We start from the raw sequence: 56248 nt of genomic DNA, 5'->3' as shown, positions 1-56248 counted from the left end.
CGCCGTCGGCACCTTCCAACCCAATGGCTATGGGTTGCACGACATGGCCGGCAACGTCTGGGAGTGGACCGCGGACTGGTATGCGACCAGCCACCCCGAGGACGTCACGAAGCCCTGCTGCATCCCGCAGAACCCGCGTGGCGCCGACGAGGTGGCGAGCCTCGACCCCGCCCAGCCCCAGTTCCGCGTCCCGCGCAAGGTGCTCAAGGGCGGCTCGTTCCTCTGCGCTGACAGCTACTGCCTGCGCTACCGGCCCGCGGCGCGCCGGCCGCAGATGATCGACACGGGGATGAGCCACGTCGGCTTCCGCTGCGTGCGCCGCACCGGCGGGGTGGCGAACGCTTGACCCGTCAGCGGTGCGGGGTCGGGCTCAGCAGCTGGCTCGCGACCCAACCCCGTTGGCCCGTGTCGGTCACGACCCGCAGCCACGATCCGCCTCGCGGCCGCGCGACGACCCTCACCGGCTGCTCGCGCCGGACCGTCCCCACCACGCTCCCGCGTGACGGCTTCGCGTACAAGAACGCCGTCGCGCGGACGAGCGTGGGGTGCGGTACCGCCACACCGGCCGCAGCCGCCGCACCAGCGCCTCCGCCCGCGACGATCGAGCCACCCCGGCTCGGTCGCTTGCACAGCACGGCCACCGACGCCGACGCCCGCATGTTGTACGCCAAGGCATTGCGCTCCAGAACGACCTGCGCACTCCGGCTCGCCCCCACGACCACCCCCGGCCCGTAGGTCGCGTTCAGCCGCGCGCCCGACGGCGCCAGCAGATCGGCGACCCGCAGACCGCTCGGGCAGCGCAGCACCACCGCCGCCGGCGCGCTCGTCCCCGCGTGCAGCGTCACCGCGCGGCGTACGATCGCCGTCCCGGCCGGCAGCGGCGCGCCGCGCCCCAGATGACCTCCCGGCAGCGCCGGGCTGCTGATCGTCGTCGGCGCGGGATCGCCCGGGCCCAGCGTCGGCAGGGCGAGGCCGGCCGCGCCGACGGCCAGCGTCGCCGTCGCGGCGCCCGCGGCGACCTTGCCGGCCGACGCCTTGCCTGCGAGGCCGATCTTCAACCCCGCGCCGCCCGCGGCCAGGAGCACGAGCGGGCCCGGCAGCAGGATCGCCATCGCCCGCCGCGTCTTGCGCAGCGCCGCGCGGAACTCGCGGCACTCGGCGCACCGGGCGAGGTGGCGATGGGTCTGCGCCGACGCGCGGCGGCGTGCGTCGTGTGCCTCGAGGAGGTTCGTCCGCACAGCCTCACAAGAGGTCGAGCGCTCGTCGACGACCTGCATCAGCGCGACGCGCGCCCGGTACACGACGACCCGGGCGGCGCTCGGCGTGATGTCCAGCTCGGAGGCCAGCTGGCGGTGGCTGAGGCCGTCGAGCTCCCGCCGCACCAGCGCATGGCGATGACGCGCGGGCAGCGCGCCGAGGTCGTCGAGCAGCTGGCGCAGGTCGGCGCGGCGCTGGTAGGCCGCCGGCGGTTCGTCGCGCAGCGCGGCCGTCAGGGCGCCATCGCCATCGATCGCGTGGAGGTCGACGCAGTCGGTTCGCACGCGGCCGAGCTCGTCGAGGGAGCAGTTGCGCACCAGCCGGTACAGCCACGGCCGCAGGTTCATCGGGCGGTCGTCGCGGCGCAGCGCGCGGTGCGCGCGCCACAGCGCCTCCTGCACGACGTCCTCGGCGGTGCCGCCGTCGCGCAGGATCCGCGTGGCGAAGCGCAGCAGCGCCGGTCGATAGCGGTCGTGGATCTGCTGGAACGCCGTCTCGTCGCCACCGCGAAACGCGGCGATGAGGCGCTCGTCGGAGACGCGGCCCGGCACGGTTAGCCTCCCTCCTTGTTCTTGCACAACGCGCGCGACGCGACCCAGCCCTGCGTGCCGGTCTTGACCCGCACGTAGGACCAGCCGCCGCTGACATCGTGCAACAACACCAACAACGTTTGAGGACGGACGAGGTGCCCGATGACGAAGCCGCCCGGCGAGTCGCGCAGCACGGTCCGCGCGAAGCACAGCTTGCGGCTCGCCGACGCCGACGCGCTGCCCGCAGGCAGTAGCGCCAGCAGCGAGGCCGCAAGCGCGATCGAGGCGGACCGTCGCAGCACGTGCCTATGCGTTCTCGCTCGCGCGGGTGCTCCGCTGCTTGAGCACGTCGGCGCGCATCCGCAGCTTGACCGGACCGGTCAGCTCACCGGTCGTGATCCGCAGGACCAGCCGCGGCGGGCCGTTGGCCGCCGTGGTGCCGGTGAAGCCGGCCAGCGTCACCGACACCGGGCCTGCGACCTGTGTGGGCCTGGTGCGGCCGGGCAGCCGCGGCTTGTGCTTGATGTAGTTGGGCAGGGCGACGTTGTTGGGGTTGCCCTTGGCGTCGTACCAGTGGTAGCCCGAGAGCGCGCAGCCGATGGCCTCGTGCTGGTTGAGGGGGCCGACCACCGCCCGCGACTCCGGGATGGCGTAGGAGCCGTCGGGCTGGCGCTCGGCAAAGAGGATCCCACCGTCCGGGGTGCCCTCCTTGCCGGGCATCGGGTCGACCGGACCGAAGCCGTTGAGGTTGACGGCGGCGAGGTCGACGCCGCTGCCCTTGATGTCAAAGCCGGCGCACGGCAGCAGGGTGTTGAAGGCCTCAGGGATGCCGGCGATGGTCAAGGAGTACGTCTGCGTGGTGTTGCTCTGCAGCGCCCAGCTGTTGGCCGAGCGGACGATCCGCGAGGGATCGACCGGCGGCGGGCGCCAGCGCTTGGCCGTCGCCGTGGCCGGCCCCGTCAGGGCGCCCGCGGCGATGACCGAGGCAAGGATGATGCTGGACTTTGTCACGGCTGGCCTTCCTTGTCGGGGGTTGCAGAGATGAGAACTGCCGATACCGCCGATGTGTTTCACCCTAGGTCCCCGGTCAGGCGATCCGGGTCCCACCGCCCCGAACCTGCCCGCAGAGCACTTCACCCTCGGCGGGTGACGCCGGCTCATCCGGGTGGTGCTGATAGTCAGCCTTTCCATCCTTCGAACAGGAGCAGATGTCGTGATCCTCGCGGCTGACTACCCCTTCTTGAACATCCTCTGGAGCATGATCATCTTCTTCGCGTGGGTGATCTGGATCTGGATCATGATCATCATCCTCGGCGACGTGTTCCGCCGGCGTGACATCTCCGGCTGGGGCAAGGCCGCGTGGATCGTGTTCCTGATCGTGCTGCCGTTCCTCGGCGTGCTCGTCTACCTGATCGCCCAGCACGACGGCATGGCGCAGCGCAGCGCCGAAGCGGCCCAGGGCCAGAAGGCGCAGTTCGACGACTACGTGCGCTCGGTCAACGCGAGCGGCGGTGGCGGCGCGGCGGCCGAGATCGACAAGGCCAAGCAGTTGCTCGACAGCGGTGCGATCACGCCCGACGAGTTCGCGGCGCTGAAGGCCAAGGCCTTGGCGTAGCCGAAGGCACAGATGGCGTCGAACCCGCGGCGGACGCGGGCTCGACGCCATCGGCGATTGCCGTTCACCCGATCCGGGGGATGCCACGTCATCCGACCGCCGAGGAAGGTCACGACTGTGCGTGGCCGAGGTTGAGGGCGGCCACGTGGCCCATACCCGACACGGGAGCAGGACGACGTGACCATCGCGGCGGCTCGGTGGATCCTCAGCAAGGCGCGGCGCGCCACCGGCATATTGGCGGTCGCGACAGCCCTCGCCGCGGCCGCGCCCGGCGCCGCCTGGGCGCAGAGCAGCGGCACCGGCCTGCTGGTCACCGTCGCTGCGCGCGCCTGTCCGACCTACGAGTCGATCACGGCCAACCTGGCGCGCAACGACATCCAGGAAAGCTTGCGCGATCTCGGCCCCGACACGCCATATACCTCAGGCGAGCCGATCAACCCCGTCAAAGAGGCCGACAACCAGACGCAGTGCGCGCCGTTGACGAACTGGAAGTTCGTCCTCGGCACGGGGATCGGCGGCACCGTCACCGGCACATGGGGGTCGCTGTCGAAGGTCAGCAACCCGTTCGACACCACCATCCGGACGGTCGCGCAGACGCCGATGCTCGATGACAAGGGCCAGCCGGTGGCGGGTGCGTCGATCGACGGTGCCACGACGTTCGACTTGACCGGCGCCCAGGCCGACGCCGCCTCGCACTCCAACCTGTGGATCCAGGGCGGCGCCGTGGACGACCCGGTCCTCGATCAAGAGCATCCGGGCGCCTACGGCTTCGGCGCGCTGCGCTGCGCGGTCGACAACCTCAATGGCGACAACGTCGAGACCATCAACTTCCCCAGCGGCGCGGGCCACGTGTTCTGCTATGCCTACTACGTCACGCCGCCACCTTCCAGTGGCACGATCATCGTGCGCAAGGTGGTCACCGGCGCACCCGATGCGACCGAGTCCTTCGTCATGGAGGGCAACGTCTCTTATGACCCCAGCGGCACCTTCTCGCTCAACATCAACAACGGCCAGCCGGCCGAGCAGACGTTCTTCCGCGGAGCCACGCCCGCCGGCGTCGCGCCGTGGACGATCAAGGAGCGGTCGACCGACGGCTGGATCCTGACCGACCTGACCTGCACCCACGGCGCCAGCACCGTGACGACCGACAGCGCGACCGGGCAGGCCGACATCACGCTGGCCGCCGGCGACACGGTGACCTGCACCTATACCAACGCGCCGCGTCCGGTCCTCGGCGCGTTGCTGATCCGCAAGGTCACCAACAACAGCATCGGCACCTTCCAGTTCTTCGCCCGCACGCTCAGCGGCGTGCTCGCCGGCCGGCGGACGATCGGCACCGCGCGGGTCGGGGTGGCGGCGGCCGGCAAGCCGATGACGCTGAACCCCGGTCGCTACCGCGTCAGCGAAACGGCCAACGGTGCCGGCAAGCGCCTGTGGCATCGCAAGAGCCTCTTGTGCAACGGCAAGCGCAGTGCCGGCGTCGTGGACATCAAGCCCGGAGGCGGCGCGATCTGCACGTTCACCAACCAGCGCGATCACATCGGGCGGATCGCGATCCGCAAGATCACCCAGAACGGCACCGGCACGGCTGGCTTCCAGATCGCGCCGACCACCGGTACGCCCAAGGTCTACAACAAGACCGCGACCACGCACACCACCGACACGGCCGTCACCGCCACCGGCGACAAGACCACCAACATCCCGCTCGGACCTACGTCATCCGCGAGTTCAAGGCGGCCGCTGATCAGGACGGGCGCTGGGCGCTGATTCGCGTGTCCTGCGATGGCAAGCTCCTGCCGTTCGCCCAGGGCCGCGCGCTGGTCCGCCTCACCGAGGCCAACCCGCAGCTCGACTGCACGTTTACCAACCGGCGTACCCCGGGCGTGACCGTCACACCTCCCCCGCCCACGACGGCCCCGACACCGATCCCTGCGCCCCAGCCGCCCCTGCCGACGGTGCCGACCGCGCCGCCCGTCTACCCCGCCGGGACCCCGGGTGCTGCCGGGCCGAACCTGACCATCACGAAGTCCGCCAGCACGCGCACGCCGCGCCTGGGCGACGTGGTGACCTACCGGATCCGGGTCAAGAACACCGGCCCGGTGGCCGCCACCGACGTCGTGCTCGGCGACAAGCCGGGTGCTCACGCGCAGCTGGTGTCGGCCCGGACGACCGCCGGGGACTGCGGCCAGCAGTTGCCGCTCCTCTGTCGCCTGGGCACCGTGAACGCCGGCGCCTCGGAGACGATCGGCGTCCGTTTACGCGTCACCGCGACCGGCCCGCTGCACAACGTCGCCATGGTCGGCTCGTCCTCGAACGAGACCAGCTTGGTGGACAACATCGCGGTCGCCGGCGTCTTCGTCCGTCACAACCCCCGCGTCGAAGGATGCGCCTCCGCAGCGCAGCGGCCGCGCGCCCGCGCCGCGTGCTGAAGGGGCGCGCGAGGGCAGGCCACCCTGCACGGGTCGGCTGGCAACGGGTGCCGGGCGGTGGGGCGCGTACGCACGCGAGACCCTCACCCTGACCCGGCAGGGGCGAACATGCGCCGGTGCACGATGTAGGCGATGAGCCCGATCGGCAGCGGCAGCCAGTAGGAGAGCAGGCGGTAGGCGAAGGTGGCGAGGACCGCGTCGCCTGTCGCGACACCGGCGAGCGCCAGCGTCGCCGTCAGCCCGGCCTCGACGAAGCCCAGGCCGCCCGGCGTGATCGGGATCTGGGAGAGCAGCTGCGCAGCGCAGAACGCGAGCAGCACGAGCGCCGGGCGCGGGTGTGAGCCGACCGCGGCCAGCGCGGCGAGCAGCGTGGCGTAGTCAAAGGCCCAGCGGCCGATCGTCGCGAGCAGCGCGCGCAGCCACTGCGGACCGAGCGTCGCCGCGATCCGATCGCGCTCTCCCAGCAGGCGGGAAGGGAGCCCTCGCAGCGGCTCGGCGTGCGGACGCAGGCGGTTGCGCACGCGCTGGACGGCGCGTCCAACGGTCCTCAGCGGCCAGTCGCGGCGCAGGCACCATGCGCCAACCGCAGCCAGCACCACGAAGACCGCGACGCCGATCAGCGTGGCGTTGACCAGATCGCGCGGGACCAGGCCGCGGATCAGCGCGGGGATCGCCAGGATCGGCATCGCGAGCACGAGCGCGAAGGTGAGCAGGTTGGACGCGGTGAGGCCGCCGACCACGACCGTGCGGTCCAGCCCGGCGTCCACGAGCATCCGGTACTGGACCGCCGCGCCCACCGCGCCACCGCCCGGCGCGATCTTCGACATCGCGTTGCCCGCGAGCTGGGAGGTGATGACCGGCGGCCAGTGGCGCGTGCGCACCGCCAGCCGCTGCAGCGCCCACAGCGATCCGAACGACAGGGCCTGCAGGACGACCATCGCCGCCAGCCACGCGGGCGCGATCTGCTGGATGTCACGCCACGAGCTCAGGACGTCGAGCAGGCTCGGCGCCACCAGGTACAGGGAGATCGCGGTCAGCCCGAGCCAGATGGCGGTGCGGACCAGGTGGCGGCGCTCGGGCTCGCCGGTCGCCTCACCGCGCGCGATCTCGCGCTCGAGGTCGGTCCGATCGGCGATCGCCTGCTCGAGCCGGTCCCCGACGTTGCGCGGCGCGGTGGCCATGTTCGCGAAGTCTCCCACCACCAGGGGTGGAGGGTGCTCACCCGCCGGGGGTGGTGAGCCATCACCCGCGCCGCTCCGATGATCGACGCCATGTGGAAGGGCCTGGTGCCCGGCTGGATCGCCGGCTACTCGCGCGACTGGCTGCGGCCCGACCTGGTCGCAGGGGTTGTCATCTGGTCGGTCGTCACGCCGCAGGCGGTGGCCTATGCGCAGATCGCCGGCCTGCCGCCGCAGGCGGGGTTGATGGCGGCACCCGGAGCCCTCATTGCCTATGCCTTGCTCGGGACGTCGCGCCAACTGGTCGTCAGCGCGACGACGGCGACCGCGGCGGTGTCGGCGGCGACGGTCGGCCCACTCGCGCACGGCGATCCGGTCCGTTTCGCGGCGCTCTCGGCCACGCTGGCGATCGTCGTCGCGGTGGTGCTGGTCCTGGGCGGCGCGCTGCGCCTCGGCGCGGTCGCCGACCTGGTGTCCAAGCCGGTGATGACCGGCTTTCTCTTCGGCCTCGGCCTGACGATCTCGATCGCCCAGTTGCCGAGCCTCTTCGGCGTACCAGCCGGCGATGGGAACTTCTTCCCGCAGTTGTGGGACCTGCTCGGGCACCTCGACGACATCGCGACGACGACGCTTGCCGTGGGCGCCGGGTCGCTGGCCGTGCTGCTGCTCGGTCACCGGCTGCTGCCGCGGATCCCCGCGACGCTGCTGGTCCTTGCGTTGGGGATTGCCGCCTCGTCGCTGTTGCACCTCGACCATCACGGCGTCGACGTCGTCGGTGACATCCCGCACGCGCTGCCCGACCTGGCGGTGCCCGATGTCAATGCGGATGACATCGTCCAGCTCATCACCCCCGCCTTCGGCGTGCTGATCCTCACCGCAGAAGCCGTCGGCGTCGCGCGCCAGCTGGCGGTCAAGCACGGCTACCACGTCGACGCCAACCGCGACCTGATGGCGCTGGGCGCCGGCAACCTGGCGGCGGGACTCTCCTCCGGGTTCGTCCAGTCCGGTGGCGCCAGCCAGACCGCCGCGGCCGATGGCGCCGGCGGGCGCAGCCAGCTTGCGTCGATCGTCTGCGCCGGCTTGGTGTTGCTCACCGGTGCGTTCCTCGCGCCGCTGTTCGAGCAGCTCCCGCAGGCGACGCTGGCGGCGATCGTCATCGTGGCGGTCATGGGCTTCTACGACGTCGGTGAGCTCCGTCGCTTCGCCACCATCCGGCGCTCAGCTTTTGTCCTCGCGCTTGTCGCGCTGGCCGGTGTCCTGGTCCTCGGTGTGCTCCAAGGTCTCGTCGTCGCCGCGGGGCTGTCGCTGGTCTACGTCGCCCTGCGGTTGGGCCGCCCGTCGGTCGGCGCGCTCGGCCGTGATCCGGACAGCGGTGCGTGGGGCTGGCTGGACCGCCACCCTGGCTGGACCGTGCCGCCCGGTGTGTTGGTGATCCGCAGCGACGGGCCGTTGTTCTACCCCAACGCCGACAGCGTGCGTGCGCGCGTGCTCGAGACGGTCGCCGGTGCTGAGCCGCGCCCGGACGTCCTCGTGCTCGACCTCTCCCAGTCGGTCGACCTCGACCTTCAGTCGGTCGATGTGATCGCCGAGCTCGCTCGGCAGTTGCGGGCCGAGGGGGTCGAGCTCCGGCTTGCCGCGGTGCGCGCGCCGGCCGCGGTGATCCTGCAGCGCGCCGGCGTCACCCCGGACGTCCCGGCGTCGCCGACCGTCAGCGGGGCCGTCGACGGTGCGGTCAGGCGGCCAGCCCGCTGATCGCGTCGCCGATCAGCTTGGCGCCGATGATCAAACAGAGCACGGCCATGATCACCGTGTTCTCCTTGGCCAGCCAGGCCTTGAGGCCGTCGAGGATCGCGTGCGCGCGCTCGCCCATCAGGAAGAAGATCGCGACCGGGGCGCCCGGGCCGAGCGTGCCGACGACGATGAAGACGGCAAGGGCCACCGCTTGATCGCCGGTGGTCGCACCCGTTGACGCGATGGCCGCGGCGGCGCCCGCGGTCAAGATGAGGTTCTTGGGGTTGATCGCCGAGAGCGCGAAGCCCATCGCCACCGAGCGCCCGGGGGTGAAGGCGTCGATCGTCGCCATCCACTTGGGCAGCGTGGCCGCGTCATCGCCGTGCGGGCGGCCACGCCACTGCTTGACGGCGAGCGCGAGCAGCGCCAAGCCGAGCACCAACTTCAGGATGCTGGTCCAGGTGGCCGGTGCGCCGTCGTCGCTGGCGCTCGCGCCGCTGGAGACCAGCAGGATGATGGTGCCGACGATGCCGAGGCCGGCGACCCAGCCGAGCAGGAACGCCGGGCCGTTGCGGGCGCCGCGCGGCGTGGCGAGCATCAGCACGACGGCGATGATCGGCATCGGGCTGAGCGCGACGCCGACGCCGAACGAGAGGACCTGGCCGATCGCCTCACCCATCGTGCTTGCCCCGGACGACGCAGCGAAAGCCGATGTGGCTCGTCGAGGTGTCAATCGCCTCGCCCTGGCGGGCCGCGGGCCGGAAGCGCAGGCAGTAGGAGGGTGCGCAGAGGTGCGAGCCGCCCTTGATCGTGTTGCGCGGGATCGCCTCGGGCGCAGGCGGCGTGCAACATGATGATGTTGCGGCCGTCGTGAAGCGGTCCGCCGTCCACTCCCACACGTTGCCGCAGACGTCGAAGAGCCCGAAGCCGTTGGGCGGGAACGCGCCGACGGGCGACGTGCCCTCGTAGCCGTCGAGGCGCAGGTTCTCCCAGGGGAAGCGCCCCTGCCACCAGTTGGCCATCATCTTGCCGTGCGGCGCGATCTCCTCGCCCCAGGCGAAGCGCTCGCCGTCCAGCCCGCCGCGGGCGGCGTACTCCCATTCGGCCTCGGTCGGGAGCTCCTTGCCCGCCCAGGCGGCGTAGGCCTGCGCGTCGCCGTGGGCGATGTGGGTGACCGGGTGGCGGTGGCGGCCGCGGACCGTCGAGCCGGGGCCCTCGGGCGCCTGCCAGTAGGCGCCGGGGACGTAGCGCCACCACGCGTGGGCGTCGCGCAGGCTGATCGGGCCGGCCGTGCGCTGGAAGACCAGCGAGCCGGGGACCAGGAGCTCGGGGTCGGCGTCCGGGTAGAGCGCGGGGTCGGGCGCGCGCTCGGCTTCGGTGACGTGACCGGTTTCGGTGACGAAGCGACGAAACTCCTGCACCGTGACGGGGTGGCGGTCGATGGCGAGCGGGCCGACGGTGGCCTGGCGGACCGGGCCCTCCTCGGCGTAGAACTCCTCGCTGCCCATGGCAAACGTGGCGCCGGGCAGCACCACCATGTCCTTGCTCGCGAGGGCGGATGCGCTCGGCATCACGGTGCAGTCTCGCGCCTACTGGGGTGAGGGCGATTCACCCGAACCGGGTGACGGCGGCGGGGCCGGCGGCGCGGCCGCGGCCGCGGCGAGCGCGTCGGCGATCGTCGGGTAGACGGTCTGCAGCTCGGGGTCCTCGTCGACGACCGCGCGCAGGACGTCGCGGACCTGCCCGACGTCGTGGACGAGCAGCAGCGTGACGCCGCGCGCGCGCAACTCGATGGCCGCGTCGTTGAGCATGCGTGCGGCGCTGATGTCGACGAAGGGGATCGCCTCGGCGTCGAGCACAATGGCATTGACATGGTCCTCGGCGGCGTGGCGGCGCAGCTCGCGGCGCACGACGTCGGCGTTGGCGAAGAACAGACCGGCCTCGACGCGCAGGATCGTCGCGTGGTCGGGCAGCCGGTTGTCGGGGCGCCCGCGCACGTCGGAATACTGGTCGTCGGTCCCGGGCACGCGGCCGAGCACCGCGACGCGCGGGCGCGAGGCGCGGTAGAGCAGCAGGGTCAACGAGACGGCGATCCCGATGAACAGCCCGGGCAGCGTGTCGAAGACCAGGACGCCGAGCAGGGCGGCGACCGCGGCGAGGAAGTCGGGCCGCGCCGCCGGGCCGTAGGCCTCGCCCAGCCGGACCGACCACACGCGGTGCAGCGTGACCAGCGCGCCGATGTCCACCAACTCGATCACGGCCGCGATGACCACCGCGGCCAGCGTGGCCTCCGGCAGCTGCTCGAAGAGGCCGGTGAGGAAGAGCAGCGTCACGACGGTGAGGACCGCGACGACCAGTCCCGAGACCTGGCTGTGCGCGCCGGCGCCGCCGTTGACCGCGGTCTTGGAGAGGCTGCCGTTGACGACCATCCCGCTTGCCAGCCCCGACGTCACGTTGGCGGCGCCGAGGCCGATCAGCTCGCGGTTCGCGTCGATCTCATAGTGCTCGCGCGCGGCGTAGGTCTTGGCGGCGCCGAGGCCCTCGGCGAAGCCGACGAGCATCACGGCGATCCCGCCCGCGGCGAGCGCGCCGAAGTCGTGCACGGAGACGTCGGGAACGCCGATCGACGGCAGCCCGGAGTCGATGTGGCCGACGATCTCCACGCCGTGCTGATCGAGGTTGAACAGCTCCACGGCACCGACGCCGAGCGCGACGGCGACCAGTGAGCCGGGGACGACGGGCGCGATGCGGCGCAGCCCGAGCACCACCGCGAGCGAGCCGAGGCCGACCGCGAGCGTCGCGCCCTGCGTGTCGCCGAGCTTGCCGATCACGTCGAAGAGCTTCTCGAAGAAGTCCCCGTCGGAGCCGGAAACGCCGAGCAGCTTGGGGACCTGGCCGATGATGATGGTCAACGCCAACCCGATGATGAAGCCCTTGAGCACGGGCTCGGAGATGAAGTTGGCCAAGAAGCCCAGGCGCAGGATTCCCGCGAGCAGCGCCGCGACGCCGGTGGTGATCGCCAGCGCGGCGGTGAACGCTGCGAAGTCCTGGCTGGCGGGCGCGATGAGGTCGGCCACGGTCGCGGCCGAAAGCGCGGCGGTCGCCGACATCGGGCCGACGATCAGGTGGCGTGAGCTGCCGAAGAGCGCGTAGAAGAGCAGCGCGGGCGGGGCGGCGTAGAGGCCGACGACCGGCGAGACGCCCGCGATCGACGCATAGGCCAACGACTCCGGCACCAGCACCGCCCAGACCGTGAGCCCGGCGATGAGGTCGCCGCGCAACCAGGTCGGTTGGTAGTGCCGCAGCGATGGGAAGAGCCAGGCCACCGGTGCTCGATCGTGGCTGCGCGCCGGGTGGACGGCGTTCACCCGCGCGGGGTGAACGCCCGGCCGTTACGCGAAGCGCGTTCACCCGGCACGAGGGAGGAGGGCTCACCCGTGCACGCACGACGCTCGCCGTCCCGGAACACGAGGAGGAGCACGATGGCTGCCGGTTCACTGGACGCGTCGTTGGAAGATGGCGGGCGCGCCGCAGACGCACCCGAGATCCCGACGTGGGTGATGTTCGTCGCCGGCGGCCTGTCGGTCGCTGTCGGCGCCGCGGCGCTGATCTGGCCCAAGCCGACGCTGCTGGTCGTTGGCGTCCTGTTCGGCGTCTACCTCGCGCTCTGGGGCGCCGTCGCGCTGCTGATCGCCGTCGCCGGAGAGGGCGTGCCGACGGGCGCGCGGATCCTCGGCGTCCTCGTCGGCCTGCTCGGCCTGCTGACCGGCCTCGTCCTGATGGTCCGGCCCGGGCAGTCGGTGCTGACGATCGTCTGGGTGCTTGGCTTTTGGTGGTGCGTGCTCGGGGTGATGAAGCTCATCCGCGGCATCGTCGTTCCGGGCGGCCGATTGTGGAATCTCTTGTGGGGCGTGGTCGGCATCGCGGCCGGCGCGATCCTGCTGGCGTGGCCGGGGATCGGCCTTGGGACGCTGGTCATCGTCGTGAGCGTCAGCCTGATCCTGCAGGGGTTCCTGGAGATCGGGCTGGCCGCGGCGGTGGCGGGGGAGCGGAAGTAAGAGGCGGCTGCTCGGGCGCCCGGGGCGCTCAGTGCGCCGCGTTGGTCGTGCTGCGCACGTGGTCTGTCGTCACCGAGGAGAGCGAGCGGGGAGTGTGGCTCGGTGCGCTGGCCCGTCGTCCGCAGGCCCTTCCCGGGGATCCGTGTCGAGCAATGGGGGTCATAGACCCTTTGCTCGACACAGACTGCCTGCCACGGCGCCGGCGGACGACCGACCTCGCTTCGAGGTGTCAACTCGGCTCGCTCTCTTCGGTGCCGACGGACCACGCCGCGAGCTCCCAGCCAACGTGCGCGCTGAGCGCCACCGACGCTCGCGCCGCCGCCCTCACACCACCTCCGGCTCCCACCGCGCCACGAGCTGGTAGATGATCACCACGTCGAGCACGATGACGAGGATCGCCCAGAGCGGGAAGGCCGAGATGATCCCGAACTGGGCCAGCGCGCTGATCATCGCCATGCCGACGGCCAGCCAGCGGGCGGCGCGGTTGCCGGTAAACAAACCGACCGCCACGAGCGCCATCACCACGCCGATGATCAGCTGGATCCAGCCCCAGCCGGTGAAGTCCCAGACGGTGACGCCCGTGCCGCCGCCGACCGTCACGACCTTGTCGTTGAGGATCGCGCCCAGCCCGTAGAGCGCGCCGAACATGCCGTTGAGAAACAGGATGATCGCGGCGAAGGTGATCCAGCCGTTGGAGCCCGCGCCGGCGGGTAGGTCGTCGTTGCGGGAGGAGGAGAGCGGAGCGGTCGACATAATGTGGATCCCTTCGAGCGTCGTGATGGTGGCGCGCAGACGTTCTTCGCACGCGGGGTGACCAGGCGTCACCCGGGCGGGGTGAGAAGCAAACCCCCGCAGAGGACAATGAACCGGTGTCCGGTCTCTCGTACGGTTGCGCCGTGGGCCGAGTCGACGAGGGACGGATGGTGCCGCGTACGGCGGTCGCCGAGCGGATTGCCGGGGTGGCCGGCGCGGGCGGTGTCGTCGTCGTCGCGGCCGAGGCGGGGACCGGCAAGCGCGTGGTGGCTCGGCAGGCGCTGGAGCGGCTCGCCGGCGAGGACATCGCGCTCCACGATGCTGACCGCTGCGACGCCGGCGGGCTCGTGGCGCTCGGGCGGACGCTTGCGACGCGCGCGACCGGCGCCGGCGCCATCGTCGTCGCGCGCCACGACCCCGGCCTCTGCCTCCACGAGCTCGGCGCGACGGGCCCGGTGCTGGAGCTCGACGGACAGGATCTCGCATGGTCGGAGGCCGAGGTCGCCGAGGGCCTGGAGCGCTGGGGTCTGACCGGTGATGCTGAGTACTTGGCGTCCATTACCGAAGGGTGGTGCGCCGCCGTGCGCCTCGGCGCCTTCGCGGGCGAGCACGCGCTGGCGCCCGCGTCGGCGCCGCTGGCCGACTACCTCTTCGCGGATGCCCTGCGTGGTGTGCCGCCGGAGCTGCGCGACGCGGTGCTGCGCCTGTCGTTCGCCGAGGTCTTCGACGCCGGCGACGTCACCGCCATCATGGGCGACGGTGTCGACGGGCGGCAGACGCTCGCCGCGCTTGGTCGCTGGCGCCTGTTCCTGCGGCCGGCCGGATCGCCGCGGTCAGATACCTGGCGCATGCATCGCCTCGTGGCGGCGGTTGCCCGCCGCCGGCTGGCCCTCGAGGACCCGGCTGCGGCCCGCGTCCTCCGCGCCCGCGGGGCGGTGGGCGCGCAGGACCCGAGTGCCACCGTCGACGCCGCGGTGGCCGATCCGGCGCTCGCCGCCCACGCCTGGGAGCTGCTGCTCGACGGACGCCTGACCCGCCCGTCGTCAGGCGCGCTGGAGCTCGCGCGGTGGGGGACGGCCCCGGCGCGTTTGGCCGCGGCGCTCGGTCTCCTCGCCGTCGGCGATGCCCGCCTCGCGGCGCCGCTGCTCGCGCCGCTGGTGGTCGCCGAGGAGCCCGGCCGACGCGATCCTACGTACCGGCTCGCGCAGCTGATGGTCGCGCGGCTTGATGGTGATCGCGCCGCCGTGGACGAGCGGGCACAGGCGCTGGATCGCCTGCCCGAGGCCGACCTCGGCCTGCGCGCGATGGCCGCGGTCGAGCGGGGCATCCTCGCGCACGACCTCGGGAAGTTCGTCGAGGGCGAGCGCCACTTCGCGATCGGCGCGGGCCTGGCCGGCCACGCCGGCCGGCCCGCGGTGCTCGCACGGGCCCAGGGTGCCCTGGCGCTCTGCTGCGTGGGGTTCAGCCGCCTGCGCGAGTCCGTCCGTCACGCCGAGGCCGCGCTTGCCGAGCCGGCACGCGGGTTGCCCGACGGTCGCGTCCGAGCGTTGCTGGCGCTGGCGCTCTGCGCCTACCTGCGCGACGAGCTCACCGCGGCGGGCGAGCTGATGGTGCAGACGCGGCAGTCGGCGGCGCAGACCCGCGACGACTCGCTCTGGGGGCTCGTCCTGCTCTACGACGCGATCATCGCCGAAGGCCTCGGCGACTACGACCGCGCGCGCTTCGCGCTCGCCGAGGCACGCGCAGCGACCCGCCACCCGGTCGCACGGGCGCGGTGGCCGCTGCTCGACTTCGTGCACGTGCGCCTGCTCGACCACATCGGGCGGGGTGACGAGGCGGCTCGCCTCGCCGCCGCGCTGCCGCGCACGTTGGAGACCGACCTGGCCCACGCGCGCGGGCTGCTGGCCCAGCAGCGGCCGAGCGACGCCATGGCGTTGCTCGCGCCGTCGACTGTCCACGCCGGCACCGACTCCCCGCTGGCCGGCCGCGTCAGCTGGCATCTCGTCACCTTTGCGCTGGCCGCCGTCGCCGCTCAGGACGACGAAGCGGCACACGTCGCCCTCGAGCGCGCGCTGGATCTCGCGGCGCCGGAGCTGCTGCGGCGCCCGTTCGCCGAGGAGCGTGCGCGGTTGCGCCCGCTCCTGAAGCGCCACGGCGCCGGCGCGACCAAGCACGGCGCCTTCGTGCGAGAGCTCCTTGAACGCGGAGGGCCAGTGGAACATGCAGCGACCTCCGACGCACAGCTCCGCGTACCGCTGACCGAGCGTGAGCGGGTGGTGCTCGGCTACCTGCCGTCGACGATGACCGCCGCGGAGATCGCCGCGGCGCTCACCGTCTCCGAGGCGACCGTGCGCACGCATTTGCGCCACGTTTACGACAAGTTCGGCGCCAGGGGTCGTCGCGATGCGGTTGATCGCGCACGCGGATTAGGCCTTCTTGCACAGGATGGGGCCACAAGTCGCGACAGACAGATATCTGACACCTAGATTCCGGACCGAGAATCATCGGTCTCCGATGATGCGCTCCTGCGCGCGGCATGACTGAATGCCATCAACATGGGGCAGCGTCTCAAGCCAAGCCCTCGTGGCGAGACAGCCGGATCGCGCGGCGGGCGCTCGTCGACCCGGCGCCGCGCTGATCGCGATCCGGCCGCTCGTCGTGGCGCGATCGTGCGCCCCCGTCTGCTGGCCGCGCTGGATGCCGGAAGTGAAACTCGACTGACGCTCGTCACCGGCCCGCCCGGCAGCGGCAAGACCGTCCTGCTGTCGACCTGGGTGGCCGCCCGTGAGCTGCAGACGACGCATCTGGTCTCCCTTGAGCCCGCCGATCGCACGGTCGCGGGGCTTTGGAGCAAGCTCTCCCAAGTAGTGGAGACGCCTCGCCAACGTGGGGCACGCGCGGCCCCGGCGACGCCGGAGGCGCTCGTCGAGCGGCTCCTGGAGCTCACGGGGGCCGGCCAGACGCTGATCCTCGACGACCTCCACCTTGCCGACAGCCCGGCGATGCGGGCGACGCTGGCCGCGCTGGTCCGCGCTCCGTCCGGGCCGCGGCTCGTCTTCAGCAGCCGGATCGATCCCGGGCTCGCGCTGCAGCGGCTGCGCCTCGGGGGCGCGCTGACCGAGATCCGCGGCCCCGATCTGGCGTTCACGCCCGACGAGGCCCGCGCCGTGCTGGCCAAAGATGCCATCGCGCTCTCGCCACCGATGCTCCAGCGGCTGTGGGCGCGCACCGAGGGCTGGGCCGCTGGCCTGCGCCTGGCCGCGCTCTCGCTGGCGGGCCACGCGGATCCCGACGCCTTCGTGGAGGACTTCGCGGGCGACGATCGGGCCGTCGTCGCCTATCTCATCGAAGAGGTGCTGGAGCGCCAGAGCGAGGAGGCGCGCGAGCTGCTGCTCGCCACCGCGGTGGTCGACCAGATCAGCGCGCCGCTGGCCAACGCGCTGACCGGTCGCAACGACGCGGTGGCGATCCTCGACGGTCTGCTGCACGCCAACGCGTTCCTGGTGCCGCTGGACCGTCGCGGCGAGTGGTTTCGCTATCACGCGCTCTTCGCCGATCTGCTGCGGTCCCAGCTCGCCCGCCGCGGGCCGGTGGCCGTCGCGCGCCAGCACCGCCGCGCCGCTCATTGGTTCGTCGAGCAGGACCGTCCGCTGGATGCGCTGGGCCACGCGGTCAGCGCAGAGGACTGGGACGGCGCGACCGCGATCCTGGCGGATCGCTGGCTGGAGCTGCGCGACGTCGACGGCGGTGCGGCAGTCGATCGCGTGCTCGCGGCCTTCCCGCCCGATGCGATCGACGCGCGGCCCGAGGCGGCCCTTGTCGCAGCGGTGCGCTGCCTGGACCATGGCGATTCGGTCCGCGCCGAGGCGCACCTGCTCGCCGCCGGCCGCCTGCGCCATCGCCTCTCCGGCAATCGCCGCGCCGTCTTCACCCGCGGTCTCGCGCTCGTGCGCCTGCTGCGCGCCGGGCGTGACGGCGACGTCGACGGTGGCTTGCACGAGCTGCCGGTGATCGTCACGTTCGGCCATCAGGACTCGCCGCGCTCGCGCGAGGCGCTGGCGCGCGCGCACCTGGAGATCGGCCGGCTCGAAGCGGCGGACGGCACCGACGGTGCCGAGCGCCGGCTGCGGGTCGCCGAGCAGCTGGCCATCGGCAGCACGCGGCCCGAGCTGGCGCTGGAGGCCCAGGCGCAGCGGGCCTGGTTGTATGCCCTTGACGGCCAGCTGCGCGCCGCGCGGCTGGCCGCCGACGCCGCGGTGGCCCACGCCGGGCTGCTGCCTTCACCGCCGTCGGGGCTCCTGGCCGGGGCGCTGGTCGCGGCCGAGGCGGGCGATCTTCGCCACGGCGCCGAGCAGGTGCGCGCCGCGCGTGCGGCCCTGCCGGGCGATGCGGTCGAGCCCGGCCGGCTGCGGCGACTGGAGATCGCGTTCGTCGATGCCCGCCTGGCGCAGGCCGGCGGCCGTGCCGAGGCCGAGGTGGCCTGCGAGCAGCTGCAGGATGCGCTGACCGGCTGGACGCCGCCGCGACGGCTGGGCGACGAGGCGCATGCGGCCGCCGCCGAGCTCCTGACCAAGCTCGGGCGTCCTGACGAGGCCCTGACCGATCTCCCCGCGCTCCCCGACCGGCGCAGCGGCGGCACCATCGCTGTCGCGCGCGTCGCTGCCCTGCTCGCGCTGCGCCGCAGCGAGCAGGCGCTTGGGGAAGGCGAGCGTGCGACGGCCCGCGAGTGGCTCCCGCTGCCCGCGGCCGTCGCCGCCGCCGCGCTGACCGCCGCGGCGGCCGAGGCTGAGGGCGACCGCGGTCTTGCGCAGCGCTACGCCGAGCAGGCGCTCGACCTTGCCGAGCCTGAAGGCGTACGTCTTCCGCTGGCCGCGGCGCTCGGCGAGCTCGACCCCGTCTTGCGCCGGCTGCTGCGCTTCGGCACGTCTCATCGCTCATTGATTGGCGAAGTCATCGAATTGGCTCGGTCTGGGAGCGCCCCGTCGTTGGCCGACGTCGCGCCGCTCGACGACACGCTGAGCGACCGCGAGCTTGCGGTGCTGCGCTATCTGCCGACGCTGCTCTCCTCGACTGAGATCGCCGGCGAGCTCTTCGTCAGCGTCAACACCGTCAAGAGCCACCTCAAGGGCGTCTACCGCAAGCTCGGGGTCGGCAACCGGCGCGAGGCCGTCGAGCGCGCCCGTGACCTTGGGCTGATCGCGGTCAGCGGTCTCAGCGTGGAGCGTCGTCCTTCGGTTGGGCGGGCGGGTCAGGATTCGCCCGACCCGAACGCGGGCTGAGCCGTCGCGCTTCCAGGAGCTCGCACCCCAGCTCCTGGAGGCGGGCCAGCACGCCGCGCAGCTCGGCCTGGTCGAGGACGCGGCCGCGCAGCACGGTCTCGGTCGGCTCGAAGGCCCGTAGGGTGTCGGCGAGCTCGGCGACGACCGCGTCGCTCAGCGTGCCGCGGACGCGGATCTCGTAGAGGTCATCCACCCGGCTCGACCTGTCGCACATCGATGAGCTCGAGGCCGCGATCCGACAGGCGGTCGAGGAGCGCGCGCAAGGCGTCGGCGCCGTCGACGTCGCTGCGCAGCACCGTCATCGCCGGACGCTCGTGGGCCTCGAGCCCGTCGAGATCGGCGAGGAGGGCGTCGCTGACGTGGCCCTTGACGCTGATCTCATATGCCGTCATCCGACGATGGTGCAAGGGGGGCGGAGGAGGCGGCGTCACCCAGCGCGGGTGAACCGCGCTCACCCCGGCGGGGGTGAGGCTCTCGCCGTGCTGTCGCGCGTGCTGCTGAGCCTTGCCTGCCTGGTCGCCATCGTCGCGGCGCTCGGGGCTTGGGCCGATCGCCAGCTGCTGAACACCGACGAATGGGTCACCACGAGCGGCACGCTGCTGCGCGACCCGGCGATCCAGAGCGCGACGGCCGCCTACCTCTCCGACCAGCTGGTCGACGCGCCACAGGTCACCGCGAGGCTGCGCGAGGGCCTGCCCCCGCGGCTGGCGCCGCTGGCCGGTCCCCTGACCGCCGGCGTCGGCGAGCTGGCCGACCGCACCGCCAAGCGCGTGATCGCCTCCGGCGCCTTCGGCAAGGTCTGGGACGAGACCAACCGCCGCGCGCACGAGCAACTGCTGGCGGTCATCAACGGTGACAGCGGCGTGCTGGCCTCGCGCGGCGTGATCCTCGACCTGCGCCCAGAACTCGGCGTGCTGGCCGAGCGCATCGGGGTCACGCCGGGCCGGACCGGCGACCAGGGCCGCGTGCGCGTCCTGCGCGGCGACACCTTGGACTCCGTGCGCAAGGCGGTCAAGCTCCTGCGCGACGTGCGCTGGGGCAGCCTCGCGTTGTTGGTGATCTTGCTCGTGGCTGGTGTCGCCGTCGCGCCCAACCGCCCGCGGGCGCTCGGCGGCGCCGGCGCGGCGCTGATCATCGCCGGCCTGCTCATCCTGGTCGTGCGCCGCGTCGCGGGCACCTACGTCGTCGACCAGGTCTCGGCGCACGGCGCCGGACAGCCGGCGGCCGAGGCCACGTGGCGGATCGCGACCTCGCTGCTGGCCGACATCGCGGTGACCGGGATCGTCCTCGGCCTGGTGCTTGCCGCGGGCGCGTGGCTGGCCGGCGGAACGGGCTGGGCGCGCTCGGTCCGGCGCTTCACGGCGCCGGTCCTGGTCGACCACCCGGAGCTGGCGTTCGCGGTCGTCGTCGCAGTGTTGGCGCTGCTCGTGCTCGGCGGTCTGCTGCCCACCGTCGGCGGCGGCTGGGCCGTGCTGATCTACCTCCTGCTGGCCGGGGCCGGCGTTCTCGCGCTGCGCCGCACCGCCGAGCAGGAGCGCATCACCCCCGCCGGGTGACGGCGCATCACCCACGTCACGCCGAGTATCGGAGGCCGAAACCACCGACGGAGCGGAGCCCACCGTGAGCAACCTGATCGCCATCGCCTATCCCGACATGTCCACCGCGCAGCAGGTTGCCGCCAACCTCAACGAGGCGCGCAAGGGCCACCTGGTCGAGCTCGACGACCTCGTCCTGGTCGAGCATCGTGACAACGGCAAGATCAAGCTCCACCAGCCGTCGATGGCCAGCACGGGCGCGCTCGGGGGCGCGGCATGGGGCGGGCTCATCGGCCTGCTCTTCCTCGTGCCGTTCTTCGGCATGGCGATCGGCGCCGCGACGGGCGCCGCCGCGGGCGCGATGAGCGACGTGGGCGTCGACGACAACTTCATGAAGGAGCTCGGCGAGAACCTGCAGCCGGGCAACGTCGCGCTGGTGGCGCTCGTGCGCAACGCCAACATGGAGAAGCTGCTCGCCGACGTGAAGATCCCGGGCACGATCATCCACTCGTCGCTGGACGAGGAGAGCGAGACGGCGCTGGCCGAGGCCCTGGCAAAGGCGGGCTCATCGGCGCCCTGATCAGGACGCTCGTAGCCCGCGCGCGGCGCATCGTCGAGCGCCTGCTGGCGATCGAGATCGTCGATAAATCGCTGGTCGTCGGCGCTCAGGCGTTCAGCGCGCTGATCCCGCTGCTGATCGTCCTGGCGTCGCTCAGCTCGCACGACGGCAGCTCGTTCGCCGATGCGATGATCAAGCGCTTCGACCTCTCGGGCGACAGCGCCGATGCCGTGCACACGGCGTTTGCCGCGCCGGCGTCGGGCAGCACGGTCACGATCCTCGGCGTCCTGCTCGTCGTCTTCTCGGCGCTGAGCTTCAGCCGGACGCTGCAACGGGTCTTCGAGCTCACCTGGGACCTTCCCCGCCGGGGGATGCGCGGGACGCTGGCCGGTCTGCGCTGGCTTGCCCTCGTCGTCGTCTACTTCGCGTTGCACCCGCTGCTGGGTGGCTCGCTGCACGGCCTCATCGGCGTGGTGCTCTCGCTCGCGGGCGCGTTCCTGCTCTGGCTGCTGACGCCCTACCTGCTGCTCGACGGCCGTGTGCCGTGGCGCCGGCTCATGCCGCAGGCCGGCCTCTGCGCCGTCGGGATGACCGTCCTCGGGGTGGGGTTCGCGATCTACATCCCGCGCGCGATGAGCACCTCCGCGGCGGAGTTCGGCGCCATCGGCGTCGCCTTCACGCTGCTGAGCGTGCTCTGGGCCGGCGGCTTCGTCGTCGTCGGCGCGGCGGCGATCGGCTCGCTGGACTGGCACCCGACCGAGACCGCTACGGAACCGTAAGCGCTCCGTCGTCGTCTGTCAGCGAGGCCGGCTCGGCGTCGTCGGCCTCGCGCAGCTGCGCCATCCGCACCCGCCGCGGCGCGCCGGCCTCGCGGATCACGATCTTGATGGTCGCCGCGAACGGCACGGCGAGGATCGCGCCGACGACGCCCAGCAGCGAGCCGGCGATCAGCACCGCCACGATCGTCGTGAAGGCCGACAGCTCGACCGCCCGCCGGTAGACCAGCGGGTAGACCACGTAGTTCTCGATCTGCTGGTAGACGAGCTGGATCACCAGCATCACGATCGCCGCCGGCGTCGAGACGGTCAGCGCGACCGCGACGAGGATGACCGCCGCGACCGTCGCCCCGACCTGCGGGATGAGATCCAAGAACCCCGTGATGACCGCGAGGACGATCGGGAACGGCAGGCCCAGTGCCCACGCCGACAGGCCGGCGACCGTGGCCGCGATGCACGAGATCGCGACGTTGCCGACTAGCGAGTTGGAGACCGCGCGGATGCACTCCTCCAGCACCGGATGCCAGCGCCGCTCGACCTCTGGCGGGGTGAAGCCAAACAGCCAGTCGGTGATCGTCGGGCGCTCCATCAACAAGAACAACGCCAAGAAGGTCAGCGTGACCAGCGAGAGGATCGAGCCAAACGCGCCGCCGGCGATGCCGAGGACCGTCGTGGCCGCCTCGGGCAGCCCGGCGGCGAGGTCCTTGAGCGCGTTGCGGATCGTGTCGTCGATCCCCGCGCTGTTGACCAGCTGCTGGAAGCCGTCGGTGTGGGTGAGCTGGTCCCAGTAGGCGGGCAGCTCGTTGACGAAGTCGGTGATCTGGTCCCACAGCGGCCCGGCGGTGACCAGGACGATCGCGAAGACCGCGGCGAAGAGGGCGGCGAAGGTCGCCAGCGCGGCGCGGCCGCGCCGCCAGCCGCGGGCGACGAGCGCACCCACCGGCGGGTCGAGGCCCAAGGCCAGCACGCCCGCGACGAAGATCGACAGCAGCGTTCCCGCCGACAGGATCGCGAGCAGGACGAAGCCCCCGAACACGGCGACGGTCACCAGCGTGCGCAGGGGGATGACGATCGCGACAGGCTTGGGTCCGGGCCGCAAAGCACTGCCATCCTGCGCGCTGCCGGGGTGACGCTCGCTCACCCGCGCGGGGTGGTCCCGTCGAAGGCCGTGTGGCCGAGCGCCGCCAGCCAGCCGCACAGCACCTGGTGGACGTGCGCGGCGCCGACGATCTCCTGCTCGGGTGCCGGCAGCGTGGCCGGGGCCAAGATGAAGGGGAACGACTGCGGGCCGCCGAGGCCGCCGTGGGAGCCGACGAGCTCCTCGAAGGCCGCCACCTCCTCGGTCTGTGGCCAGTAGGTGCTGTTGACGACGATGTCGGGGCAGTGAGGAAAGGCGGCCGTGCGGGCGACGTGCGCAGCGGCGCGTGGGCCGAAGGGCGCCAGCGGGTCGGCGCCGGTGACGGCGCCACCGTCGCGCAGCTCGTGCTCGCCGCCGGCGCCGAGCACGAGGTCGCCGCGCGCCTCGTCGCGCACGAGCACGAAGCCGATGCCTGGGTGGGTGAGCAACGCGGTGAGCAGCGCCGGGTAGTTGGTGTCGATGGTCGCGCGGCTGACGCGGCCGGGCAGGCGCGGGAAGGAGATCAGGCCGAGGCAGCCCGAGGCCATGACGACGATCTCGGGGAGCTCCTTGTCGTCGGGCATCGTCGTCTCCTCGATCTCGACGCGGCGTCCGGAGAGCGTGCGCACCGCGCGGGCCGGCGCGCTGTCGCCGGTCGCCGCCTCGGTCAGCACGGCCTTGATCTGGCCGCCGGCCTCGTCGCTGTCGCCCTCGCTCGCCTGGCCGATCCGCTTGGGCTCCGCATCGCACGCCTCGCGCACAAGCGCTTCCAGCGTCGTGCCGTAGCGGTCGGCGAACGTCGCGCCTTGGGTCTGGCCGTGGTCGGAGAGGACGATCAGCTCGTAGGGGCGCGGCCCCTGCGCGGCCGCGTGCGCGATCCGCGCGATGCGGCGGTCGACGCGGCGCAGCACCGAGAGCGCGTCGGCGCGCTCGATCCCGGAATGGTGAGCGACCTCGTCGTAAGCGAGGAAGGTGGTGTAGACGGTCGGTCGTCCGGCCTGGATGTCGCCGACGACCGCCTCGACCTGGAGGTCGAGCTGGATCGCCGTGGCGAAGGCCCGCAGCGGCGCGTAGCTCAGATGGCGGGGGACCCGCGGGCGCTCGTCGCGGCGCCGCTGTCCCAGGGCGAACCACAGCTCGGTGGCCATGTCGCCGATCGTCAGCAGCAGCGTGCGGGCGACGTTGAACGGGCTGGCGAAGTAGGTGTAGTAGTCGGCGCCGAGCTTGCCGCGCCGCACGTCGAGCACGGTGCTCATCGTCAGCAGCGAGTGCGGGGCGTCACCGGAGAGGATGTTGGCGCGGCTGGCGCCGTCGTCGTGCAGCAGCCCGCGGCCGTTGGAGACCCGTCGCTCCAGCTCGGCGGCGTCACGCGGGTGGTTGGTGACGATCGGCCCGCCACGCTCCTTCTCCCACCAGCGGAAGGCCGGCATGTCCTCGTTGTCGCCGTGCAGGATCCCGGCCTGGCAGGCGCCGGTCTGCGACGACCAGTCGGTCTCCCAGCGGGTCAGCACGTGATCGCCGTCGGCGATCCACTGCGCCAGCGTCGGCACGTGGCCGTCGCGCAGCGCGCGCTGCAATATCTCGTGGGCGAGGCCGTCGATCTCCAGGAACAGGACGCCGGGCACCGTGCTGCGGATCGGGTCTGACGGCTGCGAGCGGCGGCGAGCGAGATGGGAGGCAAAGCGCGCGTCGTCGTCGATCGAGAGCGCCGCGGCCACCAGCGTGGAGAGCGCGGTCACCGCCAGCGTCACGATGATCGCCGTGCCCAGGCCGTCGACCGTCAGGGCCGGCACGATCGCCGCGACCAGCAGCAGCATCGCGCCGTTGAGCACCAGCGCCGCGCCGCCGATCGTGAGCACCGTCAGCGGCAGCGCGATCCGCGCGAGGAGTGGCCACAGCAGCCCGTTCAGCAGACCCGAGATCGCGGCCGCGGCCAGCGCCGGACCAACCCCACCCACATCGAACCCCGGCACGATCGGGCTGAGGACCAGCAGCGCACCGGCGGCGGTCACGACCGACACCGCCGCCCGCAGGCCGAGGATCTGGCGCATTGGGGCGAGTCTGCCGGTTTCCGGGGCGAGGTGGGTTCACCCGCCGCGGGTGAACCGCAGGCGTGCGTCCTGGCCGGCGGTCGAGCCCTTACGCGCTCGCCTGATCGAGCTCCTTCTCAAAGGCCTTGGCGTCGGTGTCGAGCTGCTTCTCGATGCGCTTGTTCGCGCGGCGCAGCTCGCGGTCGAGCGTCTCCTCGAGTTGGGAGCGGCCGACGATGACGAGGGCGGCCTCGCCGGCGTCGAGGGTCTCGCCGAGCTCCTTGACGTCGCCGCGCGACATGCCGTGCCAGAGGTGGCCGACCACGCCGCCCGCCGCGCCGCCGACGATCGCGGTGCCGATGATCGACGGCGGGAAGAGGATGCCGACCAGGGCGCCGACGCCGATCCCGGTCCAGGCCCCGTGCTGGGTCGGCTTCTCGTGCTTGTGGACGTGGACCTTCCCGTCGGCGTCCTTGGTGACGAGCGCCGCGTCGTAGGTGCCCACGACGCCACCGGCGTGCAGCTCCTGGAGCACCTCGTAGTCCTGGCGGGCGTCCGCCTCGCTGTCATAGGCCGCGACGTAGAGGAAGACCGGGTCATCGGCCATGTCGTGCTCCTTTGCGCTGGGAGAGTTCGTCTGTGCAGCATGGGGCGCCGTCGGGCGATCCGTCCTCACTCCCGAAGGGTGATCCCGGAAGTCCAGGCTCATCCCTGCTGGGTGAGGATCAGTCACCCAGTCGCTCGCGAACCTCCCGAGGGTCACCCACGCCACGACGGGGAGGTCCTACATGTCCATGCTCGACTCCGGTCTCGAAGAACGCGAACCGCGACGCCAAGCCACCTACGACGAGCCACAAGGCGCCGGCTGGCTGATGTTCGCCGGCATCATGCTGCTCATCGCGGGCGTGCTGAACGTCATCTACGGCATCGCGGCGATCGGCAACTCCAACTTCTTCATCAACGACCAGAAGTACATCCTCAGCGACCTCAAGACGTGGGGCTGGGTGACGCTCATCATCGGCGTGCTGCAGGTCGTCGCGAGCTTCTCGATCTGGGCCGGCAACCAGTTCGGCCGCTGGTTCGGCATCGGCGCCGCCGCGCTCAGCTCCATCGGCGCGCTGCTGTCGATCCCGGCCTACCCCTTCTGGTCGCTGGCGATCTTCGCCGTCGACATCCTCATCATCTATGGGCTCGCGGCCTACGGGGGACGCCACCAGCCGGTGTGAGCAGGCGGATGTGCTGCTCCCGGAGGCGGCCACCCTTGACAGCTAAGTCTCAGTTGTTCGCATATTTGGCGGACTAAGTCCCTATAGTTTCCCTAGGGCCCGCCATGAGCACCGCTAACTCCCCGTTCTCGCTGGAGCAGCAGCCTGAGGTCTTCGCCTCTGACGCGACGACCTCGGGCGCCGTCCACCGCGCGGTGGTCCGCGGCGAGGCGGTGCAGATCGCGCGCGGACTGTATACGCGCAACATGGAGGAGCCGATCGCATCGGTCGTCCGGCGCAATTGGACCGCCGTCGCCGCTCACTACGTCCCGGGTGGCGTCGTCGTGGATCGGAGTGCGTTCGAGGCCAAGCCCTCCGACGACGGCTCGCTGTTCCTCGACGGGGGACGCGAGTGGGGAACCAATCGCACCTACTCCGTGCAGGGCTTGCTCATCAAGTCTCGCAGCGGACCCGGGGCGCTACCCGGCGACATGCCGCACATGAACGGGCTGTCGTTCTCCAGCCGGCCGCGAGCTTGGCTGGACAACATGCGACCGTCGCGAGCGCGCCAAGGGGTGTCGCGCACGCTGATGCCGGCCGAGCTCGAGCGCGAGCTGAATCGGCTCGTCTCCATCCGTGGCTGGGATGCGCTCCAAGAGCTACGCGACCAGGCGCGTGGCCTCGCGCCGGACATGGAGGGTGACGAAGAACTGCGTGTGCTCGAGGACCTCATCGGCGCTCTGCAGGGCACGCGTGATGTCGTCTTGTCGACATCGGCGGCCCAGGCTGCTCAGCGCGGTCAAGCCTTCGAGGCGCGCCGGGCCGAGCTCTTCGGAACGTTGCAGTCGGCGCTGCTGGTCGAGCACTTCCCCCGGCGTCCCGAGCAGCCTGGCTCGTTCCCCGCCCTGTCGTTCATCGAGGCCTATTTCTCCAATTGGATCGAAGGCACCGAGTTCGATCTCGAAGAGGCCGAAGAGATCGTCTTCGAGCGGGCAATTCCCGAGGGCCGGTTCACGGACGCCCACGACATTCTCGGGACGTTCGACCTCGTCAACGACCCGACCAGGCGCCGCGAGCTTCCCGGCGATGCCGACGAGCTGATCGCGTTGCTGCTGTCCCACCATGCCGCAATGCTCGAGCGCCGTCCGGAGGCGCGACCAGGACAGTTCAAAGAGCGCGTCAACCGCGCCGGAGCCACGACGTTCGTGCATCCTGACCTCGTGGAGGGCACCCTGCGTGAGGGGTTCCGCCACCTTGAGGCGCTTCCGGCCGGGATGGCGCGCGCGATCTTCTCCATGTTCCTCATCTCCGAGGTCCATCCGTTCACGGATGGCAACGGCCGGATTGCACGAGTGATCATGAATGCTGAGCTCTCCGCCAACCAACAGCAGCGCATCGTCATCCCGCTCGTCTACCGCGACAACTACCTGCAGTCGTTGCGGTTGCTGTCGCGCAACGGCGATCCAGCCGCGCTCATCCGTGTCCTGGATGTCGCGCAGCGCTACACCGCGTCGATTCCCTGGCAGGATCTCCGAGCCGCCGAGCAGGCGCTGCGCGACAGCAACGCCTTCGTCACCCCTGACGAGGCACACGAGACCGGCGCCCGGCTGAAGCTGCCCCCGAGCGCCTCCTGAGTTCGGCGACATCCGCCGATTTCTCCTGCAAACCGATCAAAGAATGGCTTCAGCGGCCGATGAGACGGGTGCTGAACGCCACGGGCTGTCCCGGGCGACCTATGGAAGGGAAACCCATGAAGCGCAAGCCGTTGAGCATCATCGCTGGACTTGCAGTTGTCGGTGCCATCGCCGCCGGAGGCGCGGCGTTCACCGCAAGCAACACGATCCCGGACACCGTGATGGGCTTCGGGACGTCGAACATCACCGGTGCGACGGCGACGTCGCTGACCTACACGCGATCGCCTGACGGGAGCCACATCATCTCGGCGACCCTGGTCTTCACCGGTGACATCCACACCAGGACCGTCGAGGCCGGCTTCAACGCCAATGCCCTGGACACCTGCGACCCCGGCGTCTTCGCCTCCGGCAACACGACCGTTGACTGCACCATGAGCACCCCGGAGCCGACCGCCGGCGCCACCACGTTCAACGTGGCGGTCAGCTAGGCGAGCCCCGCTCGCGGGTGGGGATGGTCCGTCGCTGTCAACGGGCCGTCCCCACACACCGCGCGGAGCTGGGCGACGGGGAGACCGAGCGGGAACGTGCGACAGCTCCGCACACGCCTGATCACGGGCGCGACCTTCCTGCTCCTCGCCGTCGCGTGGCTGATCGCGGGCCCCGCACAGCTTGGTGGAACGACGACCTATGTCACGACCCACGGCATCAGCATGCAACCGCGGTTTCACACCGGCGACCTCGCGCTGGTGCGACCGGCTGCCGACTACCGGGTCGGAGAGATCGTCGCCTATCGCAGCAGCGTGCTGCGCCGCGTCGTGCTGCACCGCATCATCGCCCGCCACGGCGACCGCTACACCTTCAAGGGCGACAACAACAACTTCGTCGACCCGATCCGTCCTGGCGGCGACGAGCTCATCGGCCGGCTGTGGGTGCGCGTGCCGCGGGGCGGAGCGATCCTCTCGTGGCTGCGCATCCCCGCCATCGCCGCGCTGCTCTTCGGAGGGATCGCGCTGCTCCTGCTCTGGCCCGCGCGCCGGCGGCGGCGCCGCCGCGATCGCCACCGCAGCAAGGCCGGCGCGCGTCCTCGAGGAGCACCGTCGATGACCGGTCGGTCGATGCGGATGGTCAGCCCGAACGCGCAGCTGCTCGTCGGCACCTGCGGCGTCGTGGCTGCGCTCTGTGTGCTCGTCGGCCTGCTCGCCTGGACGCGCTCGGCGACCGATCCCACCGCGGCGAAGATCGCCTACACCCACAAGGTGCGCTTCTCCTATCGGGCCGACGCGCCGGCCGGCGCCGTCTACCCGAGCGGCACCGTCAAGACCGGCGACCCGATCTTCCTGCGGCTCGTGCGCCAGGTCCGGGTCAAGGTCGCCTATCAGCTTGCCTCAGCGGCTCCGGCGCAGGTCGGCGGAACCCAGACGATCCTCCTGCGGCTGAGCAGCCCGACGGGGTGGAGTCGGACGATCCGGCTGCAGCCGTCGACGCCATTTCGCGGTTCTGACAGCAGTGCCTGGGTTGTGCTGGATCTTGATCAGCTGCAGGCCCTGATCGCCCGCGTCGATGCGCTGACCGGTACGCCCGCGGGCTCGGCGTTCACGGTGGACATCATGCCCCGGCTGCACGTCAAGGGGACGCTGGCCGACGAGGCACTCGACGATCGCTACAACCCGGAGCTGAGCTTCCAGCTTGATCCGCTGCAGTTGCGCGCGGCCAACGCGGGCGCCGGCGCGCCGGGTGCTGCGCCCGCGGGCGGGAGCTCTGGCTTCACGCAGAGCCGCGTGGGAAGCGTCGCCGCGACCGTCGCAACCCCCAACCACCTGCGCCTGGGCGGCCATGGACTCCGCGTCGCGACCGCGCGCTGGCTCGCGCTGGTCGGCTTCCTGTTCGCCCTCGCCGTGGCCCTGCTCACGACGATTCGCGAGCGCCGCCGGCCGCAGGATCTCTCAATGCAGATCCACGCCCGCTACGGGCATCTGATCGTTCCGATCGCGGCGATCATGCACGACCCGAGCCAGCCGGTCGTCGACGTGATGAGCATCGATGCGCTGGCTCAGGTTGCAGAGCGCTGCGAGCGGGTGATCTTGCATCACCATCGGATTGGAGCGGAGAGTTACCTCGTGGATGATGAGGGGACGCTGTATCGCTACCAGCCGCGGCCGGCGGCGCCGCTGCAAGAGGTTGCCGCAGCGTAGGGTTCGGGTTGGTTGGCCCGCGGCGTTCGGGTCGAGGAGAGTGAGCGGGGTCGGCGGCTCGAGGCGCTGCTTTGTCCTCCGCCGGCGCCGCGGCGGGAGATCCGGGTCGCTTCGTGGTGAGGAGGACACGGATCGGCCGGAAGCTCGAGCAGGGGGCGGGCCTGTTGGCGGACGGATGCTGTCCGTAAAGAGGCCCACCCGCTCGCGGACTGCCGTGGCCGACCAAGGCGGGCCTGTACACGGACGCAGCACGTCCGCCAACAGGCCCACCCTCCCCAAGGCCCCGGCGGATGACGAGCCGACGCCGCGAGGCGCCGGTCCCGCTCACTCTCCTAACCCGCGGCACACCGGGTCGCGGCCCCATCGCCGCGGCCCGGATCACCTCTCAACCCGCCGCCCTGCGTCGCCTCTTTGGCAAAACGGTTCGCCGGTCCGTCACGCTGTCGGCGTGACCTCCGCGCGCCGACTCTCCTGGTTGGGCCACGCCACCGTCCTGATCGAGGTCGGTGGCGCGCGGCTGCTGACCGATCCCGCCCTCCGCGGCCAGCTGCTGCACCTGCGTCGTCAGTCAGCGCCGGCCGCGGTGCCCGACGAGCTCGACGCGGTCCTGATCTCCCATGTCCACCACGATCACCTCGACCGTGGGTCATTGCGGCTGCTCGCGCGCGCGGGCACCGAGATCGTCGTCCCCGTTGGCGCCAAGGCGCTTGTTGCCGACCTCGACTTCGCAAGCGTTCACGAGGTGCAGGTGGGCGACACCGTCACGCTCGGCGGTGGCGCCGTGGTGCGCGCGGTCGCGGCCTGGCATCCGTCGCGCCGGCACCCGCGCGCACCCGAGATCCCGGCCCTCGGCTACGTCGTCGATCGCGTGTGGTTTGCCGGTGACACCGATCTCCACGACGACATGGCGGCGCTGCGCGGCCAGGTCGACGTCGCGCTGCTGCCGGTCTGGGGCTGGGGGACGACGCTCGGTCCAGGACATCTCGACCCCGGCCGCGCGGCGGAAGCAGCCGCGCTCGTCAAACCCCGCACGGCGATCCCCATCCACTGGGGCACCTACTTCCCGCTGGGACTGGCGCGCCGCCACCCCGCGCTCCTGCACGAGCCGCCGCAGCAGTTCAAGGCCGCCGCCGCGACCGTCGCGCCCGACACCGAGGTCGTGGTCCTCGAACCGGGCGCGACGTGGACCGACGGCTGAGCCGGCCTGCGGTCAGGCCGGCGCGGAGGCCCGAGCGCCGGGGGCCTCCTCCCGCCAACGCTCCTCGAGCAGGCGCATCATCGGCGGGTAGACGACCAGGTGGCGAAACGGATTGATGGCGGCCATGTAGAGGTTGCCCAACAGCCCGTTGGGCTTGACGTACACGGCCATCTGACCGTGGTAGCCGTCGCCGGTGTCGTCGGGCACCCAGCTGAGGTGCATGATCCCGTGGACCGTCTTGTTGGCGATCTCGGCGGCGAACTCGTCATCGGTCAGGTACAGCGGGGTGAAGGGAAGGACTGCGAACTCCGGGCCTGCCGGAGCGTCGCGCAGGTCCTCGGGGAGCCGGTCGCGGAGCGTCGGCACGCGCGTGCCGACGCCGGTGTCGGGGTCATCCCAGCCCAGCACGCCGCCAACCTTCCACCGGATCGCCCACAGCGCGCGGGCGATCCGCGACGGGGTCTCCGCGGTGTCGCCGGCAACGATGCCGCCGACCAGCAGTGGGAAGTCGTCCGGGCCGCCGGGGGTCGGCAGCGCCCACACGTCTTCGAGACGGAAGTCCGTGGCGATCTCGTGGATGCGCCAGGGGCGGGAGGTGTGTGCGGTGTTCGGAAGTTTCATCTCGTCCGTCTCCTTCTATACGGTGCCGTATAGAACAGGCTAGCCTTGACCATGTGGTGGTGTCAAACCGAACCGCTACGCGAGAGGACTGACAACGATGCCCGCGACCCGCACCCTGCGCAGTGAATGGATCGATGAAGGCCTGCGCGCGCTGGCCGCCGGCGGGCCGGACGCCGTCCGGGTCGAACCGCTGGCCAAGGGGCTCGGCGTCAGCAAGGGCGGCTTCTACTGGCACTTCGACAACCGCGGTGTCTTCCTTGATGCGCTGCTGGATAGCTGGGAGCAGCAGAGCCTTGACGAGGTGATCGAGCGCGTGGAGTCGTCAGGTGGAGACGGCAGGGCGCGGCTGTGGCAGCTCTTCTCGTTGGCCTCCGCCGCCGGCGACCTGTTGCGGATCGACCTCGCCATCCGCGACTGGGCCCGGCGCGAGGAGGCCGTCGCCAAGCGCCTGCGCCGCGTGGACAACCGGCGCATGGACTACCTCCGTTTGCTCTTCGGTGACTTCTGCTCAACCGACGACGAGGTCGAGGCCCGCGCTCTGCTCGTCGGCTCGCTCTGGATCGGCAGCCACTTCATGGCTGCCGACCACGGGGCGCGCAGCCGGGCAGAAGTGCTGGAACTTGCCGTCAGGCGCCTGCTGGCCTAGCGGTGAGCCAGCGCAGGACCTCGCCCGCGTGCGCGTCAGGCGGGAAGATGGGGTAGAAGACGTGTTCGATCGCGCTGTCCTTGATGATCAGCGTCAGGCGCCGGTAGCGCGTCTCTCCGCCGGCTTCGAACGTCGGCAGCCGCAGCTGGTCGGCGAGTTGTAGGTCTTGGTCGGAGAGCAGCGAGAACGGCAGATGCAGTCGTGCGGCCGCCTCGGTCTGGTCTTCGGTGCTCTGGCTGGAGAGTCCGTAAACCGCGTCGGCACCCGCGGCGAGCATGTCGGCGTGGTGATCGCGGAAGGCGCAGGCCTCGGGCGTGCAGCCACGGGCGCCGGGGATCATGTCCCAGCCGTCGGGGGGCGCCTCGCCCGGGCGGCCGGTCATCGGGTAGACGTACAGCACGGTGCGGCCGTCGCCGAGCTCGTCGAGCGCCACCGCGGCGCCGGTGGTGCTGGGCAGCACGAGGGACGGCATCGCGAGCGTCGGCAGATGGCGTGCGGCGCCGTCGTCCTCGGGCTTGGGAAGGTCGGCGGGGAGTTGGGTCGGGTCGAACATGGGCAGCGATGTCCTACCAGAACGAGGGCTGTGCTTGGATGCATGGCATGGCTGATGCACGGCAGGCGCCGGCGGGCGACTTCGACTACGAGGCGCACGGCGCCGGCTACATCAATCGCCGGCAGCCGGATCCGCGGATCGCGGCGATCGTCCACGCCGCGCTCGGCGATGCCCGGACGGTTATCAATGTCGGTGCCGGGGCCGGCTCCTACGAGCCGCTCGACCGGTACGTGGTCGCCGTCGAGCCGTCGGCGGCCATGCGCGCGCAGCGACCACACCATCTTGCTCCCGCGCTCGACGCGACGGCCGAGCACCTGCCGTTCGACGACAACAGCTTCGACGCCGCGATGGCGATGATCACGATCCACCAATGGAGTGATGTCGACGCCGGTCTGCGCGAACTGCGCCGGGTCAGCCGGGGCCCGGTCGCGATCCTCACCTTCGACGCCGACGCGCTCCTCGACTTCTGGATGAACGAGTACGCGCCCGAGGTCACCGCCACCGAGCGGGCGCGCTTCCCCACCATCGACCATGTCGCCGGGGTCCTCGGCGGTGAGATCGAGACCATCAAGGTCCCGATCCCGATCGACTGCACCGACGGCTTCGGCGAGGCCTACTACGCACGACCCGAGGCGTTCCTGGAGGCCGATGTCCGCGCTGCGCAGTCCGGCTGGGTCCTCACCGATCCTGACGCGGTCGCCCGCGGCGTCGCCAAGCTCGCCGACGAGCTGAGCTCAGGACGCTGGGACGAGCGCCACGGTTATCTGCGCAGCCAACCCGAGCGCGTCGGCGCGGTGCGGCTGGTCGTGGCTCGCTAGCTCAAGCGCCCGCGCTCACGTATCCCTGCAAGGCATAGGGGTTGAGGAACTGGCGCCGCCAGAAGTAGTCACGGTCGACCTCGGTCAGCCGGCCCGCCTCGCAGACGTCGTCCCACTCGGACTCGATCACTGCGATCTGCCGGTCGATGATGGCGCGCGCTTCCTTCTCATCGAGGAGGTACGTCGACGCCGCGCGCACGCACCCGGCCAGCTGGCTCATACGGAAGCCATCAGGCCCGATCATCATCGCCTGCGACGCCTCACCGCCGGCACGCCCTTGCGGGCAGATGTCGTAGGCGGGTGTGAGGGAGAGGTTTGCGCCATCCCAGAAGGCCGAGTGGTTGCGGGCGTGGTCGTCGGTGTTGCCGACCAGGATGTTGAAGGTGATGCGTGCGAAGAGCTCGCGCAGCGTGGCGGGGCCGTTGACGAAGCGCTGGCGCATGATGTCCGCGAGATCCGCGTAGCTCGCGTACCGCGCCAACAGTTCGTCCAAGGACAGCATTGTCAGCGCTGACACCACCGCGTGGCGTGATCCCGTGCTGGGCTCGCGGTCGAAGCGCTCGACCAGCAGCACGTCCCTGCCCATCGACTCGGTGAGCGTGACACCTGCGACATCGAGCCCCGCCCGGCGTGCGAGCTCCATTGCCACATACTCGCCCTTGACCACCGAGAAGCTGTCGGTCGTTGACGAGAACTTCGCGATCAGCCTACGCCCGTCGTCGGAGAGCAGCGCCTTCGGCCGGGCGCCGCCGACGGAGCTGCCGTGGAGCAAGGCCCGATCCAGTGCTGGTGACAGCGGTAGGTGCCGGTCGACTCGATCGGCAGCCTCCATCAACTCTTCGAGCGGTGCGCTGGCATCGTCGCGGCTGACATAGGTGTCGGCCGATTCCTGGAAATCCAGCGCGCCGATGCGATCCGAACCCGATTTCATGAGATAGGTCAAGGGGTGCAGGTCTGCTGGGTCGGCGTCGGTGGCCGCGGCGCCGAGCATGTGCTGCATGATCACCCGCTGGCCCCACGCGTCCGGACCGACGTCGTCAATGCACCCGGCTATCCGCAACCCATCTAGCGGCGCGATGGTGCCGCTCCGCAGTGGGAGCTCAGGAAGGTAGATCGGGATCGCATCGTCGCGTTCGAGATAGCTGCGGCCGTAGTTGAACTCAATGATGTTGCCGACGGCTTCGAGGCGGCCGACGACGACCGGCTCTACCGCTTCGGGCAGCCAGATCCAGACGAAGACCTCGTCTGGCCCGCTAGAAGTCATCGTGGACGTCTCGTTTGGGCGCCCGCACGCGCTGCGGCAAGAGCGCGCTGCGCGTTGTCGCACGGTCGAGTTCGAGCGTCAGCCGCGATCGGTCTTCGTGGAAGAGCGGCACGCCGACCAGCGCCGCAACCTCGAAGACCGTCCCGATGGCGACGCCGAGGTCGCCCTTCTCGATCTTGCTCAGCGTGGGCGTTGTGATTCCGGCTCGGCCTGCCAGTTCCTTTTGAGACCAGCGGCGCTCTCGGCGGGCAGCCTGGATCTGAGCGCCCAAGAGCTGGGCCGCTTCAATCGCGTATCGGGTGCGGGGACGAGCCCAAGGCATAGAAAGTTCATTCTAACAGCCTTTAAAGGCCTAATACCAAATATTTTTAGAGTCGCCAGACGACCGGCACCCACAGCACCGCCACGACGAAGAAGCTTGTTCCACACGAACAACGCGATCGCCACGCCGAGGACGACGAAGGTGATCGTGGCGTCGTGCATGGGCGCGCGGTGCCGGCCGGGGTGCTCGCCGGTCGCCTAGACCGGCCAGCCCGGCCCGAGCGGAATTCCGACGAGGTACCAGACCACGAAGAACGCGATCCAGAAGACCGCGACGATGATCGCGTAGGGCACCATCAACGCGATGACGGTCCCGATGCCCGCGTCCTTCTGGTAGCGCGCGGCGAAGACCACCATCAACGGGAAGTACGGCATCAGCGGCGTGATGACATTGACCGGCGAGTCGCCGACGCGGTAGGCGGCGAGCACGGTCTGCGGCTCCACGCCGAGGCGCAGCATCAGCGGGATGAAGATCGGCGCGAGGATCGCCCATTTCGCGATCTTGGCGGGCATGATGATGTCCACCACGATCGTCACGAGGATGATCCCGAGCAACAAGATGATGTTGCCGACGTTGAGGTCTTCCAGCAGATCGCCGAGCGTGATCGCCACGACCTGCGCGATGTTGCTGAAGTCGAAGTAGGCGATGAACTGCGCGATCAGCAAGAACAGGAACAACAGGCTCGCAAGGCTCGCCCACGCCTTGGTGATCATGCCCAGCGCGTCTTCGCTGCCCTTGATCGTGCCCGTCGCGCGGCCGAACGCCAGGCCGGCCGCCAGGAAGCTCGCCGAGATGATCACGATCAGGCTGCTCATCAGCGGTGAGTCGCCGATGATGTCGCCGGTCTCGGCGTTGCGCAGGGGCGCGCCGGACGGCAGCGTCAGCAAGAGCACGACGGCCAACACGGCCAGCAGCGCGTAGAGCGCCCAGCGCAGGCCCTTGGCCTCGGCGGCCGCGTCGATCGGCGGTCCTTCCTCGCGTGCGAGCTCCTCCTCGTCGGCCAGCCCCCGATCCCACGTGCCCAGGCGCGGCTCGATGATCCGCGTGGTGATCAGCGAGATCACGATCGTCAAGAAGATCGTCGAGACGATCCCGAACCAGAGGTTGGCGACGAGGTCGAGGTGCACGCTCGGGTCGACGAGCTGCGCCGACTCGTTGGCGATGTCGGTGACCACGCCATCGGCCGGCGTCAGCAGGATGTTCACCGAGAACGCCGCGCTGACGGCGCCGAATCCTGCCGCGATGCCCGCGAGCGGATGCCGTCCCACGCTGATGAACGCCGCCGCGGCCAGCGGTATCAGCACGAGGTAGCCCGCGTCTGACGCGACGCTGGAGACGATCCCGACGAAGACGATGATGTAGGTCAGCGAGGCGGGCGACGAGATCGCCACCAACTTGCGGATCAGGGCGCCGATGAGCCCCGAGTACTCGGCGACGCCGACGCCGATCATCGCCACGAGGATCACGCCGACGGCGGCGAAGCCCAGGAAGTTGGAGACGAACGTCGTGAACATGAAGGCGATGCCGCTGACCGTCAGCAGGCCCTTGGCCTCGACGTGCTCGGTCCTCAGCGCATAGGCGGCGTGGTCGGTGGCATCGTCGGGCAGTTGGTAGGGCGTGCCGGCGGCATGGTCGGCGATCTGGTGCGTGACGCCGACGTTGGCCCAGTCGAGCACCTGCGACAACACGATCACGAAGAGGATCAGCCCGAGGAACAGGATCGCGGGGTTCGGGACGCGGTTGCCCGCCTTCTCGACCCCGGCGAGCATGCGCTCGGTGAAGCCGCCGCCTTTCGGGGACGCCTCCGAGAATGCCGCCTCGCTGCTCATGCGCGCCCCTTTGTCGTTGCCATGAACGCCTCGGCGTAGCGGCCGAAGAAGTCGGCTTCGGCGACCACGGCATGCTCAAATTCGCTGAGCAGCACGCGCTCGTCGGGCCCGTGGATGTTCGCGTAGCCGTCGGTCGTGCCGACCAGCAGCGCCTCGGTCTCCGGCAGCGCGCCCGCCAGGGCGCTGACGATCGGGATCGACCCGCCGCTGCCAGCGAGCAGGACATCAGCGCCCCACGCCTGCGCCCAGGCGCCGCGCGCGGCCGCATAAGCCGGACCGTCGGTCGCGGCCGCAAAGCCGTTGCCGGTCGGACCGGGCTGCACGTCGAGGTCGATGCCGAACGGCCGCTGCGCGCGCAGGTGCTCGATCACCGCCGCCTGCGCCTCGCTTGCATCCTGCTCGGGATGGACGCGCACGTTGAGCACGGCGCGCGCATACGGCGACACGGCGTTGACGGCGCCGTCGACCGACGGGACGTCGATGCCGACGACGGTGATCGCCGGCCCCGACCAGATCCGCGAGCCGAGCCCACCGGTCCCGAAGAGCGGTAGCCCATCCAGGACGGTGCCGAGGTCGCGAAACTGCTCCTCGGGCTGGGCGCGGCCTTCCCACTCGTTGCGCTTGAGGCCCGCCACGGCGACGTCGCCGTGCTCGTCATGCAGCGAGGCGATCGCGTGTAACAACGTGATGAGCGCGTCCGGCGCGGCGCCGCCGTACTGCCCGCTGTGCTTGCCGGACTCCAGCGTGCGGACCTCGAGCGTCACGTTGGCCATGCCCCGCAGAGCGGTCGTCAGCGTTGGGGTTCCCGGCGCGATGCTGCCCATGTCGCCGATGATCAGCGCGTCGGCGCGAAACAGCTCGGGGTCCGAGGCCGGGTAGCTCAACAGCGCGCCGCTGCCGATCTCCTCATAGCCCTCGATGCAGAGCCGGACGCCGACCGGCGGCCGGCCGCCCCAGGCGCGTAGTGCGCCGACGTGCATCATGATGTTGGACTTGGTGTCCGCCGCTCCGCGCCCGTAGATCGCGCCGTCGCGCTCGGTCGGCTCGAAGGGCTTGGAGGTCCACTGGGTCTCGTCGCCGGCAGGCACGACGTCGTAGTGGCTGTACAACAGCACCGTCGGCGCGCCCGGCGGCGCCGGGATCTCCCCGACGACGACCGGCGCCGTGTCGGGGAGGTCGAGGCGACCGACGCTGACGCCCGCGTCGGCGAAGAGACGGCTCGTCGCCTCGAATGCCTCGAGCAGCGGTGCGTCGATCTGACCGGGGACCGAGACCGACGGGATGCGCACCAAGTCCTCCAGGTCGCGCCGCAACCCGGGCATGAGGCCGGCGACGGTGCTCGCCAAGGCTTCTGCCCCCTCGGACGAAGGACCGGACATCACGCTCGTCGACCCGTCATAGCCTCGTCCTCTACTCCAGTCAGCCGTTAGGTCTGGCGAACCTACCAACTGCGCAAGCGGCCCGTGCGTCATCCGTGACGGGTGATTGCGGAGCGCGATGGTTACTTGCCGTCGAGTACCTGAAGGCTCTGCGCCACAAGCCGATCGAGCTCTTGGACAGCATCGGCTGACGTACGTGACAAGCCGGGCGCGATCCCGGCCCACTCTAGATCCTGGCGCACGTCTTCAATCAGGGTTCGCGCTGCACTCGCCTGCAGGTACTCGGACGCATGGCTCGTTGCGTCGGTGCGCAGCCATCGAAGGATCTTGGTGAGCGCCCTGAGCAGTTGCACCCAGTCCACGTGGGAGGGGAAGGGCCCGGCGTGGTTGAGCAGCGTTGCCCAGCGTGTGCGGTCGATGCCGTAGCGCGCTTCATGGCCGCTGCTGGCGACGGTCACGACTCGGGCGTCGCCGAGCTCGTAGAGGGCCTCTTGGATGTTGCGTTTGGTGTAAACAGCGGATTGGGTGATGATCGCGGCGGTTGCCCGTGGTGTGTCGGTGCAGAGCAAGAAACGCACGACCTCTGCTCGCGCTCCGGTACCGAGCAGTCGTCGTAGGCGTAGGCCGAAGGCGATCGGCTGGCGCATGTCCACGGGCAAGCTCTTTTGTGAGCGAGTGGCGGCGGATCGCAGCCAACCGTGCTTGGCGAATGCACCGTCGGGATGACGGAGCGGAAATCCCTCCTCACCGAAGAACAGTCGTTGCTCCGTGTCGGGCGGCGGCCGGTCATCGGACGTGGAGAAGCGGGCCTGCGGGCGGTGTTGGGCCAGCCACTCGAGCGCGGCTGCGGCGAGCGACGGATCCTCGCTGCCTTTGGCGAGTGTCCGCAGGCGCCGCACGCTGACGAGGTGCTCGTTCGTGACGAGCCAGTCGAGCACCTCGTCAAAGAGCCGCGGGTCGGTACGTGCGACCTCGAAGGTGAAGAGCAACAGAGCCTCGATGTCCTGCGCCCACTGGCTGTGGCCCTCCGGCGAGGCGAAGATGCCGAGCTGCGACCACTCCTTCCAAACGAAGGCGAGTAGTCCTTCTTCGAGACGTTCCTTAGTCGCCGAGATCGACATCTTCGATTCCGAAGTAGGCCAGAGCCTGACGCAGTGGTTCTAGGAATCCCTCGGAGGGGTCGTGCTGGCGCGTCCAGCGCGCGGCGGCGATCAGTTCGTCATGTTGGGGTTCTAGGGCCTCCAGGTCGCGCAGGTGCTTGCCGGCTTGGTCGACGGCCGCGTAGAGCTTGAAGTGGATCTGGTCGTCGGCGACGCCAAGATCGCTCGCCACGCGGTCGCGCGCGGCGAGCAGGCCGTTAGGGAGGTCCACCGCGGAGAGGAGTTCGCCTGCTTGAGAAAGAGCGACGACGTCAACGTCGCGGGTCGTTCGCCGGGTGAGGTCGAGCGCCAAGAGCGCGGCGCCACCGATGACGACGAGGTCATAGCTGTGGCTGGCGGCCGCGAGCTGTCGCTCGAGTGCGAAAAGCAGCGCATGCGCGGCTTCAGCGTCTGCAATGAGGTTGTCTGCCATCTCGAATCAGGTCTTATAAGAACTTGATCCGAGTCGTTATACAGCTCGTCCCTTTCATTTTCAAGGTGTTCGAGTCTGTCGGGGAGAGGGCAGATCAGTCGCGCGCCAGCGCCGCGGCGAACTCGCGCTCGACATCGAGGTAGACGTCGTCGCCGATGTTGACCTCGACCTCCAGGATCTTGCCGCCCTGGAAGGGGAAGCCGGCCGGGTACTCCTTGCTAACCGGGTCGCCGGAGTCGTGACCGATCGACAGGCCCTCGCCGCAGAGCGCGAAGTGACCGGGCTGGGTCTTCAGCGCGCCCTCGGCAACGACCTTGTCGTCGACGTAGAGCTTGGCGGTGCCGTGGGTCTCGTGGCGCTCGCCGAGCTTCTCCTTGCTGAACTCGACGCCGAGGACGTGGCGGCCGGGGGAGAGATCGACCTCGGAGACGAGCTGCTGCTCGGGCGGGATGCCGATGAAGTTGTAGGCATACCAGAGCTTGCCGTCCTTGACGAACAGCGAGTGGCCGCCGAAGCGCGCGCCCTGGGCGTAGATCACGCCCTGCGTGTCGCCGCTGCCGATCTCGACCTCGGCGAGGATCTTGTAGGAGCGGCCGCGCGTGTTGGCGGCCGCGAACTCGGGCACCGGCAGCGTGCCCGGGTAGTACTTGTAGATGCCGCCGGGCGGGATCATCGCCTCGGGCTGCACGGCGACGAGCTCGGCGACGCTGCGGTCGTCGAGCGGCAGGACGTCGTACTTGCCCGCCTCGACGTACCAGAGCGCGACGAGCTGCTCGACCTTGTCGGGGTGCTCGGCGGCGAGGTCGTGGGCCTCGGAGCGGTCCTCGTCGGTGTGGAAGAGCTGCCAGGTGTCGTGCTCGAAGCCGCCGGTGCCGATCAGCGGGCCACGCTCGGCGACGACCTTCCAGCCGTCGGCCCACAGCGCACGTGCGCCCATCATCTCGTAGTACTGCACCTTCTTGGTCGTCGGCGCGTCTTCGTCTTCGAAGCTGTACTTCATCGACACGCCGGGCAACGGCGTCTGCTCGTAGCCCGCCACGTTGTCGGGGAACTCGACCCCGCAGCACTCCAGGATCGTCGGCACGATGTCGGTGGCGTGGTGGTACTGGTGGCGCACCTGGCCCCGGGCCTTGATCCCCTTCGGCCAGGAGATCACCAGCGGGTCGCAGACGCCGCCCTGGAAGGTGTAGCGCTTGAACATCTTGAACGGGGTCGAGAACGCCGTGGCCCAACCGGTGGGATAGTGGTTGTAGGTGTCGGGGCTGCCGAGCTTGTCGAGCATCGCCATGTTGTCGTCGATGCTGTCGGGCCACGCGTTGAAGAAGCGCTGCTCGTTGACCGAGCCGTCCGGGCTGCCCTCGCCCGAGGCGCCGTTGTCGGCGCAGTAGAAGATGATGGTGTTGTCGAGCTGGCCGGACTCATCGAGGTAGTCGACGATCCGGCCGACCTGGGCATCGGTGTACTCCGAGTAGCCCGCGTAGACCTCGGCCATGCGTGAGAACAGCGCCTTCTCCTCGTCGGAGAGCGAGTCCCACGGCCGGACCGCGTCGGCCTCGATGACCTTGCCCTCGGGCAGCGGGTTGATCGGCGTCAGCTCGGTGTCGGCGGGCATGATGCCCTTCTCGACCATCCGCGGCAGGACCCACTCGCGGTAGGCCTCGTAGCCGTCGTCGAACTTGCCCTTGTACTTGTCGATGTACTCCTGCGGGGCATGGTGGGGCGCGTGGTTGGCGCCCGGGCAGAACCACGTGAACCAGGGCTTATCGGGGTGCGACTGCTGGGAGTCGGCAATGAAGCTGATGGCCTTGTCGGCGAGGTCCTTGGAGAGGTGGTAGCCCTCCTCGGGCAGGTAGGGCTGCTCGATGTAGTGGTTGTCCTCGACGAGGTCGGGATACCACTGGTTGGTCTCGCCGCCGATGAAGCCGTAGAAGCGATCGAAGCCACGCGCCAGCGGCCAGTTGCGCTTCGTCGCGCCCATCGCCCACTCGTCGACCGGCACGTTGTGGTTCTTGCCGAGCCAGAACGTGTTCCAGCCCTTTTCGCGCAAGACCTCGGCCATCGCCGCGTTCTCCATCGGAATGTGCCCGGTGTGGCCCGGGAAGCCTTGGGCGCCCTCGGCGATCTGGGCGAACCCGTTCTGATGGTGGTTGCGGCCGGTGAGGAAGCACGAGCGGGTCGGTGAGCAGAGCGCGGTCGTATGCCACTGGGTGTAGGTCAACCCGTCGTCGGCCAGACGCTGCATCGTCGGCATGTTGATCCGGCCGCCGTAGGGCTCCCACGCCGCCAAGCCCGTGTCGTCGTAGAGCACGATCAACACGTTCGGGGCACCCTCCGGAGCTTCCTCGGCGAGATACGGACCCCAGTCGGCGACCGAGTCGCGGACGTCGAGGTTGATTACGCCATTGAACGGCTTGGGCACGGCTCCACCTTCTCGTCGCTTGCGTCTGTCGACGATGCGAGATACGAGGGCGAACGCGCCTCACCCGCGGTGGGTGATCGCGTCGCGCAGCGCCGGGTGTCGCGCGGGCGGCAGATACCCCTACAACAGCTCTCGATACGCCTCTACGCGTTTCAGCACCGTGCCGAAGGTCGGCCATGAGCCAGTCACCTTCGCCGGCAGCAGTCCGGCCGAGTCGCGGTACCGCGCGGCCAGCCAGCCGTAGAGCTCCGACCCGTCGGTCGGAGCAAAAGCGGGGCTCTGTCCGTAGCCGCCATCTGGGCGTGGTTCCCACACACCGAAGTGCTGTGCGGAGATCTGCTCCATCTCGGACATGATCCGGGCGAACTCCTCACGATTCTCGAGAGCTTTTCGCGTCGGTGCGTGGTCGAGGAGCCGGTAGATGTCGTAGTAGTGGCGGCCGCAGCGGAGGTCGGGCGTTCCGGCACGTTCGTGCGCTTCGGCGACGTGATGCAGCAATGACAGCTTCTCCAGCAGCGTCCGCGCCGGCTTGAGCGCCGGGATGCTGAATGCGGCGGTGTCCTCGAACTCGGCTGGGTCGATGCCCAGTGGCTGGCAGAGGATCGGTGTGATCTCGACCATCTCGCTGGGCCAGTGGCCGCCTGCGAAGCCGGTCTCCAGCAGCACGCCACGGTCCTCGATCGGCACGACGACGGTGCTACGCCGCGCCAGCCGTGGATAGATGAGCACGTCTGCGCGGTGGGCGAACTTGCCGCGGCCCGGATCGCGTGCCGCGATCGACTCGACGCCCATCTCGGTCGCGACGCCGTCGGTCATCGCGAGTAGCAACTGCTCACGTGACTTGGCTGAGTCGTCCTTAGCCGGGAAGACGAGGATGTCGACGTCTTCGGAGAACCGCTCGATCAGGTTGTAGCCCTTCGAGAGGCTGGTCCCGCCCTTGAAGACGAACCAGCCTCCGTAGCGCTTGTGCAATGCGCGGAGAGCCTGAGTGACCCAGTAATCCTTCTCGACGAACTCCGCTGCCAGCCGGAGTTCGCGGGCGGCGTTGTCGACTGCGCCAGCGAAGTCGCCGGCGTTGTCGCGCAGGCGCGTCACGTCCGCCTTTCCAGGACGCGCAACGCCTTCTCCCGGGTCCTCTGATCGCGGGCGCGCGGGATCCGTTGGGCCTCGGCCTCGTGACCCGTCTCGATGAGGATGGCCCGCAGCCGCTCTCGTACGACTGGCGGCTCGGTCGTGCTGGCTGAGACCAGCTTGGCGATGCGAACATCGGAGCGCTGTAGGACCAGGCCGAAGCGCTGCAGGGCTTCGGCGGGACCAACTTCGACATAGCGGTCCCATCCTTCAAGCGCTTCCAGCACCGTGACCTCGAGTCCGTTCAGTCCCGCCTTGCGGCGACCGGTGCGAGCCGTACGAGAGACGACCTTGATGTGGCCGAGCCCCTGCGGCGCCCGGTGCGTGACGGCGAGCGACTCGATCGGTGCGACCTGCGTTGACAGCCCAAGGACGTTCGTCGCGTTCCAGCCGGTCGCGCCGATTGCCTCGTCCTGTCCGACCACGGTCTGCAGCGCCTCGCCGTCATCCACGCCGCGCATGCCGAAGCGGCTCGTGCGACCACGCCAGTACACGCCTCGACGGATCCGCTGGAGCTCGCTGCGGTCGACCAGTCGGCGCAGCTCGTTGTTGACCGCCTTGGGCGTGCCCTCGAAGTCCTCGACACGCCAGATCCGCTCACGTGACCTCAGCACGCGCTCTCGAACGCGATGGGCCTCGCTTTCGTGGGGGCTTTTCCCAGCCATGCAAGATGAGTGTAGCTCGATACGAGAAATCCCCAAAAAATATCTTGCATGGAGATACGAGATATCCCCATCCTAAGGTCGTTTGACGCCTTCATCCGGCGTGTTTGTACCGGCTTCCGGTGCGTGGCACCCGCACCTGGTCCTCGCCGGTCAGCCGTAGTGTGCGTTCGCGGACCTGATGGTGCCATCCACGGATGCGCATTCTCCTCAGCACCCGTGGCAGCGCCGGCCATGTCTTCCCGCTCGTGCCGTTCGGCCAGGCGGCACGCCGCGCCGGCCACGACGTGCTGATCGTCGCCCAGCGCCAGCATGCCGCGAACGTCGACCGCACCGGCCTCTCGTTCGCGCTTGTCGACGCGGCGCCGCCGGAGACCTGGCAGCCGCTGCTGCGCTCGTTCTCGCGCCTCGGCATCGACGAGGCCAACGCGCAGGTGATCGGTGAGTACTTTGCGCGCATCGACACCGCCGCGACGCTTCCCGGTGTCCGCGCGCTGGTCGAGGAGTGGCGTCCGGATCTCATCCTGCGTGAGAGCTGGGAGTACGCGTCGGCATTGGCGGCGGAGCTGTACGAGGTCCCGATCGTGCGCGTCGGCCTCGGGCTGGCGGAGGTGGAGGAGGAGTCGATCGCGCTCGTCGCGCCGGCGCTTGACGCCCAGCGGGCCGCGCTTGGCCTGCCCGTCGATCCAGCGGGGGACCGTCTCCGTGAGACGCCGTTCTTCACGATGGTCCCGGCGCTGCTCGACGACGTCGATGTGCCGTCGCAGGTCCGTCGCTTCCGCGGTGCCGAGCCTGTGCTCGACGTCGGTTCCAGCGCGCCACTGCCGGAGTGGTGGCCCGGCAACACGGATCCGCTGGTCTACCTGAGCTTCGGCTCGGTCGCCGGCGCGGCGCACCTGCCGTACTTCCCGGCGCTCTACCGGATGGCGATCGACGCGCTCGCCCCGCTGCCGGTGCGGGTGCTGATGACGATCGGCGACGGCGGCGACCCGGCGGCGCTCGGCGAGCTGCCCGCCAACGTGCACGTCGAGCGCTGGATCCCGCAGGAGGCGGTGCTGCCACACGCGGCGCTGACGGTCTCCCACGGCGGCTACGGCTCGACGCTCGGCGCGCTGGCCCACGGTGTGCCGATGGTGGCCCTGCCGCTGTTCAGCATGGATCAGTGGGCCAACGCGGCCGCGGTCGCGCGCGCTGGAGCCGGCATTGCGCTCGGCGCCGACCGCGACGTCCGCCTGGCGATCGACCTCCCTGACGCGCGCACGGTCGAAGGGCTGGCCCCCGCCGTCGAGGCCCTGCTGCACGATGGCGCGACGCGCCGCCGGGCGCAGGAGCTCGGCGCCGCGATGGCCGCCGCCGCACCCGTCGAGCAGGCCATCGATGAACTGGTCGCGCTGGCGTCCGGGTCGCGGCTGGTGCCGCGACCCGGGTGAGGTGCCGGTTAGTTCTTGGTGGCTTTGGTGTAAGTGGTGAAGAGCCGGTCCAGCGCTTGGGCGGCGAGGCGGTCGACGGTGATCTCGGCGAGGAGGTCGGGGTCGATCGGCTTGTCGACGGGCAGGCCGTCGAGGCGGTCGTTGTTGCAGCGCGCCAGGTCGTAGCGGCGGTGGCGCAACTGCTCGACGAGATCGTCGGTCAGCGGGACCTCGTAGGTCTCGGTGTCGGGGTCGACGTTGTTGGGGTCCCAGCCGATGGCGGTGATGAGTGCTGTTGCGGCGCTGAAGCGCATCGCGAGCGCGTACTGGGCGTCGGGTCCGTAGAGGAGGAAGTCCTCGAACAGCTCGTGGCCGAGGTCCATGACCTTCTTGGCCTCAAGACGGAGGACATCGGCGGTCTCGCGATCGACGGTGATCGCGCGGGCGTGGGTACGCTGCGGGGTACTCATGGGAGGTACAACTCCTTGGGTCATGCCCCCGGGCCGCGCCAACGGTCGCGGGGGTCTTTCTGTGGATGTAGGCGAAGCCTAGCGGGCGGGTCGGATGGGATGGGTTAGCTACGCAGAGTTGTTGCAGTCCCCACGCTTTTGTTGCTAAGCGACCACACCAACAACTCAGGGCGCCGGTCTTCGGGTGCGCAGCGCGATCGTTGTCGTGGCGCGCAGCGTCGTCTGTCGTCACCGAGGAGAGCGGGCGGGGTTGGCGCCTCTCGGCGCTGGCTCGTCATCCGCTCTGGCCTCGGGGAGGTGGGCCTGGTTGCGGCCATCATGCGTCGACAAACGGTCCCACCCTCCCTCCGAGGCCGGGGTCGCCTGGGGTGGGCCTGTTTGGCGTGAGCGCGTCGCGCTCAACGGGCCCACCGTCGCTTGAGGCTGGGGCTGCGCGTCGAACTGGTGCCCGGCCGAGAGCCGGGCCTGAGGCCCGCGCTCGACCAAGCATCACCCGCAGCGGGTGATGACGCGGTGCTCTCGCGTCGCAGACGATGGTGCGGTGCCAGACCGGCACGCATGCCATGCGAGAGGAGCAGCCGTGAGCGAGCCAGAGCTCGAGGAGATGGGCCCGATCGACTACATCATCTTGGAGTGGCCGGCCGAGCCCTCGGGCGAGGAGGTCGTGCCGCTGCTGGTCGACCTCGTCGACCGCGACATCATCCGCATCCTCGACATCACCTTCGTGAGCAAGGGCGAGGACGGGACGCTGACCGCGCTCGAGCTCAACGACCTCGGCCCGGCGGCGGAGGCCTTCGGCGTCTTCGACGGCGCCTCCACCGGGATCGTCGACGACGACGACCTCCAGGACGCCGCCGAGGCGTTGGAGCCCGGCACGTCGGCCGCGATCCTGGTCTGGGAGAACCGCTGGGCCGCGCCGGTCGCGATCGCGTTGCGCCGCTCTGGCGGTCAGCTGGTCGCCAGCGGCCGGATCCCCGTCCAAGCGCTCGTCGCGTCGCTCGACGCGCTCGAGTCCACCACCTGAGTCGCAGGAGAGAAAGACCATGCCCGGATTGCTTCGCGGGGTCGCCCGCACCGCCGTCGTGGCCGGCACCGCCACCGCCGTCAGCAACCGCGTCTCGCGCCGGCAGGCGAATCGCTGGTCGCAGCAGGGGGCCGATCCCTACGGCGCCGCGCAGGAGCCGGCGCCCGAGCCGGCGGCCCCCGCCGCTCCCGCGCCGGACCTCGTGACCCAGCTCAAAGAGCTGGCCGAGCTGCGCGACAGCGGCGTGCTCACCGACGCGGAGTTCCAGACCCAGAAGGCGCGGATCCTGGCCTGACCCCGCGCGGACGGAGTGCCACGCGGTTGACACGAGGTGGCCTGCGTGTAAACCTTCGCCTTCCCGCGGCTTGACGCTCTGTCAAGTCGCGCCGCGCGAAGGGAACCGCACCCGATGACCGACCTCGCCCATGGCCACGAGCACGACCACATCGACGTCAGCCCCGCGACGTGGACCGACCCCAAGCGCTACGCCTGGCTGCTCGGCCTGCTCGTGCCGCTGCTGCCGTTCATGGCCTGGGGCCTCGTCGCGCTCACCGGCTTCGGCGTCTTCTGGTTCTGGGGTCCGATCTTCATCTTCGGGGTCATGCCGTTCCTCGACACGGCCATCGGCAAGGACTCGTCCAACCCGCCGGACTCGGTCGTCAAGTACCTGGAGCAGGACCGCTACTACCGGTGGTGCACCTACGCCTTCATCCCGCTGCAGTTCGTCGCGCTCGTCGGCGGCGCCGCGCTGCTTGCCGGCGACGACCTCGGGCTGATCGAGAAGCTCGGCCTGGCGCTGACGCTGGGCTGCGTCAACGGCATCGGGATCAACACCGCGCACGAGCTCGGTCACAAGCGCGCGAGCCTGGAGCGCTGGCTGAGCAAGGTCGCGCTGGCGCCTACGGGCTACGGGCACTTCTACATCGAGCACAACCGCGGCCATCATGTCCGTGTCGCCACGCCGGAGGATCCGGCCAGCTCGCGGATGGGCGAGAGCTTCTACCGGTTCTGGCCGCGGACGGTGGCCGGCAGCCTGCGCTCCAGCTTCGAGCTCGAGGCGCAGCGGCTGGAGCGCGACGACATCAAGTGGTACTCACCGCGCAACGACATCCTCAACGCCTGGGCGATGACCGTCGTCCTCTTCGCCGCGCTCCTGCTCGTCTTCGGCGTCGACCTGCTGCCGTGGCTGGTGATCCAGGGGGTCGTTGGGTTCTCGCTGCTGGAGGTGGTCAACTACCTCGAACACTATGGGCTGCTGCGCGAGAAGCGCGACGACGGGACCGACCGCTACGAGCGCACGGAGCCGCGCCATAGCTGGAACTCCGACAACGTGTCGTCCAACGTCCTGCTCTACCACCTGCAGCGCCACTCCGATCACCACGCGCACCCGACGCGCCGCTTCCAGGCGCTGCGCCACTTCGACGAGGCGCCCGAGCTGCCCTCCGGGTACGCGACGATGATCCTGCTGGCCGTGATCCCGCCGCTGTGGCGCCGCGTGATGGATCCGCGGGTGGTCGCCCACTACGAGGGAGACCTGGGCCGCGCGAACCTCGACGCGCGCAAGCGCGACGCGCTGCTGCGTCGCTACGCGCCGTCGTCGTGATGGCGGCCGGCGAGCCCGGCGCGAGCTCGCCCAGAGGCTCGCTGGCGCGCTCGACCGACGACCGCCTGCTGGACGCGACCGGGGAGGTTCTGGCCCGCGTCGGCTGGTCGCAGGTCACGATGGCCGCCGTCGCCGCGGCCGCCGACGTGAGCCGCCAGACGCTGTACAAGCGCTTCGGCAGCCGCGCCGAGCTGGCCCAGGCCTACGTCCTGCGCGAGGCCGATCGGCTTGTTGTCGTGGTCGAGTCCGCGATCGCGCAGCGGGCCGACGACCCTCGCGCGGCGATCGCCGCCGCCTTCGACGTCTTCCTCGGCGCCGCAGCCGAGCACCCGCTCGTCCGGGCGATCGTCGGCGATCGGGACGGCTCGGCCGGCGGCGACGAGCTGCTGGAGCTCGTCACGATCCGCGGCCGCTCGGTGCTCGACACCGCCGCCCACCACCTCGCCGCGATCCTGCGCGACACATGGCCGGCCTTGACACCGTCGGCCGCTGACCTCGCGGCCGAGATCGCCGTCCGATTGGCGATCAGCACGGCCGCGTTGCCGGACGGGCCGGCGGCGCTGAATGGCGGCCGGCTCGCTGAGGGGCTGGCGCCGTATCTGGAGCGGGAGCTGGGCACTACGCTGCGAAGTTGATGGTGACCCCGAGAAGCTCGATCGTGCCGCGCGCACGGCCGTCGTGGGCGGTCGGCGTGGCCGTGACCGTCTCCGGGGTGGCCGTCGCGACCCTGGCGGTCGAGGGACTGCGCCACCTCGCACCGGTGATCTCGCTGTCGGTCGTCTACCTGGTCCCGATCCTGGCGGTCTCGGCCTCGTCGGGGATCGTGCTCGGCGCGTCGACGTCGATCCTCAGCGCGTTGGCCTTCAACTTCTTCTTCCTGGAGCCGACGGGTCGCCTGACGATCGCCGACAGCCGCAACTGGGTGGCACTGTTGGCGTTCATCGTGGTCGCGCTGGTCACGAGCACGATGGCCGAGACGACGCGGGCGCGCGCGGCCGAGGCCGAAGAGCGTCGCCGCGAGGCGGACCTCGGCGCCGAGCTGGCGCGCACGCTGCTCGGCGCGCCGCGGCTCTCGGAGTCGCTGGCGATGGTCTCGCGGCGGCTGGCCGAGCTGCTCGACGCGCGCTCGGCCTCGGTGGAGCTCGGCGTCGTGGCCGCTGACGATCGCCGCATCGCGATCCCGCTGATCGACGGCGAGAGCCGCATCGGCTCGCTGGTGCTGCCCGCCGATCTGCCGGCCACCCAGCAGGAGCGCGTGCGCGAGCGCGTCGTGCCGGTCCTCGAGTCGGTGCTCGCGGCCGCGCTGACGCGCGAGCGCCTGCAGGCCGACGTCGTCGAGACCGCCGCCCTGCGGCGCAGCGACGAGATGAAGACCGCGGTCCTGCGCTCGGTCTCCCACGACCTGCGCACGCCGGTGACCGCGATGCTCGCCGGCATCAGCGCGCTGCGCTCGGCATCGGTGACCGGTGACGAGCGCGAGCAGGTCGAGGCCGACATCGCCGACTCCGCCACCCGCCTGTCGGTCCTGATCGACAAGCTCCTGGACCTCTCGCGCTTGCAGGCCGGCACCGCGTCGCCGAACCGCACCTGGTCCTCGGTCGACGAGGCGCTGCGCGAAGCGGCCGAGCACGCCGGCGGCGACGTCTTTCAGTTCTCGATCGACCAGCAGCTGCCGCTCGTGCGCGCCGACGCGGCGCAGCTGGAGCGTGCGTTCGCCAATTTGTTGGAGAACGCTGCGCGCTACGGCGGCGGCCTGCCGGTCTCGGTCCGCGCCCGCGCAGTTGGTGACCGGGTGATGATCCGCGTCGTCGACCGCGGCCCGGGCATCCCCCTGTTTGAGCAGGAGCGGATCTTCACGCCGTTCTATCGCGGGGAGGCGACCGCGCGGTCGGTCGCGGGCTCGGGCCTCGGCCTGGCCATCGCCCGCGGCTTCATCGAGGCCAACGGCGGCAAGGTGGTCGTCGAGTCGCTGCCGGGCCAGGGGACCACGTTCGTCATCACGCTGCCGATCGAGGCCGTCGACGATGACGTCGCAGCGCCGTCGATCAACCGGGTGCTGCCCGCATGAGCGCCGGCGCACGGGTGCTCGTCTGCGACGACGACCCCCAGATCCTGCGCGCGCTGCGCGTCGTGCTGCGCGATGCGGGCTACGACGTCATCCCGGCCGAGACCGGGGAGGAGGCGCTGGACCGCATGGCCGTCCGCCCGCCCGAGGCCGCGATCATCGACCTGATGCTCCCGGGCATCGACGGCGTCGAGGTCTGCCGCCGTCTGCGCGAGTGGAGCCAGATCCCGGTGATCGTGCTGTCGGCCGTCGACGAGGAGTCAGAGAAGGTCCGCGCGCTGCGCGGCGGCGCTGACGACTACGTCACCAAGCCGTTCTCGCCCGACGAGCTGCTGGCGCGCCTGGAGGCCGCGCTGCGGCGCGCGGGCGCGCCCGCAGATGAGCCGGTCCTCGAAGTTGATGGACTTGCTTTGGACCTCGCCGCGCGTCGCGTGACGCTCGACGACGAGGAGTTGCACCTCACCCCGATCGAGTACTCGTTGTTGCGCCTGCTGATGCGCAACCGCGGTCGATTGCTGACCCATCGGGCGTTGCTGACCGAGGTGTGGGGCCCGGAGTACGCCGACGCGACAAGCGTGCTGCGCACGCACATCGCCAACCTGCGCGGCAAGATCGAAGGGCCCGCCCACCAGCGCCGCTACATCCGCACGGACTCGGGCGTCGGGTACCGCTTCGTGGCCTGACAGCAGGACCTTGACGAAATCTTTGTGGCCGGGCGCCACGTCTGCACAAGAACCTGACAGCGGCGGCCACATGATGACTCCATGGACGTCATCGCCATCCTCCTGCTCGTCGCGGTGTTCGCATCGCTGGCGGGGCTCATCGAGCTGCTGGACCGCGTATGAAGGGCTCGGATCTGTTCGGCCTGATCGTGTGCGTGCTCGTGCTCGGCTACCTCCTGTACGCGCTGCTGCGCGGGGAGAAGTTCTAGGCGATGGGTCAGGGCTTCCTCCAGATCGCGATCTTCCTCGCGATCGTCGTCGCGGTCGCGCCGTTCTTCGGCGCCTACATGGCCCGCGTCTTCTCCGACGAGCGCGTCTTCCTGACGCCCGTCGTCGCGCCCGTCGAACGGGGGCTGTACCGCCTCTTCCGGGTTGATCCCGACCAGGAGCAGGACTGGAAGGCGTACGCCAAGTCCCTGGTCATCGTCTCGGTCCTCTTCGCGCTGTTGTTGTACGTCATCCTGCGCACGCAGTCCATCCACCCCTTCAACCCGTCGGGCTTCCGGTCCGGAACCTGGGACGTCTCGTTCAACACCGCGTCGTCGTTTCTGACCAACACGAACTGGCAGTTCTACGGCGGGGAGACGACGATGTCGTACTTCTCGCAGATGGCGGGCCTGGCCGTCCAGAACTTCATCTCGGCCGCGGTCGGCATCGCCGTCCTCGTCGCGCTGATCCGCGGCATCGTCGCGCGGCACGGCAACGGGACGCTGGGCAACTTCTACAAGGATCTGACCCGGATCATCCTGTACATCTTGGTTCCGCTGTCGATCGTCGCCACGGTCGTCCTGGTCTCCCAAGGCGTCCTGCAGACGCTTGGCGCGACCACCGGGGGCATCGCCCGCGGCCCGGTCGCCTCGCAGGAGGCGATCAAGATGCTCGGGACCAACGGCGGCGGCTTCTTCAACGTCAACTCGGCCTACCCGCTCGAGAACCCGAGCGCGTTCTCCAACGCCTTCGAGATGTTCCTCATCATGCTGATCCCGGCGTCGCTGCCGTTCACGTTCGGTCGGATGGTGGGCAACCGCCGCCAGGGCTGGGTGATCTTCGGTGCGATGTCGTTCCTGTTTCTCGTCAGCGTCGTGGTCGTCTACGCCGCCGAGCAGCACGGCACGCCCGCCCAGCACTTGGCGGGCCTGAACACCGGCCATCTCAGCGGGAGCACCGGCGGCAACCTTGAGGGCAAGGACCAGCGCTTCGGCATAGCGTCCTCGTCGCTGTTCACGGCGATCACGACCGTGATCTCCTGCGGCGCGGTCAACACCGCCTTCCAGTCGCTCACCGGCCTTGGCGGTCTGGTCCCGATGGCCAACCTCGGCTACTCCGAGTCGGTCTTCGGCGGCGTCGGCACCGGCTTGTACATGATGTTGCTCTTCGTCCTGCTCGCCGTCTTCATCGGCGGCCTGATGGTGGGGCGCACGCCGGAGTACCTGGGCAAGAAGATCGAGCCCAAGGACGTCAAGCTGGTGTCGATCGGCGCGCTGTTCACCGCCCTGATCGTGCTCGTGCTGACGGGGCTGGCGTTGAGCACCAAGTACGGCGGCCCGTCGATCTACGCCTCCGGCCCGCAGGGCTTCAGCGAGACGTTCTACGCCTACCTCTCGCAGGCCAACAACAACGGCTCGGCGTTCGCCGGCTACACCGGCTACCTGCAACCCAACGCGCCCGGCAACGTCGGGGCCCACGGCATCACGTTCGCCGACGTCATGGGCGGCTTCGCGATGCTCTTTGGCCGCTTCGTCCCGATCCTCGCGGTCCTGGCCGTCGCCGGCGGGCTGGCCAAGAAGAAGGTCGCGCCGGCCGGCCTGGGGACGATGCGCACCGACACACCCACCTTCGGCGTCCTGCTGATCGGCGTCGTGGTGCTCATCGGCGCCCTGACGTTCCTGCCGGCCTTCCTGCTGGGCCCGATCGTCCAGTCCCTCACGACCCAACTCTTCTAGAACATGCGCAAGGATCTCATCCGTGGCTCGCTGGTGGTGGTCGTCTTCACCGTCCTGCTCGGGCTCGTCTACCCGCTGGTCATGACCGGGATCGCCCAGGTGGCGTTCCCGGGCAAGGCCGATGGCTCGCTCGTCCGCAAGGACGGCAAGGTGACCGGCTCGACGCTGCTGGGCCAGGCCTGGCAGAAGCCGGTGCTCGACGCCAACGGCAAGGCGAAGGTCGACGCCGACGGCAACCCCGTCACCGAGGCCGACCCCAAGTACTTCCAGCCGCGCCCGTCGGCGACCGGCTACAGCGCCGAGGTGACCTACTTCGGCAACCACGGCCCGAACCAGAACGCGACGATGTACCTCACGCGGCAGAACCTCCAGGCGTACCTCGCCCTTGAGCAGCCCTATGACAAGGACTTGAAGGCCAACCAAGTGCCAGTAGACGCGGCGACGTTCTCGGCCTCCGGCGTGGACCCGCACATCTCGAAGGCCAACGCGGCCATCCAAGCGCACCGCATCGCTGCGGTCCGCCAGCTCCCGCTCGCGCGCGTGACACAGCTCATCTCAGACCGCACCGACGGCCGCGGCCTCGGCGTCTTCGGCGAGCCCGGCGTGAACGTGACCAAGCTCAACCTCGCACTCGACCAGGAAGCTCGATGACCCCGCAGCGCTCCTCTCTGTTCAGCGCGGAGATCGTCCGTCCGGCGATCATCGCGTCCTTCGCCAAGCTCGACCCGCGGATCCAGGTCCGCAACCCGGTGATGTTCGTGGTCGAGATCGGCGCGCTGATCACCACGGGCGCGTGGCTCATCCAGCTGTTCGGCGGGAGCTCCCTCGGCGGCGGCAACGAGCCCGCGTGGTTCACGTTCACCGTCGCGATCTGGCTGTGGCTGACCGTCGTCTTCGCCAACCTCGCCGAGGCGCTGGCCGAGGGCCGCGGTAAGGCCCAAGCCGATGCGTTGCGCGCGATGCGCTCCGACACCATGGCGCGGTTGCGTGACGGCACGGAGCGGCCCGCCGCCGAGCTGCACCGTGGTGACGTGGTCGTCGTCGAGGCCGGCGAGGTCATTCCGGGTGACGGCACCGTCATCGAGGGCATCGCGACCGTCGACGAGTCGGCGATCACGGGCGAGTCGGCGCCGGTCATCCGCGAGTCGGGCGGCGACCGCAGCGCGGTCACGGGCGGCACGCGGGTCCTGTCGGACCGCATCGTGGTGGAGATCACCCAAGAGCCGGGCCAGTCGTTCCTGGATCGCATGATCGCGCTGGTCGAAGGCGCCGAGCGGCGCAAGACGCCCAACGAGATCGCGCTCAACATCCTGCTCGCGGGCCTGACGATCGTCTTCCTGATCGTCGTCGCGACGCTGCTGCCGTTCGCGCGCTTCGCCGGCAGCGACATCTCGATGACCACGGAGATCGCGTTGTTGGTGGCGTTGATCCCGACCACGATCGGCGCGCTGCTCAGCGCGATCGGCATCGCCGGCATGGACCGTCTCGTGCGCCGCAACGTCCTGGCGCTGAGCGGCCGCGCGGTGGAGGCGTCAGGCGACGTCGACGTGTTGTTGTTGGACAAGACCGGCACGATCACGCTCGGCAACCGTCAGGCGTCGGAGTTCTTCCCGATGCCCGGTGTCACCGAGGCCGAGCTGGCCGAGGCGGCGCAGCTTTCGTCGTTGGCCGACGAGACGCCGGAGGGCCGTTCGATCGTCGTCCTGGCCAAGCAGTACGGGTTGCGCGAGCGCGAATTGGCGCCGCACGAGGCGCTGTTCGTCCCGTTCACCGCCCAGACGCGGATGAGCGGGATCGACTACGACGGCACGCGGCTGCGCAAGGGCGCCGCCGACTCCGTGATCGCGTTCGCCGAGGCCGAGGGCGGCCGGCAGCCGGCCGAGCTGCGCGGCGTCGTTGATCGCATCGCCCGCGAAGGCGGCACGCCGCTGGCCGTCGCCCGCGACAGCCAGATCCTCGGGGTGGTCTACCTCAAGGACACGGTCAAGGAGGGCATGAAGGTCCGCTTCGACCAGCTGCGCGCGATGGGCATCCGCACCGTGATGGTCACCGGTGACAACCGGCTGACCGCGGCCAAGATCGCCGAGGAGGCGGGTGTCGACGACTTCCTCGCCGAGGCGACGCCGGAGCGCAAGATGGAGCTGATTCGCGCCGAGCAGGCCGAGGGCCGGCTGGTCGCGATGACCGGCGACGGCACCAACGATGCGCCCGCGCTCGCGCAAGCCGACGTTGGCGTGGCGATGAACACCGGCACCCAGGCCGCCCGTGAGGCGGGCAACATGGTGGACTTGGACTCCAACCCGACGAAGCTCATCGAGATCGTCGAGGTCGGCAAGCAGCTGCTCATCACGCGCGGCGCCCTGACCACCTTCTCGATCGCCAACGACGTGGCGAAGTACTTCGCCATCCTGCCCGCCATCTTCGCCTTCACCTACGCGGCGAGAGGCCAACAGCGCGGACCGCTCGACGCCCTCAACGTGATGGGCCTGGGCACGCCCTCCTCGGCGATCATCTCGGCGATCATCTTCAACGCGATCATCATCCCCATGCTCGTACCGCTCGCCCTGCGCGGGGTGCAGTACCGGCCGGTCGGCGCCACCGCCCTGCTGCGACGCAACCTGCTCATCTACGGCCTGGGCGGCGTCGTCGCCCCCTTCGCCGGCATCAAGGCCATCGACCTCGTGATCTCCTCCCTGGGGGTGAAGTAGATGCGGCGCCAA

General features: G+C 70.3%; 53 protein-coding genes and 1 pseudogene (1 of these 54 cut by a window edge). 29 read left to right on the top strand and 25 right to left on the bottom strand.

All coding sequences use genetic code 11. The features are described 5' to 3' along the window. Positions 1-346, top strand: partial view of a formylglycine-generating enzyme family protein gene (locus tag VGO10_RS04525; RefSeq protein WP_327465605.1) — the 3' portion only. Its footprint begins 578 nt before the window's first position; the window shows 346 of its 924 coding nt (coding positions 579-924); its start codon lies beyond the left edge, outside the window; the stop codon is at positions 344-346. Between the two features lie 4 nt (positions 347-350). Here VGO10_RS04525 and VGO10_RS04520 read toward each other — a convergent pair whose 3' ends face one another. The 3 genes from VGO10_RS04520 to VGO10_RS04510 are packed head-to-tail and all read right to left on the bottom strand — an operon-like array spanning position 351 to position 2798. Further along, on the bottom strand, positions 351-1808 hold the full coding sequence (locus tag VGO10_RS04520; protein ID WP_327465603.1) for a sigma-70 family RNA polymerase sigma factor: 1458 nt from the start codon (positions 1806-1808) through the stop codon (positions 351-353). A 2-nt stretch (positions 1809-1810) separates the two neighbouring features. Beyond that, positions 1811-2089 carry a hypothetical protein gene (locus tag VGO10_RS04515; RefSeq protein WP_327465601.1) on the bottom strand — a complete coding sequence of 93 codons (279 nt, stop codon included), beginning with the start codon at positions 2087-2089 and terminating at the stop codon, positions 1811-1813. 4 nt (positions 2090-2093) lie between these two features. After that, on the bottom strand, positions 2094-2798 hold the full coding sequence (locus tag VGO10_RS04510; RefSeq protein ID WP_327465599.1) for a hypothetical protein: 705 nt from the start codon (positions 2796-2798) through the stop codon (positions 2094-2096). A 202-nt stretch (positions 2799-3000) separates the two neighbouring features. Between VGO10_RS04510 and VGO10_RS04505 the strand changes: the two genes are divergently transcribed. The 3 genes from VGO10_RS04505 (at position 3001) to VGO10_RS04495 (ending at position 5831) form a co-directional block, all read left to right on the top strand. Next, positions 3001-3402, top strand: a complete 402-nt coding sequence (locus VGO10_RS04505) for an SHOCT domain-containing protein (RefSeq protein WP_327465597.1) — start codon at positions 3001-3003, stop codon at positions 3400-3402. Positions 3403-3579: 177 nt separating this feature from the next. Then, positions 3580-5169, top strand: coding sequence for a prealbumin-like fold domain-containing protein (locus tag VGO10_RS04500; RefSeq protein ID WP_327465595.1), 1590 nt, complete (start codon positions 3580-3582; stop codon positions 5167-5169). A 5-nt stretch (positions 5170-5174) separates the two neighbouring features. After that, positions 5175-5831, top strand: coding sequence for a DUF11 domain-containing protein (locus VGO10_RS04495; protein ID WP_327465593.1), 657 nt, complete (start codon positions 5175-5177; stop codon positions 5829-5831). 83 nt (positions 5832-5914) lie between these two features. On the opposite strand, the gene VGO10_RS04490 is transcribed toward VGO10_RS04495, so the two are convergent. After that, entirely contained in the window at positions 5915-7012 is a 1098-nt protein-coding gene (locus VGO10_RS04490; protein WP_327465591.1) for a YbhN family protein, read from the bottom strand. 78 nt (positions 7013-7090) lie between these two features. Between VGO10_RS04490 and VGO10_RS04485 the strand changes: the two genes are divergently transcribed. Further along, entirely contained in the window at positions 7091-8761 is a 1671-nt protein-coding gene (locus VGO10_RS04485) for a SulP family inorganic anion transporter (protein ID WP_327465589.1), read from the top strand. Here VGO10_RS04485 and VGO10_RS04480 read toward each other — a convergent pair. From VGO10_RS04480 to VGO10_RS04470, 3 genes are read right to left on the bottom strand one after another with little or no spacing between them, the layout of a single operon-like run. Continuing rightward, positions 8742-9419, bottom strand: a complete 678-nt coding sequence (locus VGO10_RS04480) for a GAP family protein (RefSeq protein ID WP_327465587.1) — start codon at positions 9417-9419, stop codon at positions 8742-8744. The genes VGO10_RS04485 and VGO10_RS04480 overlap by 20 nt on opposite strands. Continuing rightward, on the bottom strand, positions 9412-10311 hold the full coding sequence (locus VGO10_RS04475) for a formylglycine-generating enzyme family protein (RefSeq protein ID WP_327465585.1): 900 nt from the start codon (positions 10309-10311) through the stop codon (positions 9412-9414). The genes VGO10_RS04480 and VGO10_RS04475 overlap by 8 nt, the downstream gene beginning before the upstream one ends. Before the next feature lie 18 nt (positions 10312-10329). Beyond that, a complete protein-coding gene (locus VGO10_RS04470; protein ID WP_327465583.1) occupies positions 10330-12066 on the bottom strand; it encodes a SulP family inorganic anion transporter in 1737 nt (578 codons plus the stop codon). A 156-nt stretch (positions 12067-12222) separates the two neighbouring features. Between VGO10_RS04470 and VGO10_RS04465 the strand changes: the two genes are divergently transcribed. Continuing rightward, entirely contained in the window at positions 12223-12798 is a 576-nt protein-coding gene (locus tag VGO10_RS04465) for an HdeD family acid-resistance protein (protein WP_327465581.1), read from the top strand. Between the two features lie 324 nt (positions 12799-13122). Here VGO10_RS04465 and VGO10_RS04460 read toward each other — a convergent pair whose 3' ends face one another. Beyond that, positions 13123-13551: a DUF7144 family membrane protein gene (locus VGO10_RS04460; RefSeq protein ID WP_327465579.1), complete on the bottom strand. Its 429-nt coding sequence runs from the start codon at positions 13549-13551 to the stop codon at positions 13123-13125. A 143-nt stretch (positions 13552-13694) separates the two neighbouring features. On the opposite strand from VGO10_RS04460, the gene VGO10_RS04455 reads away from it, so the two are divergent. Beyond that, complete coding sequence (locus tag VGO10_RS04455) at positions 13695-16037, top strand: LuxR C-terminal-related transcriptional regulator (RefSeq protein ID WP_327465577.1); 2343 nt, start codon at positions 13695-13697, stop codon at positions 16035-16037. 183 nt (positions 16038-16220) lie between these two features. After that, positions 16221-18830, top strand: a complete 2610-nt coding sequence (locus tag VGO10_RS04450; RefSeq protein ID WP_327465575.1) for a LuxR C-terminal-related transcriptional regulator — start codon at positions 16221-16223, stop codon at positions 18828-18830. Here the strand turns inward: VGO10_RS04450 and VGO10_RS04445 are convergent. Together VGO10_RS04445 and VGO10_RS04440 are read right to left on the bottom strand one after the other, a co-directional pair. Next, positions 18763-19023 (bottom strand): hypothetical protein, encoded by a 261-nt coding sequence (locus VGO10_RS04445; RefSeq protein ID WP_327465573.1) that lies wholly within the window; start codon positions 19021-19023, stop codon positions 18763-18765. The genes VGO10_RS04450 and VGO10_RS04445 overlap by 68 nt on opposite strands. Then, positions 19016-19222, bottom strand: a complete 207-nt coding sequence (locus tag VGO10_RS04440; RefSeq protein WP_327465571.1) for a hypothetical protein — start codon at positions 19220-19222, stop codon at positions 19016-19018. Before VGO10_RS04440 ends, VGO10_RS04445 begins: the two co-directional genes overlap by 8 nt. 87 nt (positions 19223-19309) lie before the next feature. Here VGO10_RS04440 and VGO10_RS04435 point away from each other — a divergent pair, with 87 nt between their 5' ends. From VGO10_RS04435 to VGO10_RS04425, 3 genes are all read left to right on the top strand, one after another. Continuing rightward, complete coding sequence (locus VGO10_RS04435; RefSeq protein WP_327465569.1) at positions 19310-20386, top strand: hypothetical protein; 1077 nt, start codon at positions 19310-19312, stop codon at positions 20384-20386. A 64-nt stretch (positions 20387-20450) separates the two neighbouring features. After that, complete coding sequence (locus tag VGO10_RS04430) at positions 20451-20945, top strand: DUF1269 domain-containing protein (RefSeq protein WP_327465566.1); 495 nt, start codon at positions 20451-20453, stop codon at positions 20943-20945. Next, on the top strand, positions 20933-21703 hold the full coding sequence (locus VGO10_RS04425) for a YhjD/YihY/BrkB family envelope integrity protein (protein ID WP_327465741.1): 771 nt from the start codon (positions 20933-20935) through the stop codon (positions 21701-21703). The genes VGO10_RS04430 and VGO10_RS04425 overlap by 13 nt, the downstream gene beginning before the upstream one ends. On the opposite strand, the gene VGO10_RS04420 is transcribed toward VGO10_RS04425, so the two are convergent. The 3 genes from VGO10_RS04420 to VGO10_RS04410 form a co-directional block, all read right to left on the bottom strand. Continuing rightward, the gene (locus VGO10_RS04420; protein ID WP_327465564.1) at positions 21690-22841 is read right to left on the bottom strand and encodes an AI-2E family transporter; all 1152 of its coding nucleotides are present in this window, start codon (positions 22839-22841) and stop codon (positions 21690-21692) included. The genes VGO10_RS04425 and VGO10_RS04420 overlap by 14 nt on opposite strands. Beyond that, entirely contained in the window at positions 22838-24868 is a 2031-nt protein-coding gene (locus VGO10_RS04415; RefSeq protein ID WP_327465562.1) for a phage holin family protein, read from the bottom strand. The genes VGO10_RS04420 and VGO10_RS04415 overlap by 4 nt, the downstream gene beginning before the upstream one ends. Before the next feature lie 88 nt (positions 24869-24956). Next, positions 24957-25454 (bottom strand): DUF1269 domain-containing protein, encoded by a 498-nt coding sequence (locus tag VGO10_RS04410; RefSeq protein ID WP_327465560.1) that lies wholly within the window; start codon positions 25452-25454, stop codon positions 24957-24959. Positions 25455-25635: 181 nt separating this feature from the next. Between VGO10_RS04410 and VGO10_RS04405 the strand changes: the two genes are divergently transcribed. The 5 genes from VGO10_RS04405 to VGO10_RS04385 all read left to right on the top strand — a co-directional run bounded on the left by VGO10_RS04405 (position 25636) and on the right by VGO10_RS04385 (position 31076). Next, on the top strand, positions 25636-26073 hold the full coding sequence (locus VGO10_RS04405) for a DUF7144 family membrane protein (RefSeq protein ID WP_327465557.1): 438 nt from the start codon (positions 25636-25638) through the stop codon (positions 26071-26073). A 104-nt stretch (positions 26074-26177) separates the two neighbouring features. After that, positions 26178-27686 carry a Fic family protein gene (locus VGO10_RS04400; RefSeq protein WP_327465555.1) on the top strand — a complete coding sequence of 503 codons (1509 nt, stop codon included), beginning with the start codon at positions 26178-26180 and terminating at the stop codon, positions 27684-27686. Between the two features lie 116 nt (positions 27687-27802). Then, positions 27803-28174: a hypothetical protein gene (locus VGO10_RS04395; protein WP_327465553.1), complete on the top strand. Its 372-nt coding sequence runs from the start codon at positions 27803-27805 to the stop codon at positions 28172-28174. A 96-nt stretch (positions 28175-28270) separates the two neighbouring features. Further along, positions 28271-29878 (top strand): signal peptidase I, encoded by a 1608-nt coding sequence (locus VGO10_RS04390; RefSeq protein ID WP_327465551.1) that lies wholly within the window; start codon positions 28271-28273, stop codon positions 29876-29878. A 448-nt stretch (positions 29879-30326) separates the two neighbouring features. Next, positions 30327-31076, top strand: coding sequence for an MBL fold metallo-hydrolase (locus VGO10_RS04385; RefSeq protein WP_327465549.1), 750 nt, complete (start codon positions 30327-30329; stop codon positions 31074-31076). Positions 31077-31088: 12 nt separating this feature from the next. Here VGO10_RS04385 and VGO10_RS04380 read toward each other — a convergent pair whose 3' ends face one another. Next, positions 31089-31697 carry a DUF2867 domain-containing protein gene (locus VGO10_RS04380; RefSeq protein ID WP_327465547.1) on the bottom strand — a complete coding sequence of 203 codons (609 nt, stop codon included), beginning with the start codon at positions 31695-31697 and terminating at the stop codon, positions 31089-31091. A 97-nt stretch (positions 31698-31794) separates the two neighbouring features. Here VGO10_RS04380 and VGO10_RS04375 point away from each other — a divergent pair, with 97 nt between their 5' ends. Next, positions 31795-32343: a TetR/AcrR family transcriptional regulator gene (locus tag VGO10_RS04375; RefSeq protein WP_327465545.1), complete on the top strand. Its 549-nt coding sequence runs from the start codon at positions 31795-31797 to the stop codon at positions 32341-32343. On the opposite strand, the pseudogene VGO10_RS04370 reads toward VGO10_RS04375, so the two are convergent. After that, a pseudogene (locus VGO10_RS04370) lies at positions 32324-32896 on the bottom strand (peroxiredoxin); the annotation flags it as partial. The gene VGO10_RS04375 and the pseudogene VGO10_RS04370 overlap by 20 nt on opposite strands. Positions 32897-32943: 47 nt before the next feature. Between VGO10_RS04370 and VGO10_RS04365 the strand changes: the two are divergent. After that, complete coding sequence (locus VGO10_RS04365; RefSeq protein ID WP_327465541.1) at positions 32944-33714, top strand: class I SAM-dependent methyltransferase; 771 nt, start codon at positions 32944-32946, stop codon at positions 33712-33714. Between the two features lies 1 nt (position 33715). Here VGO10_RS04365 and VGO10_RS04360 read toward each other — a convergent pair whose 3' ends face one another. From VGO10_RS04360 to VGO10_RS04320, 9 genes are all read right to left on the bottom strand, one after another. Beyond that, positions 33716-34978 carry a HipA domain-containing protein gene (locus VGO10_RS04360; protein WP_327465539.1) on the bottom strand — a complete coding sequence of 421 codons (1263 nt, stop codon included), beginning with the start codon at positions 34976-34978 and terminating at the stop codon, positions 33716-33718. Beyond that, complete coding sequence (locus VGO10_RS04355) at positions 34968-35249, bottom strand: helix-turn-helix transcriptional regulator (protein WP_327465537.1); 282 nt, start codon at positions 35247-35249, stop codon at positions 34968-34970. Before VGO10_RS04355 ends, VGO10_RS04360 begins: the two co-directional genes overlap by 11 nt. A 248-nt stretch (positions 35250-35497) precedes the next feature. Then, positions 35498-37129, bottom strand: coding sequence for an AbgT family transporter (locus tag VGO10_RS04350; protein ID WP_327465535.1), 1632 nt, complete (start codon positions 37127-37129; stop codon positions 35498-35500). After that, on the bottom strand, positions 37126-38508 hold the full coding sequence (locus tag VGO10_RS04345) for a M20/M25/M40 family metallo-hydrolase (RefSeq protein ID WP_414642202.1): 1383 nt from the start codon (positions 38506-38508) through the stop codon (positions 37126-37128). The genes VGO10_RS04350 and VGO10_RS04345 overlap by 4 nt, the downstream gene beginning before the upstream one ends. A gap of 122 nt (positions 38509-38630) precedes the next feature. Further along, the gene (locus VGO10_RS04340) at positions 38631-39629 is read right to left on the bottom strand and encodes a hypothetical protein (RefSeq protein WP_327465531.1); all 999 of its coding nucleotides are present in this window, start codon (positions 39627-39629) and stop codon (positions 38631-38633) included. Beyond that, entirely contained in the window at positions 39610-40080 is a 471-nt protein-coding gene (locus VGO10_RS04335) for a DUF6036 family nucleotidyltransferase (RefSeq protein WP_327465529.1), read from the bottom strand. Before VGO10_RS04335 ends, VGO10_RS04340 begins: the two co-directional genes overlap by 20 nt. 94 nt (positions 40081-40174) lie before the next feature. Beyond that, positions 40175-42499 (bottom strand): arylsulfatase, encoded by a 2325-nt coding sequence (locus VGO10_RS04330; protein ID WP_327465527.1) that lies wholly within the window; start codon positions 42497-42499, stop codon positions 40175-40177. A 120-nt stretch (positions 42500-42619) separates the two neighbouring features. After that, positions 42620-43594: a nucleotidyl transferase AbiEii/AbiGii toxin family protein gene (locus VGO10_RS04325; protein ID WP_327465525.1), complete on the bottom strand. Its 975-nt coding sequence runs from the start codon at positions 43592-43594 to the stop codon at positions 42620-42622. Next, on the bottom strand, positions 43591-44244 hold the full coding sequence (locus VGO10_RS04320) for a DUF6088 family protein (RefSeq protein WP_327465523.1): 654 nt from the start codon (positions 44242-44244) through the stop codon (positions 43591-43593). The genes VGO10_RS04325 and VGO10_RS04320 overlap by 4 nt, the downstream gene beginning before the upstream one ends. 245 nt (positions 44245-44489) lie before the next feature. On the opposite strand from VGO10_RS04320, the gene VGO10_RS04315 reads away from it, so the two are divergent. Further along, positions 44490-45722, top strand: a complete 1233-nt coding sequence (locus tag VGO10_RS04315; protein WP_327465521.1) for a glycosyltransferase — start codon at positions 44490-44492, stop codon at positions 45720-45722. Positions 45723-45730: 8 nt separating this feature from the next. On the opposite strand, the gene VGO10_RS04310 is transcribed toward VGO10_RS04315, so the two are convergent. Then, complete coding sequence (locus VGO10_RS04310) at positions 45731-46171, bottom strand: hypothetical protein (protein WP_327465519.1); 441 nt, start codon at positions 46169-46171, stop codon at positions 45731-45733. Positions 46172-46751: 580 nt separating this feature from the next. On the opposite strand from VGO10_RS04310, the gene VGO10_RS04305 reads away from it, so the two are divergent. From VGO10_RS04305 to kdpB, 10 genes are all read left to right on the top strand, one after another. After that, entirely contained in the window at positions 46752-47195 is a 444-nt protein-coding gene (locus tag VGO10_RS04305) for a DUF6325 family protein (protein ID WP_327465518.1), read from the top strand. Between the two features lie 19 nt (positions 47196-47214). Continuing rightward, a complete protein-coding gene (locus VGO10_RS04300; protein WP_327465516.1) occupies positions 47215-47490 on the top strand; it encodes an SHOCT domain-containing protein in 276 nt (91 codons plus the stop codon). Between the two features lie 114 nt (positions 47491-47604). Beyond that, positions 47605-48798 carry an alkane 1-monooxygenase gene (locus VGO10_RS04295; protein WP_327465514.1) on the top strand — a complete coding sequence of 398 codons (1194 nt, stop codon included), beginning with the start codon at positions 47605-47607 and terminating at the stop codon, positions 48796-48798. Continuing rightward, positions 48798-49433, top strand: a complete 636-nt coding sequence (locus VGO10_RS04290) for a TetR/AcrR family transcriptional regulator (protein ID WP_327465512.1) — start codon at positions 48798-48800, stop codon at positions 49431-49433. The genes VGO10_RS04295 and VGO10_RS04290 overlap by 1 nt, the downstream gene beginning before the upstream one ends. Further along, positions 49433-50866 (top strand): ATP-binding protein, encoded by a 1434-nt coding sequence (locus VGO10_RS04285; protein ID WP_327465510.1) that lies wholly within the window; start codon positions 49433-49435, stop codon positions 50864-50866. Before VGO10_RS04290 ends, VGO10_RS04285 begins: the two co-directional genes overlap by 1 nt. Further along, positions 50863-51546: a response regulator transcription factor gene (locus tag VGO10_RS04280; RefSeq protein WP_327465508.1), complete on the top strand. Its 684-nt coding sequence runs from the start codon at positions 50863-50865 to the stop codon at positions 51544-51546. Before VGO10_RS04285 ends, VGO10_RS04280 begins: the two co-directional genes overlap by 4 nt. A 158-nt stretch (positions 51547-51704) precedes the next feature. Continuing rightward, positions 51705-51794 carry a potassium-transporting ATPase subunit F gene (locus VGO10_RS04275; protein WP_272477184.1) on the top strand — a complete coding sequence of 30 codons (90 nt, stop codon included), beginning with the start codon at positions 51705-51707 and terminating at the stop codon, positions 51792-51794. A gap of 3 nt (positions 51795-51797) precedes the next feature. Further along, positions 51798-53528, top strand: coding sequence for a potassium-transporting ATPase subunit KdpA (kdpA, locus tag VGO10_RS04270; RefSeq protein ID WP_327465500.1), 1731 nt, complete (start codon positions 51798-51800; stop codon positions 53526-53528). 3 nt (positions 53529-53531) lie between these two features. Next, positions 53532-54179 (top strand): potassium-transporting ATPase subunit C, encoded by a 648-nt coding sequence (locus VGO10_RS04265; protein WP_327465498.1) that lies wholly within the window; start codon positions 53532-53534, stop codon positions 54177-54179. After that, positions 54176-56236 (top strand): potassium-transporting ATPase subunit KdpB, encoded by a 2061-nt coding sequence (gene kdpB, locus VGO10_RS04260; protein WP_327465496.1) that lies wholly within the window; start codon positions 54176-54178, stop codon positions 56234-56236. Before VGO10_RS04265 ends, kdpB begins: the two co-directional genes overlap by 4 nt. Positions 56237-56248: the final 12 nt, after the last annotated feature.

The organism is Baekduia sp. (genome assembly GCF_035996765.1).
Taxonomy (GTDB): Bacteria; Actinomycetota; Thermoleophilia; order Solirubrobacterales; family Solirubrobacteraceae; genus Baekduia.
This window is presented reverse-complemented; position numbering and strand designations above follow the sequence as displayed.

What these genes read in the sequence shown, in the direction of transcription:
- VGO10_RS04490 (WP_327465591.1), bottom strand. Translation starts at nt 7,012, where the DNA reads ATGGCCACCGCGCCGCGCAACGTCGGGGACCGGCTCGAGCAGGCGATC.
- VGO10_RS04285 (WP_327465510.1), top strand. Translation starts at nt 49,433, where the DNA reads ATGGTGACCCCGAGAAGCTCGATCGTGCCGCGCGCACGGCCGTCGTGG.
- VGO10_RS04380 (WP_327465547.1), bottom strand. Translation starts at nt 31,697, where the DNA reads ATGAAACTTCCGAACACCGCACACACCTCCCGCCCCTGGCGCATCCAC.
- VGO10_RS04375 (WP_327465545.1), top strand. Translation starts at nt 31,795, where the DNA reads ATGCCCGCGACCCGCACCCTGCGCAGTGAATGGATCGATGAAGGCCTG.
- VGO10_RS04360 (WP_327465539.1), bottom strand. Translation starts at nt 34,978, where the DNA reads ATGACTTCTAGCGGGCCAGACGAGGTCTTCGTCTGGATCTGGCTGCCC.
- VGO10_RS04335 (WP_327465529.1), bottom strand. Translation starts at nt 40,080, where the DNA reads ATGGCAGACAACCTCATTGCAGACGCTGAAGCCGCGCATGCGCTGCTT.
- VGO10_RS04415 (WP_327465562.1), bottom strand. Translation starts at nt 24,868, where the DNA reads ATGCGCCAGATCCTCGGCCTGCGGGCGGCGGTGTCGGTCGTGACCGCC.
- VGO10_RS04300 (WP_327465516.1), top strand. Translation starts at nt 47,215, where the DNA reads ATGCCCGGATTGCTTCGCGGGGTCGCCCGCACCGCCGTCGTGGCCGGC.
- VGO10_RS04460 (WP_327465579.1), bottom strand. Translation starts at nt 13,551, where the DNA reads ATGTCGACCGCTCCGCTCTCCTCCTCCCGCAACGACGACCTACCCGCC.
- VGO10_RS04485 (WP_327465589.1), top strand. Translation starts at nt 7,091, where the DNA reads ATGATCGACGCCATGTGGAAGGGCCTGGTGCCCGGCTGGATCGCCGGC.
- VGO10_RS04350 (WP_327465535.1), bottom strand. Translation starts at nt 37,129, where the DNA reads ATGAGCAGCGAGGCGGCATTCTCGGAGGCGTCCCCGAAAGGCGGCGGC.
- VGO10_RS04480 (WP_327465587.1), bottom strand. Translation starts at nt 9,419, where the DNA reads ATGGGTGAGGCGATCGGCCAGGTCCTCTCGTTCGGCGTCGGCGTCGCG.
- VGO10_RS04345 (WP_414642202.1), bottom strand. Translation starts at nt 38,508, where the DNA reads ATGTCCGGTCCTTCGTCCGAGGGGGCAGAAGCCTTGGCGAGCACCGTC.
- kdpA (WP_327465500.1), top strand. Translation starts at nt 51,798, where the DNA reads ATGGGTCAGGGCTTCCTCCAGATCGCGATCTTCCTCGCGATCGTCGTC.
- kdpB (WP_327465496.1), top strand. Translation starts at nt 54,176, where the DNA reads ATGACCCCGCAGCGCTCCTCTCTGTTCAGCGCGGAGATCGTCCGTCCG.
- VGO10_RS04465 (WP_327465581.1), top strand. Translation starts at nt 12,223, where the DNA reads ATGGCTGCCGGTTCACTGGACGCGTCGTTGGAAGATGGCGGGCGCGCC.
- VGO10_RS04275 (WP_272477184.1), top strand. Translation starts at nt 51,705, where the DNA reads ATGAAGGGCTCGGATCTGTTCGGCCTGATCGTGTGCGTGCTCGTGCTC.
- VGO10_RS04340 (WP_327465531.1), bottom strand. Translation starts at nt 39,629, where the DNA reads ATGTCGATCTCGGCGACTAAGGAACGTCTCGAAGAAGGACTACTCGCC.
- VGO10_RS04265 (WP_327465498.1), top strand. Translation starts at nt 53,532, where the DNA reads ATGCGCAAGGATCTCATCCGTGGCTCGCTGGTGGTGGTCGTCTTCACC.
- VGO10_RS04400 (WP_327465555.1), top strand. Translation starts at nt 26,178, where the DNA reads ATGAGCACCGCTAACTCCCCGTTCTCGCTGGAGCAGCAGCCTGAGGTC.
- VGO10_RS04475 (WP_327465585.1), bottom strand. Translation starts at nt 10,311, where the DNA reads ATGCCGAGCGCATCCGCCCTCGCGAGCAAGGACATGGTGGTGCTGCCC.
- VGO10_RS04280 (WP_327465508.1), top strand. Translation starts at nt 50,863, where the DNA reads ATGAGCGCCGGCGCACGGGTGCTCGTCTGCGACGACGACCCCCAGATC.
- VGO10_RS04365 (WP_327465541.1), top strand. Translation starts at nt 32,944, where the DNA reads ATGGCTGATGCACGGCAGGCGCCGGCGGGCGACTTCGACTACGAGGCG.
- VGO10_RS04395 (WP_327465553.1), top strand. Translation starts at nt 27,803, where the DNA reads ATGAAGCGCAAGCCGTTGAGCATCATCGCTGGACTTGCAGTTGTCGGT.
- VGO10_RS04315 (WP_327465521.1), top strand. Translation starts at nt 44,490, where the DNA reads ATGCGCATTCTCCTCAGCACCCGTGGCAGCGCCGGCCATGTCTTCCCG.
- VGO10_RS04290 (WP_327465512.1), top strand. Translation starts at nt 48,798, where the DNA reads ATGGCGGCCGGCGAGCCCGGCGCGAGCTCGCCCAGAGGCTCGCTGGCG.
- VGO10_RS04310 (WP_327465519.1), bottom strand. Translation starts at nt 46,171, where the DNA reads ATGAGTACCCCGCAGCGTACCCACGCCCGCGCGATCACCGTCGATCGC.
- VGO10_RS04295 (WP_327465514.1), top strand. Translation starts at nt 47,605, where the DNA reads ATGACCGACCTCGCCCATGGCCACGAGCACGACCACATCGACGTCAGC.
- VGO10_RS04410 (WP_327465560.1), bottom strand. Translation starts at nt 25,454, where the DNA reads ATGGCCGATGACCCGGTCTTCCTCTACGTCGCGGCCTATGACAGCGAG.
- VGO10_RS04440 (WP_327465571.1), bottom strand. Translation starts at nt 19,222, where the DNA reads ATGACGGCATATGAGATCAGCGTCAAGGGCCACGTCAGCGACGCCCTC.
- VGO10_RS04405 (WP_327465557.1), top strand. Translation starts at nt 25,636, where the DNA reads ATGTCCATGCTCGACTCCGGTCTCGAAGAACGCGAACCGCGACGCCAA.